This is a genomic window from Wukongibacter baidiensis, from assembly GCF_050888315.1.
Taxonomy (GTDB): Bacteria; Bacillota; Clostridia; order Peptostreptococcales; family Caminicellaceae; genus Wukongibacter; species Wukongibacter baidiensis.
Genome location: NZ_CP138202.1, coordinates 3344939 through 3402609 on the forward strand (window position 1 = coordinate 3344939; position 57671 = coordinate 3402609).

The following is a 57671-nucleotide window of genomic DNA, read 5'->3' on the forward strand; positions in this document are numbered from 1 at the left end:
TGAGTCCCTCTAAATCCTTGAGAGCTTTTACTTCCTTGTTATCGGTAGTAATATGTCTGAAGCCATTTTCCATATAGGCAAGGCCCTTTAGTCCAACCTCATCAAGGCTATCAAGTAAGTCTATACCAACGCTGCTGTCCATTACCATCCAAGCTTCTTCATAAGTGTCAAATAAGAAAGGAATATCTAGTGCAAAGAATTTTTTCTGGAAAGTAGCAACTGGAGCGATAGAAGCAGTAGCCATTTCCAATGTTCCAGCTTGAACCTGCTCAAGGGATACATCTTCATCTCCTAGCTGTCCATTAGAAAAAACGCTTATGGTTAGCTTCCCATTACTCTCTTTTTCTACGTATTCTTTCATAGCATAAAGGCCTAATGTTTGTGGATGACTCTCAGAGTTAGCTGCTGAGATTCGAATCTCATAAGAGCCTAAATCTCCAGATTCGGTGTCTACCTTAGTATCCGACTTAGCACCGCAGCCTACAAAGAGACCCGCTACAACCATACCCATTAATAGTACTGCCAAACCACGTTTAAATAAGTTTCCCTTTTTCATTTGCTGACCCCCTAGTTTATTATTATCTAAAACATTAAAATATGAATAAAGATTTAATAACCCATAAGTCTTGGTAATGTTGTGGTAACTGCCGGAACAAATGTAGTTATTAACAACATTGCGACCGTCACAATAAGATATGGAATGGCTTCTCTTACAGTCTCCTCAACACTGACTCCAGCTATTGGGCTGGTTACAAACAGCGTAATTCCAAAAGGAGGCGTTGCAAGACCAATAACAAGATTGATACAAATAATAGCTCCCATCTGTAATGGATCTACTCCTAACGCCCATCCAATTGGCGCAATGATTGGAGCTAGAATTACAACAGATGCATAATCATCCATAAAGCAACCTGTAATAATCAGTAAAACGTTAACTAACAACAAGAATAACCAGCTAGGCATACTTGATAATGGCCCTATAAGACTATTTAATATTTGCTCGTTTGCAATGGCCCATGCCATCGCACTACCTGCGCCGGCAAGAATCAATACAAGCCCTGTAGTTCCAGTAGTCTCCATAAAAAGTTCTGGAATATCCTTTATCTTAACAGATTTTTTCACAAAGAAAGCCAACGCACCACTGTAAAGTACTGCTACTGATGATGCTTCAGTAATACTGAATACACCACTAAAGATTCCACCCAGAATAATTACAGGCAGGAATAGAGCAGGCACCGCTCTTTTAGTAGCTTTAACCTTTTCTGACAATGTAGTTTTGCCATAAGATGGATAATTCCTCTTTGCAGCCACTCTGTTAGCAATGATAATCTGTGCTGTCGCTGTAAGAAGGGCTGGAACAACTGCTGCCAAGAATAATCCCGCAATAGATGTGTTACCAACAGAAATACAATAAATAATCATTAACACACTTGGTGGCATAACCGGACCAAGCAATGATGCAGAAGACATTGTAGCCGCCGCAAAGGCTGGAGAATATCCTGCTTTTTTCATCATAGGGATTAAGAATACTCCCAGTGAAGCAGCCGAAGCAACCGCCAGACCTACGATTGATCCCATCAATAGAGCCGCACCGATAGTTACCATGGCAATCGCACCTTTGAATCTACCGAAATACGCATTAACAAAATCAATAAGGTCTTCTAGCAAACCTCCTCTTAACATCAATTGTCCCGTTAGAACGAAAAAAGGAACTGCAAGAAAAGAGAAACTGTTCATTCCCTCATACATTTTTTGACCAACTACAATCAGGTCATATCCACTCGCTAACATATAGGAACAGGTGCTAATAATCAAGTTGAACGCAATGGGTACTCCCATGACCATAAGGAGAAAAAAACAAATTACTAAAACTAAAAGTCCCACATTATAACACCTCACTTAAAGCTTTTTATCTTTACTGTAAAAAACATCAGATAACATCATATAGTCTTAGACTCCCTAAAGTTTTACCCAATTTAATATGTAATCGCTTCAGCTATTTATTAATATACACTCAAACCTATTACTTCATATATGGCTCATCCCAAAGAAGTAGATTTTGACCGATTCCCTTCTTTTGAGCATTTTGATACATTTCGTATCCCCATCCTAAATCAAATACTGCCATACCACAGGCAATAAATGTAATCCTCTCTTCATCATTAGTTCTTCCCGGCTTGTCTTTTAAAATGATTTCTCCTAAGCTAGTAGAATCTTCTAAGGCCGGAAGCTTACCATCGTCTATCAGATTATACAACGGTCCACCAATAACTCCACTGTAGTATTTCTTTTTATCACCAGAAGCAATCGCTTCTTCAACATATGCTTCATGAAGTTTTGTGTTATCGTAAACAATTTTACTTCCAAGCCAGAATGATTCTTCTGAGTTTGCTGGACCACTAACAAGTACTGTAGCACCTTTCTTAATCCAACTGTCTTCAAAGTGTAACGGTTTTAATCTTGATGCCGCAATCGTGATAACATCTGCATCCTTAAATCCATCTTCAACAGAATCTACTGCAACACCTTCTACACCAAATTCCTCATGGGCCCAGTCTGCAAAGGCTTGCGCTTTATCTAAAAAAATATCATAGCAAATAACTTTCTTTAGGTTAGGCATCTGTGACACTATTGCACCATAACAAGCTTTGTTAATGGGGCCACATCCAATCACTGCACAAACTTCTGAATCCTTACGAGCTAAATATCTTGCAGCGACTCCAGGAACAGCACCTGTTCTTGCAGCACTTAATAGATTTGCAGACATTAATGATAATGGTTCTCCAGTATCTTTATCATTTAACATCACTGTCAACACAGAGCGAGGCAAACCTTTGCTAGTATTAGCTGCATTAGACCCATACCATTTATTCCCACAGCAATCGAATCTTCCCCCGAGATAAGCAGGCATTGCAACAAATCTTCTATCAGGACCGGCTACAGGCATGTTTGGAAACTTTGTTTCCTTAGGAAATACGACTCCCATACCGTGACTGTTATGGTTACTTCCTCCCATCAAATAATCACCTTGTGCAAGAAGCTTAAAGACTTCTTCACAAACATCAACACATCGAGCCGCATCTAGCACTCCTGCTTCTATCATATCCTTTTCAGATAAATACAAAAACTCAGTTCTAGCTCCCATTTTTTATCTCCTTTCATTTCACAAATTTTAAAATGTATTATTTAGTACATCGAGTATAACATAATACATTATTGTTGTCAAAGTCATATTCCACTTTTCTATATATTTCGACTTTCAATTATTATATGTATTTCCAAAGGCCAGTATAGAATAAGTCTTATGTATACATACATGATAAATAAAAATGCTTTTGTAAATAATTAAGAAGTAGATTCTTTACTTCTAATTTAATAAAGCATTAAAATTATTATAGATATACAAGTTCAATAAGTTTCAATGAGATAATGTAGAAGTATTAATTATTTTTATGAAAATTTATTTTAAGTTTTAAAGTTACATATCTATATTGAGTGTAAAAATATTTTATTTGGATATTGACATCTAAAATACATTGCAGTATACTTCAAAGTACAAATGTATTTTATTGTACACAATGTATTATTTAGTACAAATTCATCAATTTACTATTTAGAACAAATTCGGAGGTTACGTGTATGAAAAAAATCAAGAACTTTAAAGAGCTTGTTTCCCACGGAGACAAGGAATCCAGAAGAATCGTATTGGATATTACAGATAAAACTCTTCAGAAATTAGATGCTTATGAAAGAATTAAAAGCATCGCCCACATGGATGGAAGCATATTGCATATTGGTACAAAATCCTGGGATTTATCGAAGAAAAGAAACGTATATCTCTTCGGTGCAGGTAAAGCCTGTAATGCTATGGCCATGGCTATTGACGAAATACTTGGTGACTATTTAACTAAGGGAATCGCTATAGTCAAGATATCTGAAGATACAGATGTTTTTCATAATACAGACGTATATGTAGGCGGCCACCCTCTTCCTAATGAAACTGGATATTTAGCATCAAAGAAGATCCTTGATATCGTTAAGCAATCTGGTCCAGAAGATCTGTTTATTGTTGTAATTAGCGGTGGTAGTTCTGCTCTTATGAGCTGTCCAATTGATGGAATCTCTTTACAAGATGAGATTGATACTACTGACGTAATGCTAAAATCTGGAGCCGGAATTTACGAAGTCAATGCAATTCGTCGTCATATTTCCCAGCTTAATGGAGGTATGTTAGCAAAAAGAATACAAGAAGTTGGAGCTGAGCTTATTGGTTTTGGAATTAGCGATGCAGTTGGTAACCCTCCAACATCAGATATTGGCATTCCATATGAAAACTATACGAGTACACCGATTGGTCCTGATAAAACTACATTAGAAGATGCTAGAAATGTTATCCATAACTACAATGTAGCTCACAGACTTCCTAAGAGTGTAGTTGATTACTTAATGAATGTTGGACCTGAAGGAGAGACTCCTAAGGCTTTCCCTGATAACACATATTTCCTTTTAAATACTTTGCCAGATTCCTGCATTTATGCAAAGGAAATTGCAGAAGAAATGGGAATTCCCGCTATGATCGTATCATCATTCCTTGAAGGTGAAAGTAAAGATGCCGGTACGTTTTTTGCTTCCATCGCTAGGGAGATCCAAGCATACGGGAACCCAATCAAGCCACCATGTGTACTATTAAGTTCAGGCGAAACCACTACGAAAATTTTAGACAACAGCGTTATTACCGGTCATGGTGGACCAGGACAAGAATTGACTGCAAGCTTTGCCATTGCCGCTGCTAAAACTGAAGGAGCATGCATGCTTTCAATCGATTCAGAGGGTACAGATGGTACGACTCCTGTTGCTGGTGGAATTACAGACTCTACAAGCTATGCTACTGCGATAGAGAAAAATGTTGATATTTTTGCAGCATTGCGTGGGCATGCTTGCTATGAAGCTCTTTCTGAAATGGGCGATGCAGTATTTACAGGAAATACGGGAACTAATCTTTGTGACCTTAATATTTTATATATCCCTGAAGTAAAAAAATAATATACAATCGCTAAATACACTACGGTATATCGAATTATATCCTTGAGTGACGAGAAAGGAATGGTCTTATTTATGTCAAATAAAATTGAATCAATCCGTGCTAGACAGATTGTTGATTGTAAATGTCGGCCGATGGTTGAGGTAGATGTCATCACAGAAAGCGGTATCCTAGGAAGAGGAAGTTCTCCTACAGGATCTTCTGTTGGTATGTACGAAGCATTTGTCCTTAGAGATGGAAATCCCGACGAGTATCATGGGTTAAGTGTACACAAGGCTGTTGACAATGTTAACAATATCATTGCACCAGCCCTTATCGGTATGGATGTCATGGATCAACGTTCCATCGACGAAAAAATGCTCTCTTTAGATGGTACACAGGATAAACGAAATCTAGGAGGAAACGCTATATATTCTACTTCTATTGCTTGTTTCCGTGCTGCCGCCAACACAATGGAGCAACCTCTATATCGCTTCATTGCAGGTGAAACACTTAAAACTGTTCCAATTCCAAGTTTCAACGTTATTAACGGCGGGCGCTACAAAGACTTCACACAGTCTTTCAATGAGTTCATTTTACTTCCTTACAAGGCTAAAGACATTTATGAAGCCGTTGAAATGGGTATAAATACCTTTAAGGAACTACACAATGTATTAAAGAAGTATTTAGGAACTGAGCCTAATGTTGCTAGCTCCTATGGCTATGCTGCCCCTTCTGAAGATCCGGAAGTTGTATTATCATTAATGCAAGAAGCGGTTAACAACTGTGGCTACAATGGAAAGATTGCTTTCGCTTTAGACTGTGCATCTAGCGAGATGTATGATGTCGAAACAAAAACCTACTTATTAAAGGGCAAAAGAGTTACGTCCGATGAGCTTATCGCTTACACAAAGACCTTAACAGAAAAGTTCAATTTTGTATTCATAGAAGATTTACTAGATGAAAATGATTGGGAAGGCTATACGAAAGCAGTAAAAGAACTGGACAGAACTATCATTCTTGGTGATGATCTGATTGTTACTAATCTCGAACGTATAAAAAAAGCATATGATATGAAGGCCATAGACGGCTTCATTCTAAAGCCTAACCAAATTGGTACAATTACAGAAGCCCTTGATACCGTTAAGTTTGCAAAAGAGCATGACTTAATCGCAGTTACATCTGGTCGTTCTGGCGGTGTAATTGATGACGTAGTAATGGATTTTGCAGCCGGTTTACAAGTTAGTTTTATCAAAAATGGTGCACCACGTTCAGGCGAGCGAATTGAAAAGTTGAATTTCCTAATGAGAGCCTGTGACTTAAATCCAGGATGTAAATTATCTGATATTTCTAAACTTGTTAAATTTTAATGACACTTCCTTGAATATATTCATGTCATCCTCTCATAATCTATAGATTCTACTGAGCCACATGGATACTGAAACTAAGTATCCATGTGGCTCAGTTATTTCTTTAAATAGGTCCTTGACTACTAAACTTTTTAGGATACTTGTAAGAGAACACTTCTATTATCTATGTCCTGCATAGCATCTTTGATTTGGAAAATATTAAAGACCTACTCTTGACACAAAAAAAATAAAATACTATTATACTATATATAAAGTGGTATTGAACAAGTTAATGACGAAAATCCAAGTCATATAAATAGCTTTACAATATGACAAGTACCGCGGAGGAGGTTAAGATGTCTGATTTTCTTAATAAACTCATACAAAACTTCGATACATTCACAAATTCACAAAAAACAATAGCAAATTATTTAATGGAAAATTTAGATACTGTTGCATTTAACACATTGGAAGATATCTCATCAAAGGTAGGTGTTAGTACGACAACGGTTATCCGTTTTACCAGAGCCTTAGGTTACAATGGCTATTCTGAGCTTCAAAAGGACATACAAGGTGGTATTAAAAACAAAGTTTCACTTCCTAACAGATTGAATGAAGAAGTAAACATCCCAAAGGATCAGCTACTGTATGACTCTTTTGAAAATGATATGAAAAATATACAGAAGACATTATCCTCCTTATCAGAAGATGCTTTACTTAACACTATCCAGACGATTTCTTCAGCTCGTAATGTATATATCTTAGGTATGAGAGGTTCTTTTTCTCTTGCCCACTACATGTTCTCTCGCTTGGGACAAATTCGACGAAACATTCGATTGATCCAATCTGTTGGAATCACTTATCCTGAAGAATTAATTGGTGCAGCAGAAGGTGACGTATGCATTGCATATTTTTTCCCAAGATATTCTAAAGCATCTGCGACTATACTATCTTGGTTAAAAAGAAAAGGTGTTAAAATCATCCTTTTTACCAGTTTAAATCATCATGCGGTAAGAGAATTCGGTGATGTTTTTCTTCCCTGTGCCATTTCTGGTATCTCATTTAAAAATTCCTATGCAGCACCTATATGCTTAACCAATTATATTGCGGCTGCCATGGTTGGAAATGATTATGAACGCTCGAAAGAAGTGCTAGAAGACATGGAGGATTTACTAAGCCAAGGTTACTATTTGGGCCTATAGAAAAAATAAAACAGCGTCGCAGACTGCGATGCTGTTTTATCTTTTCTTATCTAAATGTAATAATATTTATTTTATTATCCGAAATATCTCTTTAATAATCCAGCAAATGCAGATCCGTGACGAGCTTCGTCTTTACACATTTCATGTACAGTGTCATGAATTGCATCATATCCTAATTGCTTCGCTTTCTTTGCAAGATCTAATTTACCTTGACAGGCACCATGCTCAGCATCTACTCTCATCTTTAAGTTTGTTTTCGTATCAGCAGTTACAACTTCTCCAAGTAACTCTGCGAATTTAGCAGCATGATCAGCCTCTTCAAAGGCAATTCTTCTATATGCTTCTGCAACTTCTGGATAACCTTCTCTGTCTGCCTGTCTGCTCATAGCTAAGTACATTCCTACTTCAGTACATTCACCCATAAAGTTAGCCTTTAATCCTTCTACTACTTCTGGGTCTAAACCTTCTGCAACACCTATTTTGTGCTCATCAGCCCATGATAATTCACCAGTCATTTCTTGCTCATTAAACTTATCAGGACCTACTCCACATGTTGGACATTTTTCTGGTGCACTTTCTCCCTCATGAACATAACCACATACTGAACATACAAATTTCTTCATTTTTTATTCCTCCATTACCAATATATTTTTTATTTAAAAAGCATATTTTAGATACATATAGCCATTATAAATATTTTAATTAAGGCCATTCTTATATGCATTTTTTACAAACACCCTTTAGATATAAGTGATACTCATCAACTTCGAAATCATCAAGCTCATTCAATGCAGGCATATCCATTTTGAAGTCATATACTTCATTACATTTTCTGCATTTAAAATGTCCGTGGAATGAAGTATCTGCATCATACCTTGTTTCATTATCTTCTATGTTTATTAATAGTACTATATTTTTTTCAATAAATAATTTTAAGGTATTATATACAGTAGTCTTTGATAAAGTTGGTATTTCTGTAACCAACTCTTGATAAATCATATCCACAGTTGGATGATTTCTGTTTTTTACTAGGTACTCGAAAATTTTAATTCTCTGATAAGAGGGCTTAATATCATTACTCTTTAGATACTCATCTATTTTATCAATTTGCAATTTCATTAAAACACCAGCCCTTTCAGATTTGTCTATTTTTTCATATGTATCACTTTTGTAAGTTGTAATCATTTCTCATTTGTAATGATTACAATATTATAATAGTATATATCTGCTCCTTTGTCAATATTTTTTATTAATATTTTTTGAAAATATTAATAGCGAGTAAGTAAACTCTAAAATCCAAGTTTCAAATTGGTTTATTATGCCATTTATACATATACCCATTGATGCTCTGTTATACTCAGTTTATTTTAAATAATAAGTTCACACATTTTAAGGAGATGGTTTTTTAACCATCTCCTCTTTTATATAGAAACTATTGAATTTATAATCACATTATTCCGGCTTATAAACAGGATAATAAAAAGGCAGCTTATCTCGTTTTTCATCCTGTTTATTGTCCTTTTTGCTAATAAAGATTCAAAAATTCCCTACCTTTTTCAGTTATATAACTACCTGCTCTGCCTTTTTTTATGTTAATTAAACCCGTTTCACTTAAGGTATTCAAAATCTTCCTCAGCTTGCTTTCTTGGAGATCTATGCATGCTCTTTCTAGAATCTTAAGGATATGCTTTCTCCCCGATGTTTTATTAATCTCATTAAGTAGCTTTATTGCTTTAAGAACTGAAATACTCATTTCAATATCCACAGTCTCCTCTATATGAAAGCGCTCTTTACTTAAAAAAGTATCGTCATTAATTATGGACTTACATGATTCCATTTGCAATGAAAGTGCTGGAACTATATAGTTTGGCAAGGAATCCTTTGTGAGTATTCCTCCCTCATCTAAAGTGTTTATATAATGGGCAACGTTTCTCAATTCCCTAATATTGCCGGGCCAATCATATGCCTTTAATATCTGGGTACAATCATTTGTAAATTTATATTTATAGTCGGTAAATTTACTTAGCAGAAGCATAATGTCGACCTTCCGTTCCCTAAGAGGCGGTAATTTTATAGGAAACACATTTAGACGATAGAATAGATCCTTTCTAAAGCTACCGTTCTCTACCATCTCAATGGGATTTTTATGGGTTGCTGCTATGATTCTTACATCTATATCTATAACATGATCAGCACCGATTGGGGTAATTTGCTTTTCTTGCAACACCCTTAAAAGCTTTGATTGTAGGTGCTTTGGCATATCTCCTATTTCATCCAAAAAAATAGTTCCATTATTAGCTTGTTCAAAAAGCCCTCTTTTCCCGTGCCTTAAGGCCCCAGTAAATGACCCCTTCACATAGCCGAAGAGTTCACTTTCTAGTAAATTCTCAGGGATTGCAGCAGCATTAACAGCAATAAAAGGCTGTTTTTTTCTTTTAGATGAATTATGTAGTGCCTGAGCCAACACCTCTTTTCCCGTTCCACTTTCTCCCGTAATTAGCACCGTTAAATCTGATTGTGCAATTTTTTTACTCTTTTCAATGACCTCACTGATTTTTTTAGATTGGCTGTGAATATCATCAAAGGTATACCTTGCAATTTGGCCTTTTTGCCTTAGTTTACGGGTCAAATTCTGTTCTAATTTCTTGATATGTGTAACCTCTTGAAAGCTAAAAAACATCTTAATCTCTTTATTGTAATGAATAATATCCTTCTTCTCTAGATTTATATATTTATCTTTATAATGGATCAGATCTTCAATCTCTTGAAATTGATAATACTGTTTTAAATTAAGATCTTCAAATACTTCGTGCAAGTATTTCCCCTCATAGGATTTAGACAGATTAAAAATTTCTTTAAATCGGCTGTTGTATATTAGGATTCTGCCATCTGTTCCCGTTAGTAAAATACCGTCATTAGATAAGTCCAAGAGGTAATCTAATTCTTCAGCCCTTACCAATAGTTTGTAGTAATTATCTTCTATACTTCCGCCTATACTAACGGTTTTCTGATAGTAATTATAGAAATTTTTCTTAGTTTCTTTATCATTAACCTCTAAGGTACTAATAATAAAAAACATTGTTGATATATCAATTACCCTAGATCCAAGATCTATTTTATTTTCTATATGATCAGGAATATATTCATGCTCCGATGGCGAAACTGCAACGTTTATACGGGAATAATCCTTACCCTCTTCAAAGGGAATTAAATTAATATGTGTAACCCCCATGTGGTAAAGAGCAGATACTGATTCCAGGACTGTTTCTATATTATCATTAACCACAAGAACGTCTGTATCCTTTGGAATAGCGTATAGAGGCTCAACGCCGCTTTTTAAAAATGTACGCCTTACAACAATAATGTTGGCAGGATTTATCACATAATCCTTTATGATATTTGCCCTACTTCCAGCCATAACTAACACTAAATCATCTTCTATTACATCGTGGTCTGTTAACTGATCGATATAGTAATTGCGAACTATGACCTTTGTGTCAAATACATCTTTAATATTTTGAGCTAAGGTTTTACCCACAGGGTTAATACGGTTATTTTTCAATTTTGAGTCAGATACAATTCCTATGGATTTCATTCAAATCCTCCTTACTTGTATAGGGTTTACATAGTAAAACTTAATTTAGACATGTATAAATTAAAGTCTTTACTTAAATCCCTATATAGGGGCTATATAGTATTGATTAAGGTTTCAATTGAGAATTCATCTCAAATTACCTGTCAGCCATCCTATTGTTTTAATTTTACATCAATTTATTTTTTTTCAAAATATAAAACATTTCAAATAGTATCAATTGATTTATTTTTTGGCATACTTCTTGCACTTTATAATTATCCGAGGTGATGCCATGAAGAAAAGAATCGAGATTAAAGCTTTTCTTAGTAATCTTGTTCTGACAAATTTAAAAGTAAACAGCGAAGAAACCTACGGATTATTTTTTTCTAACAAACCAAATATAGAAAACGATGATTATGAAAAAAAACTCTACAAAGTTGATTTAAATACCTTCAAAATTAAATCAATAGATTTTGACTGGATTCCCGATGATTTTTTCATTTGTCACGAAATGGTTCTTTTTAAAAAAGTAAATACTGGGAAAACGTGTCTCTATGAATATGACTTAGAAAATAATAGTGCTAAATTGATAACTACTATACCATTTGAAGTCAAGGATTTATACATCATAGATGAATCATTATATTTTACTTCTGAGTTATCTAATTTTCCACGAGATTTATATATAGACGGAAAAGATAACGCTAAAACACCTAAATATAGAAATAAGGTTTCTAGTAGGGCTACTTATCTTTTTAAAGTAGATTTAGAAAATGGTCAACTTGTTTTACTTAGTGATCTAAATTTAGATATAGGTCAGGTTCACTTCGATCTAGATAATAAGCGAATTATATATTCAGCCTTTGAGGTTCAGAAAATACAGCCTCTAACCTGCGATGTTTATACCTATGAGATTAATAGCCAAAGTACAATTAAATGGACCAACGGCCATTATCGAATTAGTTATGTTGGAAGTATCTCAAAGGACCATATGATATTCATGGGTGTAGATTTGAGGACAAATAGTCGCAATGATAATCAAGACCATTACGTTATTAACAGAGCTTCTAAAACCTTTCATTTATTAACTAAATATAAGGATTTGAGCAATGATGGATTAGGGGTCATGACAGACAGTCGTTATTCTACCTCATCACCGGTATATGTTAGAGATGGTGTATTCTACGATGTAACTGTGGATCGCTTCAAAGAATCCTTAAGGGGAATCGATGTAAAGGGCAATCAACTTTTATTTGATTATAATCTAAAAACCATCGATAGCTTTGTCCCTATTGAAAAGGGCATCTTGTTTATAGGTCTAAATGGACTAAATCTTCATGAGCTTTATTTCTATAATGATGCAAGATTAAGTAAAATTTCCTCATTTAATGATTGGCTCATGGACCACGAGACCTCTAAACCTATATATATAGACGGATCTATTGATGGGTGGGTCATACCACCTCTAGATTATGAAGCTGGAAAGAAATATCCAGGGATTCTAATGATACATGGTGGTCCTAAATCCATTTATACAGATGCTTTTGCTCATGATATGCAGCTTTTAGCATCAAATGGATACTATGTCTTCTATTGTAATCCACGGGGAAGCGATGGACGAGGCAATGATTTTTCAAATATCCGAGGGACATTTGGGGATTATGCCTTTAAGGACTTAATGGACTTTGTAGATCGAGTTTTAGAAAAATATCCGGCAATTGATTCGGAAAGACTTGGTGTTACCGGTGGGTCATATGGTGGCTATATGACAAACTATATCATAACAGAAACAAATAGGTTTAAGGCAGCTGTATCTGAACGAGGTATCAGTCATATGATGACCGCTTTCTTATCTTCTGATATAGGTTTTGAATATGCATTTGAATATATGGGAAATCATGATACCCCATGGACAAATCAGAATCTATATCTCGAGGCGTCTCCCTTAACCAATGCCCATAAGGTTAAGACACCAACCCTATTCTGTCACGGATTAAATGATGTGAGATGTCATTATACTGAATCTTGGAATATGTACAATGCTTTATTATACCATGGTATCCAAGCTAAAATCATGCTCTATGAGAAGGAAGCCCATGGATTTGTAGTTACAGGTAAGCCAAGCAACAGATTAAGCAGATATACCGAATTATTAGAATGGTTTGATAGATTTTTAAAAGAGGAGCAAAGTGATGGACTCAATTAACCTATTAAAAGAACTATTAAAAATCGATTCTTCAACAATCGAAAAAGCCAATGAATCAATAGAATATTGTGCTAGTTATTTAAGTGATCATGGCATTGAAGGTGAAATACTTGAGTACGAGGGATATAAAAGTTATGTTGCTGTGATCGGCCAAGGCCCTAAAACCTTGATTTTCAATGGTCATCTAGATGTTGTCTCTGGTAAACCTAATCAATTTGAACCTTATATCGAAGGAGATAAACTCTACGGTAGAGGCAGCGCAGATATGAAAAGCGGGGTTGTTGCAATTATCCAGTCTCTGATTGGATTAAAGGATGAACCTCTAGGCTGTAAGGTTATGTTACAGCTGGTAACAGATGAAGAAATCGGAGGATTCCATTGTACTAGGTACCTAGTTGACCAAGGATATACGGGAGATTTTGTCATATGTACAGAACCTACAAATTTGACAGTATCTATACAAGCAAAGGGAATTATGCGATTAGATATTTTAACCAATGGTTTTTCTGCCCATGGCAGTAGGCCTTGGGAAGGAGAAAACGCAATTTTAAAGGCTATTAGAAACTTCGAAAAAATTGAGAATCTACCTATACTAAGTATCGGGTCTCAGTTCTATGAAAAAACCTCTGTAAACCTAGCTTTAATTAAAGGCGGAGATATCTATAACAGGGTTCCAGATCATAGCGTTATGGGACTTGATATAAGATATGTACCTCATATAGACCCAAATCAAATTGTAGAAGAAATCAAGAATGTTGTAGATGGGGAAGTTGTTGTAAAGACAATTGAGCCAAGTATTAATGTATCTATGGATAGTGATTATGTGCAAAAGCTAATTCAAGTGGCTAAGGACGTTGCAGATTTAGAAGAGGTAGAAATCTCTGCACAGCATGGTTCATCCGATGCTAGGTTCTTCTCCGGTAAAGGGATACCAGCAGTCGAGTTTGGACCTATCGGCGGGGCATGGCATGGAGACCAAGAGTATGTCTCTATGTCCTCCATGGTAGATCTAGAAAATATATTAATATCATTTGCTAAGCAGTTCTAATTGCTACAAAAGTTTCTATAGATAAGGAATTTTCAAATATTTTTAAGGGTTGTTATTTGTATAGACATGTGTTTGTAGAGCTTAATATACTAGGGTAAATTGTGAGAATTCTTACTTCCCACAGGATAGATTTAAGTTTGATATCCAATAGGGCAATTTGAGCTTATACATATCATCAAGAAGGAAGATCTCAAAATCTACTTTTGTTTTTTAATCCTCTCAATCACATATCTATAATAGATATAAATAAAAAATAAAAGGGGAGATACGTATGTTAAAAAGAGCATTAGCACTATTAATGATAGGAGTGTTACTTGTTGGTGCTATGACAGGATGTTCAAGCAAACCAGCAACGGAAGAAGCAAAAGCATCTTCTGATTCATCTGCATCACAAGAATCATCAGAAAAAAAATCCGAGGAAACAGCTGTTGCTAAAAAAGATTTAACAATCGCCTTAAGTGCAGATATTGCATCTTTAGACCCTCAAGGTCATAATGATACAAAATCAGAAAGAGTATCATTCTTATTATTTAATCGTCTTTTTAGATTGAACACTGATTTTAAGGTTGTTCCTGACTTAGCAGAAGAATGGAGTCAACCATCAGATACTGAATGGGTTATCAAAATCAAAGAGGGCGTAAAGTTCCACGATGGTACTGAAATGAAGGCTGAAGATGTTAAATTCAGTTTAGAAAGATCTTTAGAGCAGCCTAAGGTACAGCACGTTTTAAGTGAAGTAGAATCAATTGAAGTTGTTGATAATTACACTGTAAAAATCACAACAAAGGTGGCTTTTGCACCATTCTTATACACACTAGTTCATGCCGGTGCATCAATTTTACCTAAAGCTTATGTAGAATCTGAAGATAATTTCCAAAACCCAATAGGTTCAGGTCCTTATACATTTGTTGAGTGGGCTTCTGGTGACAAAGTTATATTAAAGAAAAATGAAAATTATTTTGATGAAAACAACATGGGACAAATGGAAACTATCACATTTAGAGTTATTCCAGAGGGTACTAGTAGAACCATTGCCCTTGAAACTGGTGAAGTTGATATCGTAGATGAACTTGAAACTATAGATATTAACAAGATAGAATCAAATGCAGATTTAAAGCTTTATTCAAAGGCTTCAACAAGAATAGATTACTTTGCTGTTAACAATCAAAAAGCTCCATTTGACAATAAACTTGTTAGACAGGCTCTAAATTATGCAATTGACAAGCAAGCAGTTATGTTAGTAGCTATTAATGGTGCTGGTGTAGAAACTAAATCTGTTTTAGCTCCTTCAATGTTAGGTTATATGCCATCTGATTATTCTTATAATCCTGAAAAAGCAAAAGAATTATTAGCTGAGGCAGGTTATCCAGATGGATTTAAAACAAGTATTTGGGCATCAGGAGATCAGAGAAAAAGAATGGCAGAAATAATTCAAGCAAACTTAGCAGAAATTGGTGTAACAGCAACAATCGAAATGTACGAATGGGGTACTTACATAGATGTATTAATGAAGGGTGAAGAAGAAACATTTGTATTAGGATGGACTTCTAATCCTGATCCTGACTCAACTTTAACACCATTATTCCATTCAAGCAACATAGGTGCTATGAATATGACAAGAATCAATGATTCAAAAGTTGATGAGTTAATAGTTTCTGGTAGAGAAGAGTTAGACTTAGGTAAGCGTACTGAAATATACAATGAGCTTCATAAACACATAATGGAGCAAGCGCCATTTGTACCATTATTCACTAAGAACAATGTAGTTGGTGCAAATGCAGGCTTAAAAGGCGTAGAATTAAGTCCTCAAGGTCTATGGAATATTGAAAAGATACATTACTAAAATCCAGTTATCAATGGGATGTCTCAGAATGACGAATTTCTGCGTTATTTAAAATTCCATCGACTTGACACGTACATTAGTACTAGCCAAATCGCTGAAATTTCAAAACCTTGAACTTCATTCATTCTGAAACACCCCAGGGCTACCTCATAAGATTGTCTTATGAGGTAGCCCCAATAATAATGAAACATTAGTACTACTTTAAGAAATATAGGGGGGCATTATGTCAAAGTACATTCTAAAACGACTGTTATTCATGATACCCGTTATGATTGGTGTTACATTCTTAGTTTTCTTTATTATCAGTTTAACGCCTGGGGATGCAGCATCGATGATTTTAGGTAACGGAGCAACTCAAGAAGCAATTCTAGAACTAAGGGAAAAAATGGGCCTCAATGACCCAGTTATAGTTCAATATGCAAATTATGTAAAAAAACTACTCAGCGGAGATATGGGAACATCCTACGCTACTGGAAAGTCAGTGTCCACCGAAATCGGTGCCAGATTTCCTAACACATTTAAATTAACAATTTCAGCAATAATTTTATCTGTAATTATATCTATTCCTATTGGAGTAATTTCTGCTACCAGGCAATATTCAATTTTTGATAATGTCGGTATGGTTTTAGCCCTAATTGGTATTTCTATGCCTTCATTCTGGACGGGTCTTATCTTGATTATCTTTTTCTCATTAAATCTTGGCCTGTTCCCATCGGGAGGAATGGAAGGTTTAAAGAGTTTGATTTTACCGGCATTTACATTGGCAATTGCTTCGACAGCAAGTATAACAAGAACGACTCGATCTTCAATGCTTGAAGTTATCAGACAAGATTACATCCAGACAGCTAGAGCAAAGGGAGTTAAGCGTCAAGTTGTAACGAGAAAGCATGCTTTGAAAAACGCTTTGATTCCTGCTGTTACAGTTATCGGGCTTGAATTTGGTGTATTACTTGGTGGTGCTGTACTAACTGAGACAGTCTTTTCATGGCCTGGAATTGGACGATTAATGGTGCAATCTATTCAAAGTAAAGATACTCCGATGATTCTTGGATGTGTTATCGTATTTGCTTTATCCTTTAGTATTGTTAATCTAATCATTGATATTCTATATGCCTATATCGACCCAAGAATTAAGGCCAATTACAGTTAGAAAGGTTGTGAAGTATGAGTACAAAAACAGAAATTCCAAAGGCCGATATAAGAGAGAAAATAAAAAAGCGTAGTCAGTCGGCAGACGTTTGGAGAAGATTAAGGAAAAGTAGCACTGCTGTAATAGGACTTATTTTAATCTTAATATTCCTATTAATGGCAATATCAACTTATATTATTGATTTTACTAGCGATAATCATTACAAAAAACAAACCGTAAAAATGGATGTGGTTAATCGCCTACAAGGACCAAGCAAAGAGCATTGGTTTGGCACAGACGAGTTTGGTCGTGACATTTTCTTAAGAATTGTTTATGGCTCAAGAATTTCTCTTTTTGTTGGAGTAATATCAGTGGGTATCGCCTTGACTATAGGCGGAACTCTAGGAGCTATCGCAGGGTATTATGGCGGAAAAATAGATAACATGATTATGAGGGTGTTGGATATTTTATTGGCTATTCCAACCATATTACTTGCCATAACCATTGTTGCTTCACTAGGCGCTAGCATTATGAACTTGATGATAGCAGTTGGGGTTTCAAATATTCCCGGCTTTGCCCGTGTTGTTAGAGCGTCTGTTCTAAAGGTTAAAGATCAAGAATTTATCGAGGCAGCTAAGGCCATCGGAGCCAAGGATCATATAATCATCCTAACCCACGTGCTGCCGAATTCAATGGCTCCAATAATCGTATACTCTACTTTAAAGGTTGCAACTGCCATTATGGCTACAGCATCACTGAGCTTTATCGGTCTTGGGGTACAGCCACCAACACCTGAGTGGGGAAGTATGTTAGCAGGTGGTCGTGCATATATCCGTGATAATATGTATATCGTATTGTTTCCAGGGCTTGCAATTGTATTAGCAGTACTATCATTAAACCTTATTGGCGATGGTTTAAGAGATGCCCTAGATCCAAAACTGAAATAAGAGAGGTGTCGTTTTGAGTACTAAAACTTTAGAAATCGAAAACTTACGTGTTCAATATGTTACAGATGATGGAACAGTTGAAGCCGTTAATGGAATAGATCTATCAATTGAAAAGGGTAAAACTTTAGGTTTAGTTGGGGAAACAGGTGCAGGTAAAACTACAACAGCTTTATCTATTTTAAGACTGATACCTAATCCCCCAGGAAAAATTGTATCAGGTTCAGTTAAACTAAATGGTTCAAATATTATGGACTTGGCTGAAAAGGAAATGGAAGAAATCCGTGGAGAAGCCGTGTCAATGATTTTTCAAGATCCTATGACGGCACTCAATCCTGTAATTAAAGTTGGCGATCAGATCGCTGAAGCTATTAACATTCATCAAAATGTTTCTCAGGAAGAGGCTAAGAAAAAAGCAAAAGAGATGCTCGAGCTTGTAGGGATTCCAGGCTCTAGATCAGAAGAGTATCCTCATCAATTTTCCGGTGGAATGAAGCAAAGAGTAATTATTGCTATTGCTCTATCCTGTAGTCCAAATCTTCTAATTGCCGATGAACCTACCACCGCATTGGACGTAACTATTCAGGCTCAGGTTTTAGAGCTTATGAAGCAATTAAAAGAAAAGTTTCAAATGTCTATGCTTATGATTACCCATGACCTAGGAGTAGTAGCAGAGGTTTGTGATGATGTAGCTATTATGTACGCTGGAAAAATTGTGGAACAAGGATCATTAAGAGATATTTTCAAAAATACAAAGCATCCCTATACAGAAGGGCTCTTTAATTCAATACCAAATATTGATAACCGAAAGGCAGAGCTTATTCCTATTAAAGGCTTGATGTCAGATCCTTATAATTTACCAGAGGGATGTTCATTCTGTAATCGTTGTAATTATGCACTGAAAATCTGTGAGACTCAAAAGCCTGAAAAAATCAAAATATCGGATTCTCATTTTGTTGAATGTCATCTTTATGCTGAGAATCCAGATTTCAGACTAAGTAGCAGTAATCAATAGATAAAATCGTACAATTGCATAACAAGCAAGAAAGGAGATCACAGTGGCAGAAAAATTATTAGAAGTAAGGAATTTAAAGAAATATTTTAATACCCCTAAAGGTAAGCTTCATGCTGTGGATAATGTAAATTTTTCCATTGAAGAAGGTAAAACTCTTGGCCTTGTTGGAGAATCAGGATGTGGCAAATCTACGACTGGTCGAGTTATTCTTAGACTGCTGGAGGCAACCGATGGCGAGATCCTTTATAAGGGGCAAAATATTAGGGACTTAAACGCAAATGAAATGCGTAATTTGAGAAAAGAAATGCAGATTATATTTCAAGATCCATTTTCTTCACTAGATCCAAGAATGACAGTAAGTGAAATTATTGAAGAACCCATTAGACTTAATAAGTTGATTAAGGATAAAAATAAGCGATTTGAAAGAGTATTGGAATTGATGGAGCTTGTTGGCTTATCAGAAAGATTAATCAACACCTACCCCCATGAATTGGATGGTGGTAGAAGACAAAGGATTGGAATTGCAAGAGCTTTGGCATTAAACACTAAGTTCATCGTTTGCGATGAGCCTGTATCTGCCTTAGACGTTTCTATCCAAGCTCAGATTTTAAATCTAATGAATGAGCTTCAGAAAAAGCTAGGCTTAACTTATATATTCATCACCCATGATTTGTCTGTAGTTAATCATTTTTCCGACGATATAGCCGTTATGTACCTCGGAAAAATCATTGAAAAAGCACCAGCAGAAGAACTTTTTGATAATCCAATACATCCATATACAAAGGCGTTACTTTCTGCGATTCCTATACCAACAATCGATAAGAAGGTGGAAAAAATTATTCTTAAGGGAGAAATTACATCTCCTATTAATCCTGAAGCTAATTGTCGATTTGCTAATCGCTGTAATTTTACAGAAGACATCTGTAGAAAGGATGAACCATGTCTTGAAGAGGTTTCTCCTAATCACTTTGTAGCATGTCACTTGTTTAAGGAATAGTTAGTTTGGGATTTTAATTCTAAGAATTCACTATATATATCTTAATTTCGAATTAAACTAGCCCCTTTAAACTATTTTTTATATATATGGAGTTCTTAGTGAAACTTAATTTATACATATGAAAGTATCCAATACTTCTAGGGATCTTTGACATGTATAAATTAAAGTTTTCACTGAAATCTCTATAATAGAACCCTAGACAATCTTAAAGATAAGATATCTAGAGTTCTTTTTTTATTTCAATATTTTTAACTTAAATTATTTGCAAAATGACAGGCAACATAATGGCCCGGCTCGATTTCATTTAGGCTTGGAGTTTCTCTTAGGCAGATATCTTTACAATATCTACATCTTCCACTAAATCTACATCCAGGAGGCGGATTTACTGGACTCGGTACATCGCCTTCTAGAATAATCCTATCCCTTTCTATGTCCACCTTAGGTATCGGAATAGCCGAAAGCAGCGCCTGCGAATATGGATGTAGAGGATTTATAAATATTGTCTTGTAATCTGTAAGTTCTACAATCTTACCAAGGTACATAACGGCTATACGGTCGCTTACATGTTTTACTACACTTAGGTTGTGGGCTATGAAGAGATATGTCAGACCTAATTCCTTTTGAAGATTTCTCATAAGATTTAAAACCTGGGCTTGTATACATACGTCTAGAGCCGATACCGGTTCATCCTGTACTATAAATTCTGGATTCAAAGCTAGAGCACGGGCAATACCTACTCTCTGCCTTCTCCCTCCATCTAGTTCATGGGGATATGAGTTTATAAGTCTTTGAGATATACCCACTATTTCCATCAATTCATTTATACGTTTATTTAGATCAGCGCTATTTGAATACACTTTATTTACATTGAGTGGTTCAGCAATAATATCCGATACACTCAGTCTAGGATTCAAACATGAATAAGGATCTTGGAATACAATCTGGGCATTCTTTCTGAACTCTTTCATTCGAGATTTATTGTACTTTAAAATATTATCCCCTTTATAAAGTACTTCCCCACCTGTTGCTTCAAGCAGCCTTATAATAAGTCTTCCAGTAGTAGATTTCCCACATCCTGACTCTCCTACTAGACCCAATGTTTCACCTTTATTTATAAAAAAATCTATATCATCAACAGCATGTAAAAGGCCCTTTTTAGTCTTAAAGTATTTCTTAAGACCCTTTACCTCTATTAGTTTTTCTCCTATCTTCATTTCTTCACCTACTTTCCATCTTCATATAAAAAACATGCCACATAATGTTCAGGTTCTACTTCTATCATTTCAGGCTTATGAGTCGTGCACTTTTCGCAAGCCTTTTCACATCTAGGATGGAAAGTACATCCACTTGGCAAATTTGTTGGATCTGGTGGAAGTCCTTTTATTACGTTGAGCTGCTCACTCTCATCATCTAAGTCAGGAATTGAATTAAATAAGCCTAGTGTATAGGGATGCTTAGGATTATTGTATAAATCTCTTATTTTTGCATACTCAACAATATTACCTGCATACATAATAGCTACCTTATCACATATCTCTGCTACTACACCTAAATCATGGGTAATTAAAATCATTGATGTTTGATACTCTTTTTTTAAGTCCTTCATAAGCTCAAGAACCTGCGCCTGTATAGTTACATCCAGAGCCGTCGTTGGTTCATCGGCTATTATAAGCTTAGGATTACATGCAAGTGCTATTGCAATAACCACCCTCTGCTTCATTCCACCACTGAACTGATGGGGAAAATCTATGGCTCTTTCCTTTCGAATACCTACTTTTTCAAGCATCTCTCCTGCAAGCTCTAGTGCCTCTTTTTTATTAACTTTTTGGTGCAAACTTATCATTTCAGCAATTTGTTCACCAACAGTCATAAGTGGATTTAAAGAAGTCATAGGGTCTTGGAAAATCATAGCTATCTTCCCACCACGAACATCTCTCATCTCATCCTCTGTCTTTTCTAATAAATTTTCTCCTTCTAGATAGATTTCTCCACTTGTAATTTTGCCCGGTGGATTAGGTACAAGTCTCATAACTCCTAATGCTGTGGTAGTCTTTCCTGCTCCTGTTTCACCAACGAAGCCTAGGGTCTCACCCTTACCGACATGTAGATTTAGTCCTTCAACAGCATGAACAACTCCACTATCTGTACTATATTCTATAGAAAGATTTTTTATATCTAATAGTCTATTTTCCTTCATTTCATCACACTCCTGTATAGACTAGTTTTTAAGTTTCGGATCAAGGGCATCTCTTAGTCCATCCCCTAGGAAATTAAGTGCTAATATCGTTACCATAATAGCTAGTCCAGGGAATAATGTCATATATGCGTTATCTCTAATATATCCTCTACCACCGGAAAGCATTGCTCCCCATTCTGGTTCAGGCGGCTGTATTCCTAAACCTATAAAGCTTAGTCCAGCGGCTGTTAGTATTGCAAAGGCAACACCTAATGTAGCCTGTACTATAAGTGGAGCGAGACAGTTAGGTATGATATGTTTAAAAATAATCCTTAAGTCTCCTGAACCTACAGATTTTGAAGCTTCTATATATTCCATTCCCCTTATAGTAAGTACCGATGCCCTAACCAGACGTGCATATCCAGGTATAGATGAAATACCTACGGCAATCATTAAGTTGAAAAGTCCCGGTCCTAGGGTTGCTGCTATTGAAATAGCTAGTAGTATAGACGGTATAGATAAAAGGACATCCATGACACGCATAATTATATTATCAATATGTCCTCCATAATATCCAGCTATAGCTCCTAGAAATCCTCCTGCTAGAACAGAAATACTTACGGCTATAAATCCTACCTTTAACGAAATTTGAGAACCATACACAATTCTACTAAAGATATCTCTTCCAAATTCGTCTGTACCAAAAATGTGATCCTTTGAGGGAGGTTGAAAAGTTTTTTCTAAGTTTTGATCGTCATATCCATAAGGAGCTACTACACTGGCCAAAGCTGCAACCAATATAAGCACTACTATTATGGCTAAGCCTAACATGGCCATTTTATTCTTTTTCAGTCTTCTAAAAACTTCACTAGAGTTGCTTTTTCTTTTTTTAGGAACTGTTTCATTTACTGTGGTTTTTGTACTCATTCTAAATCCTCCCTTCTCTATTTATACTGAGCCTTAATTCTAGGATCTACATATGCATAAAGTAAATCGACTAACAAGTTTACAAAACTACATGCTAAGGCAATGTATAATACGCCAGCCTGTACAATCGGATAGTCTCTCATTTTTATAGACTCTACCATTAATCTTCCTACACCCGGTATTGAGAAAATAACCTCTGTTAATACGGCTCCTCCTAGTAGATATCCAAACTGAACTCCAGCAACAGTTATAATAGGAATTAGTGCATTTCTAAGTGCATGTTTTCCGATTACTATGCTTTCTTTTTGTCCCTTAGCTCTAGCTGTTCTAACGAAATCCTGTCTAACTACCTCAAGCATACTTGAACGTGTCATTCTAGTAATAATAGCCACGGCTTGGGCTGCTAGGGTAATTGATGGAAGGATCATATGTTTTATGCTGTAGAATCCTGAGGATGGAAGCCACCCAAGACGTACAGAAAAGAATAAAATCAGAAGTATTCCCAGCCAGAATACCGGCATAGATATCCCTACCAGAGCAAAAAGCATCACAGTTGAATCAAATATTGAATATTGCTTTATGGCGGATATGATTCCAAATGGAATACCAATTATAATTGCAACTACCATCGATAATGCCGCTAACTTTAAAGTTGTGGGAAATACGTTCATAATTTCACCAACAACGGATCTTTTAGTAATGTAAGATCTTCCTAAGTCTTGATGAACAACTGCTTTGTATACATATCTCCCAAATTGAACTAAGAACGGATCATTTAAACCCATATCTTCTCTTAATTTATCTACGGCTTCCTGTGGTGCTTGTTCTCCAAGAGCCATTCGAGCTGGATCTCCCGGCGTGAAATGAAGCATGGTAAAGACAACGAAGGTTACGCCGATTATAACAGGTAACAATAGTGCTATTCTTTTTAAAATGTACTTGTGCATCAAGTCACCTCCTGTTTGATAAGAACTAAATTGAAATAACAAGGATAAGAGCACAGTGTTTCATGCTCTTATCTAGCTTTTATTTATTCTTCGATATAAGTATTGTAAAGAATGTGGTATCCCATTGGGCTTGGCTTAAATCCTTTAATACCCTTTCTAGTTGCAGCAGTCTCTTCTCCGTTATATAAGAAAACCCATGGATTTTCATCATATAGTTTTTGTTGGATGTCATAGTATAGCTGCTCTCTTTCTTTAGAGTCATCCATTACTCTACCTTGGTCAAGCATCTTATCCATTTCTTCATTGCCATAATATGCAAAGTTGTTGCTTCCTTTTTGCGATGAATGGAAAAGAGCATAAAGTCCCATATCTGGGTCTGGAGCAGACATAGTCCATCCTACTATAAACATTTCTTGTTCAGACTTCTTAAGCCCTTCTAGGTATGCACTCCATTCAAGAACCTTGATTTCAGCATTGATACCTATTTCTTTTAATTGGTTTTGGATAATTGTTGCCATGTCTATTCTTTCTTTTCTATCGTTTGTCCAGATTTGAGTATCAAATCCATTTTCATATCCAGCTTCTGCTAATAATTTTTTAGCCTCTTCAACATTTTTCTTTTTAACTGTTAAGTTTTTATTGAAATATTTTGCTCCTGGTCCTATCGGTCCAACAGCAGCTTTACCGATACCTCTAAATGCAGATTTTGTTATTGCTTCAACATTTAATGCTAGATTAATAGCTTGACGTACCTTTACATTGTCAAATGGTGCCTTTTCACAGTTAAATCCTAGATATTGTGTATTTAGGTTTACACTTCTTAATAGGTTCAGATCTGGGTTTTCGTCTACACGTGGTACATCGTTAGGTACGATCATATAAGAAATATCTACTCCGCCACTTTCAAGCTCAATAGTTCTACTAGTAGCTTCAGGTATAGCACGTAAAACGATTTCTTTAAATTGAGGCTTTATTTCTCTATGGTCATCAAATCTTTCTAATACAATATTGTCTCCCTTTGCCCAGCTCTTAAATTTATATGGGCCTGTACCAACTGGATTCATTCCATAATCATCACCGGCTTCTGTAACTGCCTTCTCATTAAGAATAACTCCTCCACCTACATGAGTTAAGTACGTAAGAAAAACAGAAAAAGGTCTCTTAAGTTTAATAATGATTGTATGATCATCTACAACTTCAAATCCATTTGGATCTATTTCCTTTACTACGTGTGTAACAGCACTACCTTCTTTAGTTATAGCTCTTTCAAAACTAAACTTTACATCGCTAGCCTTAAGCTCTTCTCCATTATGGAACTTAACGCCCTTCTTCAAATAGAACTTATAAGTTACATCATCAATTCTTTCCCACTTTTCAGCAAGTTGTCCTACTAGCTCATTGTTTTCATCAAGTGTAAGTAGGTTCTCATAAATCTGTATCATTACACTAGATGAAGGAATATCGTTTGTAACATGTGGATCTAAAGTTTTTGCATCATATGCAGTAGCTACAGTTAATGTTTGTTGCTTTTCACTGGCTGCATCCTTTGTACCTGCTCCCTCTTCTTTTCCTCCACATCCAGTTAGTGAAGTGATTAGTAAAGCAAATACAACAGCAAGACATAGCATTTTCCTTTTAAACATTAATACTCCTCCTTTTTTTTAACTAGCTTCAGTCACTTATCGGTACCCAAAGCTATGAATCTCTATATCATAAAGGAAACAAAATGTTCCTTTACAAACTAATTAAAACTCATAATAAATTGCTCTATAATTCTTTGAAGATCGAGCATAGATTGAATGTCGACGTATTCTCCATCGCTATGCCAAAAGGCTCCAGATGGTCCCAGCTCTACTGCAGGTATATTGTACTTAGAGAAAAATCTTATATCGGAAGATCCATGTTGGCCACATATCTCCACCTCATCTGTAGCTGTAACCTCTTTTACCATTTCCATCAATTGATTGATATAGGGATGGTCAGGGGATGTGTTAACACTTGATCCAATAAATTTCACCTCAACCTCACCATCAACAGCATCCTTAATCTGTCTAATAATTTCATTAGGATCTAGATGCGGTACAAATCGAATATCTAGTCCTATTACACATTTGTCTGGAACGTTGTTATAAACCTCTCCACCCTCAATAATAGCTAGATTGACAGAAGATCCATTATAAAATTTAGACTTTTCCATCATAAAAGGTAGTTCCAGTACTTTCTCATATTCCTTAACGGCCTTAAGGATAGCATTTTTTCCTTCCCAGGGTCTGCTTCCATGGGCTGATTTTCCATCTACTGCAATATCTACTCTTAAGAATCCCTTAGCCTTAAGACTTAACCCTAAAAAGGTAGGCTCTGTACAGATAACAAAGTCACCTACATACCCATTTTCCACTAAATATTGACTGCAATGGGCGCCTCCATCTTCCTCATCAGAAACCAGTTGCAGCATAACTTTGCAGGGAATATCTTGCTTACTAAGTTTAATAACACTACTCATCATAGCAGCACATCCTGCCTTCATATCAGCGCTACCTCGCCCATATAGCTTGCCATCCTTTTCATAGGGTTCAAAATACTCTTTTTTTCCAGGAACTACATCTAGATGGCCATTAAGTACAAGAGTTTTATCACCTTTCCCTATTTCACATACATAACTTTTATATCCCTTATTGTCTATGATCTTTCCAACAACTCCATTTTTCTCTAAGACGTCCTTAGCATGCTCTATTGCTTCATTTGCTCCACTTATGGTAGAAGAGTCTATTCTTATAAGATCCTTCAACAGTTCTATCGTATCCATTCTAACGCTCCTTCTTTAGATGCTCATCAAACCATTTGATTATTTCATCATATCTTTTAATTTTACTCATTGGTTTACCCGCTCTAGGCAATGAATGACTTTCTTTCTCAAATATACAGATCTTTGCTTTCACCCCAAAGTATCTGATGGCACTATACATCTGAAAGGATTCTGTGTAATGACACCTATGATCATTCTTACCATGTATAAAGAGTGTAGGAGTCTTTACCCTATCGGCATAGGTTAATGGTGATTCTTCTATAAAGGTTTTCATATTATTCCACGGATTGCTATCCTCCATATAGTTAGGGGTATATTGATAACCTATATCCGATGTAGAAAAAGTACTTATCAAGTTGCTAATTCCTCTTTCGGAAACCGCAGCTCCAAATCTTGTTGTTTGTCCAATGATATAGTTAGTCATATATCCACCATAGGAGCCGCCCATAACGCCTAGATTATTCTCATCTATTTCTTGGTACTTCTCTAGTACTTTGTCTGTAAATATCATGAGGTCCTCGTAGGCATAGGATGAGAAGTTTCCTCTAATATCAGCAAATTCATTTCCTTTTCCATCACTTCCACGGGGATTACAGAAAAATACGAAGTATCCTTTAGCAGCTAAAATTTGTATTTCATGAGCGTATATATCAGTAAAAATCATCTTAGGGCCACCATGGATATTTAAAACTCCTGGGTATTTTTCACCCTTACGGTAATCTACAGGCTTGACAATCCAACCGTCTATTTTTGTACCATCTTCCTTCTCCACAGCCATATATTCAGGGCTACTAATTATACGATTTTCTAAAAGCCAATCGTTAAAGCCCGTAAGTTTAGTTTCTTTATCGTCCTTTAGATAGTAGATTTCTTGAAGGCCATCCCCTCTCATGCCAATAAATAGGATGAAACCATTTCCAACAGCATAGGAATCTATAGTTCCTGACTCCCTAGAAAGCTTAGTTATAACTCCATCTTTATTTATTTTATAAATACAAGATCCTTTTTCTTCGATAATGAGAAAGTATAATTCATTGTTATATACACAAACATCCCTTGACTTACAAAATTTAGCATCCGTCACAACGGCTTTCTCTTCATTACTTTTATCAAAACCACTTGTAAGTCTGATCTGTTTTTTACTTACTATATCAATAAGATAAATTTCTTGATTTTCATTTCTACCGGCGGTTTTTAGATCGGTTCCTGTAAAAATTACTGTATTTGAATCTAAAATTTCTACATAGGATATCTTTAAAGTATTTTCACTCGAAATTAGCTCGTGCTTCTTAGATTCAATATCTAACAGATATATGCTTGATTTGATTTTCTTATATCCGTCTATGTCATAGCCAATAAAAACGACTTTGCTTTGTTCCCTATTAATACTAATATCATCTATGTGAAGGTTTTCCTGAGTGACAGCTTCTATTCTCTGACTTTTCATGTCATATTCATAAAGCCTTTCCCTATTGTCCGAAAAAAGGTCTCTGCCTTCACAGTAAAATGGTAACTCACTACCTTCAAGTACATTTTCTGTTCTTGATATCAGAGAGAAGGTACTAGTAAAAAGCAACTTATCTTTAATAAGGAAGAAGCGATTGATATCCATACCGATGGATAATAGTTCTGTGGCTTCATCCGTATCTAGATTATATTCATAGAAAGTGCTTCTTCCATTTTCCCTCACAAGATATGTTAAAGACTGTTTATTCCAAACAAAATCTTTTATTTCACCTTCTATATTTAATCTTTTCATATTTTGACTATCAAAGCGGCTAATCCATAATTCTCTACAGTAATCGTTTTTTTCAATGCAGGCCTTATTAACCATAAAGGCTGCTATTTTTTCGTCTTCATTCATCTTAAGATTGGTAAGAATATGATTTTCTAAAAAATCATCTCTCATGATTTTGCCTTTCATATACCTCCTCCTTTTTTCTACGGATATCAGTCCTTTATGCAAAATAAGTGCCAACTTGTTTGAAAATTTATAATCTCATGATAGATAGTTTTTAATTTCCCTTTACTTGCAATACAAAAAACTGTATGATTATATCAAAAATATCAAGGAGTAGAAAAATGAAAAGTTTAGCAATAGTTACAGACTCGATATTAAAAGAAGCAGTAGAACGACCAGTAGGTCGTACACTTAAACAGAACATAAAGGACGTGTTTGGAGATTATTTAGTGGTCAATAACTATTACATAGACTTAATAGGTGAAAATGATAGAATTGAAGAAGATATTGTACTTACTATGGCTAGTAATCGTGCTATAAAGATTAGTAAGCATGTAAAAAATCCACAAAATATTATTGTGGCAGAAAGAACTTTTCTAGAAAGCAACATATATAAATTGTTCTCTATCCCTCCTAATTCAGATGTTCTGCTTGTAAACGATGACATTGAAACAGTATTAGATGTAGTAACTACCCTATACAAAATTGGAATAAAACATTTAAATCTAGTTCCCTATGAAAAAGGTAAAGATTATAGAAATATTAATATTGCCATAACCCCTTCCGAGTGCGAATTAGTCCCTAATTACATTGAGAATGTCATTGACATAGGAACTAGAGTAATAGACGTTTCCACCATGCTCCTTATACTTAACAAACTGAATATAAACGAAAAAATCATACATCAAAATCTATACAATTATTTTGAAAAAATAATAAGTAGAAATATTGGAATAAAAGAAAACTACAAGGATCTCGTCATTCGAACAGATGAATTAGACTGCCTATTAGACCTGTCCAATGATGGTATTTTGCTAACTAGTGAAAATGGTGAGGTCATTTTATATAATAAAACCTTTAAAGAAATGTTTAACATTCATGATGACTTTAGAGGACAGTACATACATGATGTCATTAAGGATATAGATTTTGTAAAGTATTATTCCTGTAAGCAATATGATGACTTGATTATATATAAAAATAGACATATTAATTTACACAAAACAGATATCATTCATTTCAATAAAAAAAGTAAAATGTATTTCAATTTTCAAGAGATCACTTATATAAAAAAATTAGAGCAAAATCTTAGTCAAAAGCTTAGACAAAAGGGACAGGTGGCCAAATATACCTTTGACGATATTATTACACAGTCAGATAATATGCTAGAAATAATAGAGATGGGTAAAAAGATTGCAAAAACAGACTTAACCGTTCTAATAACGGGAGATAGCGGTACTGGTAAGGAAGTACTGGCCCAAGCAATACACAATGATTCAAAAAGGTCAAAACAGCCCTTCGTTGCATTTAACTGTGCAGCCATGCCTGAAAGTCTATTGGAAAGTGAATTGTTTGGATATGCTAGCGGTGCATTCACAGGGGCTTTAAAGGAGGGAAAGAAGGGACTTTTTGAACAAGCAAACAATGGAACAATCTTCTTGGATGAAATAGGAGACATGCCTCTACATCTTCAAACAAAGCTTCTAAGGGTATTACAAGAAAGACAAATCATGCCAATCGGCTCTCATAACATTATAGATATTGATGTTAGGGTCATTGCAGCTACCCATAGAAATTTGATGGATATGGTTGATAATGGTAGCTTTAGAAAGGATTTATTTTATAGGATCAACGTCTTTCCTATCCATCTTCCATCATTAAGAAAAAGAAAAAAAGATGTCCTTCTGTTGTTAAAAAAGTTTACAAATCGAGATCTCTTCTTTACCAAGGAATGTAAGAAGGTACTTACCGATTACACGTGGCCCGGCAATATCAGGGAGCTGATGAATATAGCTTCCTATATAGGTATAATGGAGGATGACAGTGCAGTTACAATAAATAACCTTCCCCATTATTTATTAAATTCACCAAACCAAAATACCGACAATTCTTTGGATTCTTATCAATCAAACCTAAGAATTATCAATGAAAAGACCGATATTGACACCTTGATACTCGTTCTAGACGCAATTAAATTTTTGAACACTATTAAGAAATCATCTGGTAGAAAACATATTATAAATGTTCTAGATGAAAAAGGCCTTTATATGTCCGAAAATAAGCTTAGAAAATTTCTAGAAATTTTAAAAGAAACGGAAATGGTAATAGCCAAAACTGGAAGAATCGGACATATTATCACAGAAAAAGGTGACCAATTCTTGGAAAAATATCATGCAAACTTGGAATAGGTGATAAAACAGGTTAGTAAAACGGGTTCAATCCACCCTATTTTACCACCTGTTTTATTTTTCTCTAGCCATTTCAAAAGTCAAATCCTACTTTAAAATTCATACCCACTTACCTAATACTTCTACCTTTAATTTTATTAAAAAAATATTATATCACTGTACTCCATTTATTTCGAACCATTGAATCCTATAATTTTATTCACGCTTTGTAAATCTTGGTATAGTATTTGCAGACGTGTATTAAGCAAAGTCTTTGATGAAGATTCTCAAAGTAGACTTTTTTGAAATACATAACGGAAATTATAAAAAAATAAAGGAGTACTGCAATGAATGTTTATGGACCTGCATGGGCAGAAATTGATTTAGACGCAATAGCATATAATGTACATCAAATCAAAGAATTTGTTTCTAATAATAAAAAAAATACTGAAATATTGGCTGTGGTAAAGGCCGATGGATATGGTCATGGAGCTGTAGAGGTTGCTAAAACTATGGAGGAAAATGGTATAGATAAGTTTGGTGTTGCCACCGTTTATGAGGGAATTGAACTCAGAAAGGCAGGAATAAAAAAATCTATACTTGTTCTATCATATACTCCTGAAATTTTCGTTAGAGAAGCCCTCGAAAATAATTTAACCTTAACAATATATAGCATCCCTATGGCAAAGCATATAGAACTAATGGGTAAAGAGCTAGGAGTTTTACCTCGGGTCCACATAAAAATAGATACTGGAATGAGTAGACTTGGTTTTCTTCCTCAAGAAGAAACAATCGATAAAATCAAAACTATTGTAAACTTATCCTTAGATGTAGAAGGAATCTTTTCACACTTTGCTAAGGCAGACTCTAAGGATAAAACCCCTACACACAAGCAAGCAGAAAAGTTTATATGGATTCTTTCTAAGCTTGAAGAAAATGGTATCAATATAAGAGTTAAGCATATCTGTAACAGCGCCGCCATGATGGAACTTCCTGAATATTACTTTGATATGGTCAGGGCTGGTGGGATACTATATGGACACTGCTGTCTTCTAGGATATTTGGACAAGTCTCCAATACCTGTTAAGCAGGCCCTCAGTATAAGAGCCGTTATTTCAAATATTAATGAATATGGCTCAGGAACAGGAGTTAGCTATGGCTGGTTATATATCACAGACAGGAAGCAAAAAATAGCTAGTATTTGTATAGGCTATACCGATGGCATAAATAGAAAGAATTCCAATCATGCCGAATTCCTATTCAAAGGAAAGAAGATCAAACAGATAGGCCTTATCTGCATGGATCAGATGATGGTAGATGTCACAGATATAGCTGATATAAAGATTGGTGATGTCATAACTCTGCTTGGTAGAGATGGCGATGATGTAATCACCCTAGAAGAAAGGGCTGACTCCGCTTCAATAGGTAAGTCCGAGCTTCTCGCAGGAATAGGAAGAAGACTGCCAAAGGTTTATATCAAAAACACCGAAAAGTTTAAAATAATAAATTATCTGATCAATGAACATGCTTAACAAAACTTGTTAACTTCAAAATAGCCCCTTTTAAACAATTTATATATATCATTTGAACCTTAGATAATCTTATAATAAGATATCCTAGGTTCCTTTTTTTATCGACTTTTATTCTACTACTCCATAAGTACAAAACTCAGTCATAATTGAATTATTCAAGTCAATTGTGACTTATATTCTAAGTTAAACATATCTAGCTTAACCCACCTTATCAAGAATTATATACCCTTCTAATATCAAACTAAGATTCAGTGAATTAAGAGATAACAAATCGATAAAAGAAATTAAAGAAAATCAAGCCAAGTCATAAATGACTTAACACTCTAAAGACAACCCCGTAATACTTACGTATAATTCATAGAAGAATAGATTTATAAGACATTTACAAAACCCCTCACAAGTAGTATTTTAGACCCTTTCACTATTCTAAAAGCAAGTCATTTCTGAAATGATTTTGACTACTCCCAAGGATTAAAATTGAGCTCATTCTTGGCATAGCAATTGCTCTTTATATAGCAGTAACTTCATAAAACAACAGATTGGAGGTCAGTATTTTAGATAGTAACTAAGTAGAACATAGTAAATAGCTTCTATGTAGTCTATAGAAATTCCAGTCAAAACTTTAATTTATACATATCAGAAATCCCCAGAAGCATCGGATATTTTGATATATATAAATTAAGATTTACTTGGAACTCTCTATAGGGATTCAAGTAGAGACTTTAATTTATACATATCCAAAACTCCCAGAAACACTGAGTATTTGTACACGTATAAATTAAGTTCTACTATAGGAACCCTATATAATTAAGAATTTATTTAATGAAGGTGGGTTATTGTATATGTCAAAAGATATGGAACTAAATCAATCACTAAAACCATCCAATGTTTTTGCTATAGCAGTTGGAAGTATTATTGGTTTTGCATGTTTTGTTTTGCCCGATGATTGGATTAAAGAAGCTGGTCCTATGGGTGTAGCAATTGCATTTGCACTAGGTGCAATCATGATGATCTTTATCGGGAAGGGATATGGATATATGATTGATAAATTTCCCGTAGCAGGAGGAGCCTTTGCATTTGCATATAAAGGTTTTGGACGAATCCATGCCTATGTTTGTGGATGGATGTTAACATTAGGCTATTTGAGCGTTGTATCATTAAATGCAACTGCACTACCTATATTGGCGAGATTTATTATGCCTAGCCTATTAACTAAAGGATATTTATATTCTGTAGCAGGCTCAGATATATATTTAGGTGAGATTAGCATCTCTATTTTAGCTATTTTAATTTTTGCCTTTTTAAACTATCGTGGTTCAGAAATAATGGGTAAAATTCAATTTATAATGGTTGCCCTATTATTCATTTCAGTTGTATTATTAGCAGTTGGAGCATTTTTAAAGCCTGGTGCTTCAATAGAAAATTTAAATCCATTATTCGCTCCGGGTAAAACTTTTTCTGCTTCTATTTTAGCTGTTTTAGCGATTGCACCTATGGCCTATGTAGGTTTTGATACTATACCACATGCAGCCGAAGAGTTTGATTTTTCTCCAAGCATGGCATTTAAGCTTATTGTTTTATCTGTTGTAAGTGGAGGTGTTATATATATTGTCGTTGAACTCTCTACAGCCATGCCTTATCCATGGCTAGAATTAATAGGCAGTAATCCTGTATGGGCTACTGGTACTGCCATGAAATCATCTATGGGCAACATCGGTGTTTTAATCCTAGTAACTGGAGTAACTATGGGAATTTTTACTGGCATGAATGGGTTCTATATGGCCACAAGTAGACTCTTACTTAGCATGGCACGGGCTAAGGTTTTGCCCGGTTGGTTTGCAAAGGTGCATCCCGTATATAAGACTCCTACCAATGGAATTATATTTACAATGGTATTCGCATTGATTCTACCTTTGTTTGGAAGAGTTGCTCTCCTTTGGATTGTTGATATGTGTGGTCTTGGTACTGCAATCAGCTTCTTTTATACCTGCTTTACAGCATACTTAATGGTTCGTAAAAATAGAAATGAACGCTCAGAATCGATATTCCATTTGTTGGGCTCATTTTTCTCAATCGTTTTTATTATATTACTTTGTCTACCTGGAAGCCCAGCCTTTATGGCTTTGGAGTCATGGATTTGTTTGATTTTATGGGTTATTATTGGGTTTGCTTTCTATCTTGTAAAGGCTAAGGAATATAGATCTGTACCAAAGAATGTACTTGATAATCTTATTTTGGGCATAAAAGAGTGATCTAGAAGCCATTTAAAACTTAATAAATAGATTTTGCCCCTATTTTAAACATAATACTAAGTGTTCAAAATAGGGGTTATTAAATTCCTATAAAGATTATCCAAGCTGTTCATTTAGATAACGTCGTATTTTCCTACTAGCTTTACTTTGAGAAATCCCTAGGGCACTAGCAACTTTATAGGAACTTCCAAGTTCCTTATATGCCTTTAGAATCAATTCTTTTTCAAGAGTTTCTATTGCTAGGTCCAATGGGATTAGTTTATCAAAACCTATGTTAAATTGTGAATCACCGTTTTCATGAAAATATCTAGGTAAATGTGAAGGCTCTATTAATGTATCCGATACTGTAACTACTAATTGTTCTATTATGTGCTGAAGTTCACGTATATTTCCTTTCCAAGTATAGTTTTCTAGTAATTTAATACATTCCTCAGAAATAGTGTGACAAAAATTGTATTGCTTATCGAATTTATTCAGGAAGAAATATATTAAGGCTCTTATATCTTCCGGTCGTTCTCTTAATGATGGAACCTCTATTTCAACTACTTTTAATCTGTAATATAAATCTTCTCTAAATTTCTTTTCTTTTACAAGTTTCTTTAAGTCACGATTGGTGGCTGATATTATTCTAACATCTATCTTTTGTGGTTTTACCTCACCTATAGGAGTAAAGTGGCGTTCTTGTATAAGCTCAAGAAACTTTGCTTGAAGATTTGAATGTAGTTCTCCAATCTCGTCTAAAAACAAGGTCCCACCATCGGCCAGTTCCACTAAACCTGTCTTTCCACTCTTTTTTGCTCCTGTAAAGGCTCCGGGCGAATATCCAAAAAGTTCTGATTCAAGTAAGTGTTCAGGAATTGTAGCACAATTAATAGTTATGAAGGGCTTATCTCGTCGCTTACTCATTTGATGAATGTGTTTTGCAATATGACTTTTCCCCGTTCCAGATTCCCCTAATATCAAGACAGTTGAATCCACATTTGCTATTCTTTCAATAAATTTCATTAATTCCTTCAATTTGTCGCTATTATAGATTATATCATTACTGGTTCCCAGCTCTTTTTCTCTCAATAAGGTAATTTCTTTCTTATACTTTTTCACTAGTTTTTTTGTTTCATCTAGGTTTTTTCTAATATTTTCTAACTCAGTGATATCTCTGGAGTTTTCTACAATTATTTCGATATTTCCTTCATTATCAAAAACGGGTGTCGCTGTAATAGTCAGCTTTTTACCTATTTTTGTTTCTTGCTCTATTGTAATCTGCTTTTTATGCTTAATAACTAAAGGTATTGGAGATTCACCACAGAGACCAATATCACTTATGTACCATGATTTTTTCCCAATTATTTGGGATCTTTCCATACCATAATGTTTTTCAAAGGCTTTATTACAGTAAATTGAGATCCCTTTCCCATCGGTCACAAAAATCTCATCATGGGAATGGTCTAATATTTTTTTGTAAAAGTGCTTATCATAGTCTAATGAGTTTTTAAGGAAATAAATATATTTTATATTTTCTGTGGCTTGATTATTTGCCTCTAATTCAATTTTTTCAACACTAAAATTTAGTTCAGATAGATCTAGAATAGAATTTATATCTTTATTTAGTAGTTCGCATTGCAATATAGTTTGAGCTGATCTGTTATAATCAACAATCTTACCTTCGGAGTTGACTAATAATAACCCTATTGTAGAATTGACATCATTATACAACTATGTGTCCTCCTTTGATGGTAGTATTTCATTTGCCTATAGATTGATTAGTCTTATCCTCTCAAGCTCTCATACAGCACTTTTATATTACTGCTAGTAATTACAGGCATATATTCCTTAATCCTTTCAATGTCCCAGTTCCACCACTGGATTTCTAAAAGCATATCTATCTCTTCCTCCGTAAATCTTTTCTTAATAACCTTTGCTGGATTTCCAGCCACAACAGTATATGGCTCTACATCCTTTGTGACTATTGATCTAGATCCAATTATCGCTCCATCTCCAATTTTAACCCCTGGCATAATAATGGCCTCCGTTCCAATCCACACATCATTTCCTACAACAGTGTCTCCAGAAAATTTTAGCCCTTCTCTAGGATTTCCAGCTTTAAACTCATCAAAATAATAAAATGGAAAGGTACTAATCCAGTCCTGTCTATGACCTTGATTTCCAGCCATTAAAAAAGATACTCCAGAAGCAATTGAGCAGAACTTTCCTATTATCAATTTATCGACATCATCTCTCTCTGGATGAAGGTATCTTACACAAAGGTCTTCAAAATCCTTATCATGATAATAGCCGGAATAATAGGTATAATCTCCAACTATAATATTTTTACTTTTTATTCTGTCCTTTATGAAATGACTTACAGTCCAATCTTCAAATACTTTATTTTCCATAATCTCACCCCATTATTCATCCATATATTGTTTACCCCATTCACATATCCCTGTTAAAATATCCTCCAAGGATCTTCCTCTCTCCGTCAAACTATATTCCACCTTAGGGGGAATAGTTGCATAGGCCTTTCTTTCAATAAGCCCATCCATTTCTAAATTTTTTAACTCCTGAGAAAGAATCTTATGACTTATGTTTGGGATAGATCTTTTTAGCTGACCATATCTAATTACTTGATCTTTTATTATATGCCATAATACTATAGCCCTCCATTTTCCGCCGATTACTGTCATGGCAAAGCCTATGGAACATTGAAAATCCTTCTGTCTCTTTTCTTGTTCGGGGAATTCTCCTTTTGCTTTCTTATCCATTTTTAAACTCCTTTACTTTCAAAATGGTTAGTATCTGAGCAAAATGTGCGTACTTACATAGTAATTACAATTATTCTATAATTATATTATATACACATACATTTACTCAATAAAACTATGAATGCTAATTTTTAAGTTTAAATTTTTTAATGTGTCTACAGTAGAATTACTTAAAAAGAATTTATTATGTAAGGAGATGAAATTTAGTGGATAAAAATGTAGAGTGGGTTATTGATAAGCGTATTACAAGAACTATGGAAAGCCTTAAAAAGAATAATATGGATGCATATTATGTAAAGGATGAGAAGTCTTTAATCCAGAAAATCGGTGAGCTTATTAGCGATGGAGATATCGTATCAGTAGGTGGCTCAATGACTCTTTTTGAAACTGGAGTTATTGATATGCTTCGTAGTGGAAAATACAATTTCTTAGACAGATATAGCCCTGGACTCGCTAAAGAAGACATTAAGGAAATTTATAGAAAGAGCTTTAGCGCCGATGTATATTTTGCAAGTAGCAACGCATTAACCGAAGCAGGTGAACTATACAACGTTGATGGAACTGGTAACAGAGTTGCTACCATGATTTATGGACCAGATAGTGTTATAGTAATTGTTGGCGTTAATAAAATAGTAAGGGACGTAGATGAAGCTATAGAAAGAAACAAACGAATGGCAGCACCGGCAAATGCTAAAAGGCTAGATAGAAAGACTCCTTGTGCTAGCCTAGGTTATTGTACGGATTGCGATAGTCCCGATAGAATCTGCAACAATTATACCTTGATAAGAAGACAGGGACAACAAGGGAGAATAAAGGTTATAATTGTAGGAAAAAGCTTTGGTTATTAAGTTTTTATATATTGAGAAAGCTCTGTTCCATCTATTTCTAAGGAACAGAGCTCAAAACCTTTCTAAAACAATACACAGCCTATTTTAAGTTTCCTTCCCATTCGCCTTCCTTAAAGCCTATTAAAACCAGCTTGTCCTTTACCAGTATCGGACGCTTTACAAGCATACCATTGGATGACAGTAACTCTAATAACTTCTCATCCGGTGCTGTTTTCACCACATCCTTTAGCTGCATTTCCCTGTATAGCTTCCCACTGGTATTGAAAAACTTTGTAAGGGGTATATTCTCTTCACTGCTCCATTTTTTCAGTTCTTCCTTAGTAGGATTATCTTCAACTATAAATCTTTCAGAATAGTCTATTCCCTTTTCATCCAGCCATTTCTTCGCCTTCCTACAGGTACTGCATTTTGGATAGTATATAAATAAATTTTTCATTCTAAATCGCCTCTCTATATAATTTTTTCATAATTTATACAGTGATTAATATACCCTAAATTTATAATGGTAAACTTTTTTAGGTATTACATTAGAAAAAACATGGGCATATTTTTCTCTTAAGTATGTTAAAATAAACCTTTAGAGTACGAAAACTATCTATAGAGATTCCAGTCAAAACTTTAATTTATACACATCAAAACTCCCCAGAAACATCGGATATTTTGATATGTATAAATTAAGATTTACTTGGAACTCTATCTAGGAGGAAGCAATGAGTAAAAACATACTAATAGTTGAACCCTTTTTCTCAGGTTCCCATGCGACCTGGGCAAAACAATATAAAGAATACAGTTCTCATAATATAAAGATATTAAGTATGAAGGGAAAGTTTTGGAAATGGAGAATGTACGGAGGAGCCGTGACACTTGCTAATGAATTTTTAGCTTTAGATTTTGATCCTGATATTATCTTAGCTACGGATATGCTGGATCTAACTACATTTATCTCTCTCATTAGAAAAAATCTAAAACCCTCGGTTCCTATAGCAACATATTTCCACGAAAACCAACTGGCCTATCCTTGGAAGGAAGATAGCAAGGATAAAAAACTCCAGAGAGACATTAATTATGGATTCATGAATTATACCACTGCCTTAGCTTCTGATAAGGTGTTCTTTAATTCCTATCATAATATGAATTCATTTTATGGAGAATTAGAAAAATTGCTTAAAAAAATGCCTGATTATAGGCATACAGGTGTGGTTGATTCTCTTTATGAAAAGTCACAGGTCCTTCCTATCGGAATGAACTTAGAAAAGATTCATCAGGGAGATAGTAATATATATACAGAGGATCTGCCTCTAATCCTATGGAATCACAGGTGGGAATTTGATAAAAATCCAGATGATTTCTTCGAGGCCCTTTTCAAATTAAAGGATGAAGGCCTAAGATTTAGAGTAGCTGCCCTTGGAGAAGCCTATAAAAATTGTCCTGAGATATTTAAAAAGGCTGAAAAAATTCTTGGTGAAGACATTGTAAAAACTGGCTACCTAAGTGGTAAAGAGTATTTTTCATGGCTTCTAGCTTCTGACATTTTGCCCGTAACCTCTTATCATGATTTCTTTGGTATAAGTGTGATGGAAGCAGTTTATAGCGGCTGTTATCCTATTCTGCCTAAGCGCTTAACCTATCCCGATCTTTATAAAATCGATGAGAACCCCGAATTGTTTTATGATGATTTTGATGGATTAGTTGATAGCCTTAGATTTGCTATATCTAATATAGATCAGATAAGAGAAAAAAACTATCAAGAACTGGCATCACCCTATGACTGGCATCAGTTAATAAGTCATTACGATGATGCAATAGGTAACCTAACAATATAAGTTGTGCGTTCACTTAACTTAACAAAGGAAAGTAGGCTCTGAGGTTTCCTTTTGAGCGATTTCAATCAACCTTTTTCTCCCTCAAAATCTTACAGAAAAATAGGTTGATTGCATGAGCCAAAAGGATTCTCAGAGCCTACTTGAGTACATATAACTTTGCAAGCGCACACTTCTAAAAAAGTGACTACAGCCTTTAATCGTTTTTTCTACGTCAAATCCTAATTAATTTCCATAATATCATTTATGAAATTATCTACTTCGTAATCACCGTTTAAAAATAATATTGCCTTTGAAGTACGGTCTTGAATTTCCGTATTAATTATATATTTAAAATCCAGATCTCTTTTCTCGTTTTTAATATCCACTATCCGATTCTCTAGTTCTTTAGCTTGTACAACAAATTCTTCAATTGCTTTCCTAGTTACCTCTTTATACTTCCTCTTTAACATGATACTACCATCTGAAATATAAAAGATCTTATATCCATCCTCGATCTTTTCTCCCATTAATAGATTTCTTTCATTTAGATGATTAATTTTCTTTGTATCATAATCATATAAATATTTTATATAATAGTGTATATCCCTATAGGTTGAAGCCCTTTCAAATTGTAATTCCATAGCTGCTTCAGTCATCTTATTCTCTATCTGAGTTAAGAATTCTAACATGTATTCTTTCCTAGTGAATATCTCTACTAAGCTTTCCCTATTCCTTTTAAATACATCTTCCTTCATGGCCTGTGGTAAAACCTTGTAGTCAAATTCATAGGTATCTCCAGATTTTATTATTGGATATATATTTTCAAAGACTTTAATAGCTTCTGGAAGCATGTTTTTACTTCTATAGGGTCCAAAGCAATTTTCACCATCTCTATCTCGGACTACTTTAATAGGTTTAAACCTACTGGATTCCTCTATTTTCAAATATATATATTTCTCATGATTTTTAAACTGAGCGTTATATATGGGTTTTAACTTCTTTATGAGGGCACATTCAAGTATTTGAGCCTCTAAATGGGTATCCGTGACAATAAAATCTATATCATCTATATGAAATACCATTCTCTCAATCTTCTTCCACTTGTGCTGAGTATTAAAATAGGATCTCACTCTAGACTTTAGACTCTTACTTTTCCCAATATATATGATATTTCCATAGACATCCTTCATTTGATAAATACCTGGTTTTGATGGTATGGATTTAATCTTCTCTTTTAAATCAGCCAAACTGTTTCACCCCAATGTTTAACTATTGTTTATATAAAAATTGTATAGTAAAATACCTTACTATACAATTGACCATTATCTTCCTATTTCTTTTTATATAACATTTCTACATGTGGGATATCATCCTCTAGATACATATCGGAGACTGCTTTAAATCCTAAGCTTCCATAGAAGTTTATCAAATACTCCTGGGCTGAAATCCTTATTGTATCTTCATTCAAATCACTTTCTACAAAGCTTATAGCCTTTAACATAAGCTCTCTAGCTAACCCTTTACCACGGTAATTATTATCAATTAAAACTCTTCCTATTGACGCTTCATTATAGGATATTCCTCTTCCTAAAATTCTTAAATATGCAACTACTTTATCATCTTCCATAGCAAATAAATGATATGCCTCTTTATCTTTATCATCCACATCTTGATAAATACATTCCTGTTCTATGACAAAGACTGTATTTCTTATTTTTAAAATCTCATATAGTTCTTCCAATTTTAATTCTCTAAATTTCTTTATCTCCCACTTCAATGTCCTTACCTCCTTTTATTCGGTTAAATAGCTTCGCTTATTTCCTCTTTTAACTGCCATCCAATCCTTCTCAATATTGGTCCTCATTCTTTTTAGCAAGCTACATACAAGTTCTTTCTCTTCATCGCTAAATCCGCTTAATGCTGTGTCAGCAGAAAAGTTTTCTTCTTTTCTAAGAAATGAATAAATTTCTACTGCCTTTTTTGCAGGATACAGCTCAAAGGCTCTTTTATCCTTTTCGCTATGCTTTTTAATGATATAGTCCTTTTCAACTAACTTTTTAACTGCCTTTGCTGTTCTTGTTCTATCTACCTTTAGCATATTTGATAGAGTTTCTTGATTAATTCCTGGGTTTTCACATATTCTTACTAGAAATAAATATTGTCCCTTCTCCAAGTTTACTTCTCTAAACTCAGTATCACTAATTGATTGAAAGCATCTAGCAATCATACCAATCTCTCTTAGAATTAAATAATCCATATCCTACCTCCAAATTTACTTGAAAGTTCAAGTAAATTCATCTTAACAAAGTTTTGTTGAATATTCAAGTATTTCTTTTATTTTACACTCTAAAGCGCAAAAAGAAAGAGTCAAGCAATCTATAACCTTAACTCTTTCTTAAACAATTTCCTATTTAACTTCATTAAAGAACCTATACATACTTTATATCATACTATCACTATTAGATATACTAACTTCATCCTCAATATCATGAATCTTTTCTTCAATATCACGAAGTATTATCATCAACTCAATAGCCTTTGCTATAGCTCTTTGGTCCAATTAACTCCCTCCAAGTCAGAAAGCAAAACAACTTTCTTTAAAAAGCAACTTAAATAATGATTTATCAATTATTCTTGTATCAACGGTTCGTTTTTCCTAGCCGTTCTTTTACCGCCTCTTTTCTCAATAAAGGTTTCAATCAAGCTATATATAACAGGTATTACAACCATCGTTAAGAATGTTGATACTAAAAGCCCTGACATTAGTGATACTGCCATAGGTGCAAATAAACTTCCTCCTGCAATAGCAAGTGGTAAAAGTCCCATTATAGTTGTTCCTGCACTAAGGATTATAGCATTAAATCTCTTTCCTACTGCATCTACACAAGCCTCATCTATTTCGTAGCCTTCTTTTCTTGCATCGTTTATATACTCGATAAGAAGTATACCATTTTTAACAACAAGACCTATCAACGCTATAATCCCTAGGAAGGCCGTAAGTGATAGTGGTTGATTAAATAGATATAATCCAGGTATAGCACCAATTAATGATAGCGGTATGGTCACCATTATGACAATTGGCTGAATAAAGGAGTTAAACTGAACTACTAGGATTACATATATTATAAATATAGCAAATATCGCTAGTATTCCAACTATACTAAAGTTTTCTCCTATCTGCTCTCTTTCACCATCGAAATCAATCTTTACTCCTGCTGTATTTATCTTTGGTAAAAATTCATTTTCAAATTTGTTTTCAATAAACACCGGATCTCCCGTTGGAAGATTATCGGCTTCCACGGTTATAGTCTGCTTTCTATCATACCTTTTTATAGCATCAAGCTTAGATCCAAAATCTATAGTAGCAAATTGCTTAAGGGGTATTTTATTACCCGTCATCGACGATTTTATCTCTATATTTTCAAGTTCATTAATACTCTTTATATCGCTCTTTACAAGTATGCTATATTCATTACCATCCCTTCTATACACCGAAGGTTTAGCCCCATATAGAGCTATATTAATCTGTCTTTGTACATCATACTTAGTTATCCCTAAGTTCATCGCCTTGTCTTCATCTACGTTTAATTCATATTGATATGTTCTATCCCTCATGTTATCTCTTATATTGGTAGTACCAGGGATTTCTCTTAATGCATTCTTTATCTCACTAGATACCTCAATTAAACGGTCGATGTTCTTTCCAGAAACTTTGATTACTACCTTTGATCCTGGTTTTGCCAATTGAAGTAGATTTACAGTACATTTCCCTCCAGCAATATTCTCATCAAGAAGTTTTTGTATATGCTCCGCAAATTCTTCATTTCCATTAAATCTTCTGTTTTTCTTATCCCCAAGCTCAAATTTACACACCATTTGAGCATAATCCTGGGATGGTGTTGCTGTTGGCACAGAAACATAATATTTCGGTACACCATTTCCTACCGCTACTGTATAACTTGTTATCTCTGGCTCCCCTGATAGAAGCTCTACCACTTCATCGGAAAGCCTTTCCGTTGCATCCATATCCCCCGAGATCTCTGTTTCCATTTCTATATAGAATATATTTTTATCAGCAAAGGGGAAAAACTGCGATGGAAGCATTGGCATTACAACCTGCATAACTACAACTAGAACTACAAAGACTGCTATAGTGGTTACAAGCTTCCTTTTTAATCCTAATCTTAAGGTATTCTTGAAGAACTTTCTTAAGAACCCTTCTTTCTCGCTCTTCTTTTTACTCTTTTTGAAGAATACTGCTGACATAGCTGGTGTTATAAACATAGCAACTACATATGCAGCAATTATTGATATTATCAATACCTGCGGTATCGCCCCTAAAAACTCTCCAGCTGCTCCCGGGAGCCCTAAAAGTGGTGAAAAGGCCGCAACAGTCGTAAGTGTGGCCGTAAATATAGGGACAGCTGACATGCTTGTTCCCTTAAAGGCAGCCTCACTCCTTGACTCTCCTTTATCTATCCTCACTTGAATAGTGTCACTTATAACTATGGCATTATCCACTAGAACCCCAAGGGCTACTATCAGTGCCGTTAAGGACATTTGGTGTATATATATGCCCGATAGGTACATCACTCCAAAAGTGATAAGTATCGATAGTGGTATAGCCGCAGAAACTACTACTGCGTTTCTAAGTCCCATACCTAAAAATACTACCACAACAACAAAGATTACACCTTCAATTAGGTTTATCATAAAGTCATTTACTGACTTACTTACATCGTCGGGCTGATATATAACTTCCTCCACTATAAGGTCTTTTGGAAGACTAGCTTTTACTTCATCAAGGGCCTTTCTAACATCCTTACCTACTATAACTACGTTTTTACCCTCTTGGAAGTAGCCCGTTAAAAGAACTGCATTTTTACTATTTTGCTTATATTTTTCTACACCTTCCTCAAGCCCCATATATACATCTGCAACATCAGAAAGTCTTGTAACAACTCCCGTCTGAGGCGATACCCCTATAATAGTGTTTCTTATATCATCTAATGATGTATATATTCCAGGAGTCTTTACCTTTATCTTTCCACTTGCTGTTTCTATGTCTCCAGATGGTATCTCAATATTTTGAGCTTGAAGTATATTATATAAATCCTCTAGAGATACTCCAAGCTGATTTAATCTTGCCGTATCAATATCGACCTTTACTTCCTTATCAAGCTCACCTTCAATATCAAACTTTGATATTCCAGGAATATCAGCTAGATTATCCTTAAACTGCTCTCCAAAGGACGCTAGCTGCTCGTAGCTGTAGTTATCCCCTGATAAGCTTATTATAATTCCTGCCGTTGAAATTAAGTCCGTATCTATTTGACTATCCATCGCACCACTTGGTAGTTCACTCTTTGCATCGGCCACGGCATTTCTTACATCCTGCATTGCCTTATCTGCATCTACATTGTTTTCAAAGGCAACCATTACAATAGATAGACCTTCCTTAGATGTTGAATCGGTATAGTCGTATCCATCTAATTCGTAAAGTTCATCCTCTATCTTCTCTGTCACTAAATCATTAACATCCTTAGCCGACGCTCCTGGGTATGGAGTTATAATTAAAGCAATGGGAAATGATACATCGGGGCTCTCCTGTCTAGGTAAAACATAGTAAGCATAGGCTCCTAAAAAAGCAATTATTATAGCTAGAAATAGGGTAACTTTTCTTTTATCTATTAGTATCTTTATTAGATTATTCATTTGAGCTTCCCCCTTTACTCACTAATGCTTACCTTAGAGCCGTCATTTAGATTCTTCATCCCACTTACAACAAGTAATTCTCCAGGATTTATTCCCTTTACCATAACAGTATCTTCGTATAGCTTTTCAAGTTCAACTATCCTTTTAAATGCTCTGTCTTCTTCTACAACATATACATAGTCTTCTCCGTCGGACATAATAGCTGAAATAGGAACCCATATTCCACTTTCTTTTCCGATATTGAATTCTAACTTTGTAATTGAACCTAACCTAAAGCTTTTATCTTCAATAGTGACTTCGGCATTGTATGTTCTTGTAGCTTCGTCCGGTGCTTCTGCTATATTAGTTACGGTACCTATAGCTTTTTCACCATCAACATCAACAGTTACCTCTGTGCCAAGTCCTATCTTTTTAAGATCCCTCTGAGCTATCCCTGCATTTACTATCTGACTAGCACTTCTAGCTATCACAACTGGGGTTTCTTTAGGAACTCGCTCTCCTACTTCATAGGAAATCTCTACTATGCTCCCATCTTGGCTAGCATATATAGTGGCATCCTTTACTAAGCTCATTTTATGCTCATAATCAGTCTTTGCAGCATCATATTGAGACTTAGCTTGATTATATGTTGTCTTTGAAGTATCCATTTTTAATTTTGTTTGATCATATTGATCCTTTGATATACTTCCTTCTTTATACAGGTTATCCATTTTGTTAAACAAATCCTTATCATAGCTAAGTGCATCACTTGCTTTTTTAATATTAAGCTGAGCCGCATCTAAATTCGATTTTGCTGCAGAAAGTTGAAAATTCAAATCCTGCATATTAAGCTGTGCTAACTTATCTCCCTTCTTAACCTTATCTCCCTTTTCTACAAAAACACTTCCCAATTTTTCACCTGACTTAAAACTGTATTTAATCATATCCTTTGAATTAATCGTACCTATGTAGCTTAGTGTTACAGGGTTTTCTCCTTCCTTTATATCCCTCACCTTAACTGCCTTTGCTTTTTCTTCTACTACGGTTTCTTCAGCCCTTGAGCATGCTGCAAGTGTAAATATCATGCTCATTATTAGTAATACTACTAAAAATCTTTTCATGTAAATCTATCTCCTTTCTCAATAGAACTTTTTAAGAATTCATTCGCATTAACAATATTGTAAAAAGAATCGATTCGGATTAATGACATTTAAAAAGAACCCATTCGGATTAATTGTAACAAAATCTTCCTTGAGGATTTTAAGCAAAAGCTTGCTTGAAACACATAAAGAAAATTTATATTTTCCCTTGGAAGAGGATTTCTAAATCACTTGTAAACTCAGCTATAGTATCTTCTTGGCTTTTTTCTTTTGTAATAAATTCAATAAAATGCATGTGCATTAAGTTACCTATACAAGTAACCATTTGTTTTTTATCAAAATTTATTTTAAAAGATCGATGACTCTCATACCTTTCCAATAATTTTTGTATCTGATTGAGAGATTTTCTTCTTTCTCCTATGATCTCCTTATAAACTTTAGTGGAAACTTTCTGGAATAAAAATAACAGAAAAAATTCCCTTACAATATCTTTATTTAAGTTAATCACATACTTCATTTTAAAGATAAAGTAATCAATAATAATCTTGATCAAGTCAGCTTCATCGATATTTTCCATTGCATTTTCTATGATATACAGTTCATTTATATCCTCACAGAAAGTAGCTGTTAGCAAATGAAATTTAGATTGGAAATAGCCATATATGGTGCTAGTTCCGATTCCTGCTTCCTTCGCAATCTGCTTCATTGAAGTATTTTCAAGTCCATTTTCACGAAAAATTTTCTTACTTACTTCTAGAATCTTTTTCCGAGTGTAAACTTTTTCTTCCTCAGTTACCTTTGCCATCGAACCTTCCTTTCATTTTTTACGAATCCATTCGTAAAAACATCTTATCACTTTTTAGTAATTTTTTCAATATCTTTATATGTTATTTAACAAAAACTTCTGTACTTTTTTATTCTTCTAATAAGTTGCGATGATGAATTAAAAATAAAAGGCTAGATCAATTAATTCAGAATATAAATCTATTATATCCTAAACCAATTGATCTAGCCAAAAATCAGTATAATTATTATATTGCTTTCGGTGAAAATGTTACCTCGGCTCTGTAGCCACTATTGCCTGTAAAGGAGGAGATCCCCCTTCTAGCCCAACTCCATAAATCGTATAATAGTTATTTGTCATGAGAGTAACATTTGGAATAGTTACTAGCACTTCGTCTGATCCCGCAGGACGAACTTGGAATGTATAAGTTCCAGTAGGCATACAAGCATAATCGGTAAAGTTTTTGTAACCAACATTAGTAAATATTTTTCTTCCATCTGATAGAGTTACATCCACATTTTGTGCATTTGGTGATAGGTTAACAAATCTTATACATGGTCTTCCAAAATCTTGTGCAGTGGTTGGTTCAGGAATAGGATATAGACTTACATTTGGAGCTTCTCCAATCATCGTTACATTGAAAGCCGTTCCTTGTGGAATGTATATATCGCTATCCAGAATAGGCTTCTCTCTCTGACCAGTAGGGTAAATCTTAATATTATAGTTACCAGCAGCAACGGGTAGATATTTTGAAAATTCTTTGTAGCCAAGATCCTTGATAATAAGATTGCCATTTGCATAGATATCTACGGACGGTGTATTAGGTGAAGCGTTTAGTACTCTTATATAGGAATCTGCTGGTGTATTCCTATACCACGATCTCATTAACATATAATTGTATGGATAATAATACATAGCTCTTTTCTCCCTTCACTACTACAATATGAAAATAATCTAAAGATGTGACAAAACTAGGAAAGTATAAGTTTAAAAGCAAAACTTGTCCTAGTTTTAAACACAACAATTGTAATAGCTTGTTTGAAAAAACTAATCCTCTACTTGCTTCTTAAGAAGTTCCATTTGCTTTTCCATTATTTCAATCTGCAGCTTTAGCTGCTCGTTCTGCTTTTCCTTTTCTATCAATGACTGTTGTAGTTGTTCCTGGGCACTTATGGTCAATATTGTTTGACCCACTGATTCAAGAAAGTTACCTATGGAGTTTTGTTCATTAGCATCCAACTTATTAGCTATCCCTACACCAAGAAGAGCTGCTATTAACGCAAATTCATCTGGTGGAATGTTAAAAATAGACATTAATAATCTCCTCCCGTTGTAGTTTGTATAGTTTATTATACTCATCTTATTAACAAGGTGTGCCTCAAATCATATTGTGCACAATCGATAGAAGCGGCTAATTATCACAAAATTTCAACTTATTCCTCTACCATGTTTAAGATTTGAGTATTGTGGTATAATAATTCATATCAATTTTCAGAGGTGTTATTTAAATGAATAGTAGTTGGTTAGAATGGTTAGGCTATTTAGCTTCACTTATTGTATTAATATCCCTATTAATGAGCTCCATCCTAAAGCTAAGATGGATCAATTTAATAGGATCTGGTTTGTTTTGTTTGTATGGTTTTCTAATTGGGGCATTACCGGTTGGATTTATGAATCTAGGTATCGTTGCTATTAACGTATACTATCTTGTAAAGATATATAGCTCTAAGGAGTACTTTAATATCCTTCCTATCGAGGGTAGATCTCCGTACTTTAACTACTTTTTAGATTTTTATAAGAAAGGGCTAGAAGAATATGCTAATAGGTCACGGTTTGATATCAATAATTCCGATGTAAGCTTTTACATTTTAAGGAACATGGTACCAGCTGGAGTTTTTATAGGCACAAAGCACGATGAAAGTACTCTAAGAGTAGATCTTGATTTTGTTATCCCAGAATATAGAGATTTCAAAATAGGAAACTATATTTATGAAAATAGAAGGGAATATTTCTTAAATATGGGGTACTCTAAGTTCATAAGCTTTTCATCAAATGATGAGCATATTAAATATCTTAAGAAAATGGGATTTGAGGAAATAGTAAAGGACGGTAATGTATCCTTTGTAAAATCACTTACCTAAAGAAAATATCTTACAATAACGAATTTCTGAAACACCATGGGGCTGCACTCATAATGTACTGTTATGAGGAGGCCTCTTTTTATTTTGCTATGGCTAAGATTTAAGTATACGATATGCAGTCACAGCATGGTCTTTCATCTCATAATATACTACTACCTACGTTTTGTAAGGAGATGAGAAAATGTACTACTATCCACCTTATTTTAGGAATCAAATTCAAAATAACGATATCTATATATTAGATTTTAAACAGGGTGATGTTACCAGTGATGGAGTTACAGATAGTATATATCTAATTGGTCAAAAAGTGACTGCATCAGAGAGTCCCTTTACAGAAAATATAACACTAATAATTCAGGATGGAAAAACAAATGCTTTTACTAGAATTCCCTTAAAGGAAAATGCAGGATATAATCCAACAATATTTTTAGGCGATTTTACTGGCGACAAGGTGAGCGATATCTTAATTAGTATTGATTCTGGGGGAAGCGGAGGTTACGCATTTTATTATATATATTCTTTTATAGATGATATACCAAAGGAGATCTTTGATTTTGAAAAGTTTAATGAGGAATACAAGTACGATGTCATTTATAAGAATTATTACGAGGTTGAGATTAAAAGAAAAAATGATACAAAAAAATATATAATAGACATTAAGTACAAAGGTGAAGAATATTTATCAGAAATATATGATCAAAATGGAAAGCTTAAAAAGCCTATAGAAGGATGGGTCAATCCTTTAGGTGGATTATATCCTATAGATTTTCAAAGAGATGGAACCTATGAATTATATGCATTGCAGCAAATAGCCGGTAGATATAATGCTGATGGTTTAGGTTATGTCCAAACATCATTAAAATGGGATAGTAGAAGGTTTGTTCCTTTCTTTCAGACAGTGGGGATACTTGGATAAAAAGGTCGGAGTACTCCACTCTTCCATCTTTTCTTGTACTAGCCCCCATCAATAGTTTGACAATTTAAAAAAATCCAAATATTTTTTCCTATTTTTATAAAAATTATAATGTTTGAAAATACTTCATATTATATACTCTTATTACAAAATATTATTTCTACGTTTTTAACCGGTTAAATACCCATCTGTAAATGATTTAGTTAGTAAACACTAATATATTATTACTATCTTTAATACCATATCTAATTAGGGTTTTCTTAGGCGAAAATTTACTCCCTGTGAATTTTAGTCTAAAAATAGAAAGGGGTATCTTATGGACAATTCAAACAAAAAAATGAATGAATCAACTATAATGAGCCATTCGAAAAATGGTAAGTATACTAAATTTATTATCATGTCTATCTCAGCTTTTATATTTTACTTAACGCCGATGTTATTTAATTTCAACATCAATGGAGTTAGTCAAAGTTTAATCGCACATGCAATTAATTTTGTTCTTTCACCATCCATTTACAATTATGCAATGTGGTTTGCAACATTTGTCTTCTTAACGATCATAGTGGGTACAGTTATCTTTTCTTTTTATGAATCAAAAAATCAATTTTTAAATCAAGTATTTAAGTGTGGTCCTTATGCTAAGTTTTTTAGAATATTCGGTGCAATTATCTTTTTATGTACACACTATCAAATTGGGCTTGGAACTCAATTTGGCGCCATCTTCTTCGGAGAGTTTACAGGTGGTGTATTGACTGGTCTGGGACGAACGATGCTCGTAACTATGGTGACAGGGGTCTTATTTTTACCTTTCTTAGTAGACTTTGGATTGATAGAATTTATTGGTGAGTTTTTACACCCTGTTATGAGAAAGTTGTTTAGGGTACCGGGATACTCAGCCGTAGACGCAATTACTTCTTTTCTAGGAGATGGTACAATTGGAATAGTTGTAACTGATAAACTTTATCGAGAGGGCTATTATAATAAAAAAGAAGCAGCAATTATCGCAACGAACTTCTCCGTTATAGGGTTAGGATTTGCAATCGTTGTAGGTATTAATCTTGGATTTACAGATAATTTTGCATTATTCTATGGTACGATAGCTTTAGTTACGGTAATAGTTGGTATTCTAATGGCTCGAATGCCGTACAAAAAGTGGGACGACTCATATTGTTCTGAACCTAAAGAAATACCTCAACTTCCAGGAAATGCCTTTCAGCGAGGCATAGAACTTGCGTCACGAAAGTCACATGAAACAGATACTATTGAAGCTTTTAAAGCCAGCTGGAAAATTGGGGTTATGTTATATGTTGGATTACTACCGGTTATAATTTCTGCTGGTACAATAGGATTAGTAATTGCTGAACATACCCCATTCTTTGCTATAGTGACTAAACCAATAGTTCCCTTATATGAAATGTTAGGCTTCACAGCTGAAACTTCACTTAGTATGGCAACTGGTACAATCGCAGGTTTATTTGATATGTACTTACCAACAATTTTCATCATGGGTGCTGCTAGTGTTAAAGCAAAATTTATTATAGGGGTACTTTCATTTACTCAACTCGTATTCCTATCTGAAACAGGAATTGCTTTACTAAGAACAAAAATGGGCTTTAATGTACTCGATATTATTAAGTTTTATGTTATTAGAACAGTATTATCATTGCCATTTGTAATAGCTTTAGCATTTATATATGAGGCATTAGGTATGATTTAGTAAAAGGAGGGTGTCTCATAATGGCAAATTTCTGCGTTATTTGAAATGTTCACCGACTTGGCACGTACGTTAGTACTAGCCAAACCGTTGAAATTTCAAAACCTTGAACTTTACTCATTCTGAAACACCCAGGGGCTGAGCTCATAAAAAAATCCTTATGAGACAGCCCCCTAAATCTTTTAATTCCCATTTCTAACCTCCTCACAAAGAGATTATCTCATGAAAATCTAAAGGTTCATAGGTGTGTAAGAGTTTACGCTTGTCTCTAAGCCTTAATAAGATTTCGCAAATTATTTGTTTTTTTTAATTTCTTTAATTTTGTTAAAATCAACTTATAAAATATGGCTATTATTTAAAGGATAATTATTATAGTAAGAGAAATATATAACTTAACCCGGATTATTCATAGAAAATTTAATTACTTTTGTGGAGGAATTTTAAATGCCTGTTACAGTTAAAAAAATTTTAAAATTGGACATTTTTAAAAGTGTAGAAGGGATTGCAGGAGAGACAGGTTTAAATAAGATAATTAAAAGAGTTAGTGTTATTGACTGCCCCGTTGACGAAGAACTCTTAGATAACAATATTGTTGTTCAAGGTGATTTCTTTATTTCTAATTTTTTCGTTGTGAAAGATAGCGTTGATGATATGGTTAAAATGGTTAAATTTTTAGTACAATCAAAATCTAGTGGAATATGTATATTAAATCAATATATTGATAAGCTCCCTAAGGAAGTAGTAGATGTTGCCAATGAAAATTCATATCCAATTTTTTTGATTGACATGGATATTCCCTATGCTGATATTATTAGAGATATTATGGAAGTTATAATACAGAATAAAGAAGATACCATTAACGAAATGAAGATAGATAATATTTTAAACCTAGAAAAGGACGAAAATCAGATAGAGAGAATAGCTTATGAAATAAATAATAATTTCATAGAAAATATAGCCACAATATATATTAAAGATTTCCCTTATGATAGAAAGAACCATTATTTCATAGAAGATATTAACTCAATAAAATACTATTCAGCTTTGAAATACAGAAATGGAATCTTGATTATTTTGAGTTTTGATAAGAATAATAAGAAACATATAAATAACCAATTCAATTCAATTATTAAACAGTTTAGGTCTATACATGAAGAATCTATTATCGGTATCAGTAACACCTATAATAAGCTTGGTAAACTAAGAAATTGTATAATCGAATCCTTGGTATCTTGTAATTTTTCAGAAATCTTTAATAGGAATATAGTCTATTATAAAGAGTTAGGCATATATAAACTACTAGCTCTTTTAACTGACAAAGTCGAATTAGAGGAGTTCTACAACAAAATAATATTACCATTAAAAAAATATGATGAAAAGTATAACTCTGATCTTTTAGAGACCGCAATAAAGTTTATTGCTAATGATGGTGATTACAAGAAAATTGCTAATGCTATGTTTCAACATGAGAATACAATTAGATATAGAATAACAAAGATAAAGCAAATTCTTGATATGGAAGATAAAAACATCGAGTTCTATTCCCAGTTATATATTGCAATAAAGATTCATATCATTCTTACAACAATTAAAAATGTAGAGATTTTACATAAGTAAAGGACAAGAATATCTAGCTGAAAGGCTGTTGACAAGCGCGAATTTATTTGTGTATATCTTTTCATAAACTATAAAAGAATCCACAATTTTAGTATGATTTTGTTAAAATTGTGGATTCTTCATATTCACTTTAAAACACTCAAGTTCAAAATTTCTGATTACATGTTTTCAATTTTAATAATGCTATAATGCCCCGCTGCTTTTACAGCATCCTTTAGTATCTGGTCATCAATGTTCTGTGATAACTCTATAGTAGCTGTATTATTTATTGAGTCTACTTCTATAGCCTTTATCTCTTCAATCTTTTCTAATCCCTCTCTAATATGCTCTGGACACTTACAACAACACATTCCATCAATATATAATTTTTTTTTCATTTCTTTCCCTCCATTAAGATTATTATATTGCACTATTTCCATGTGGATAACAGATATTTTGCTATGAAATTTTTACCACTCCTTTATTGATAAGAAGCCTATTATTTTTATATCCTTTTAAACAGAGATTAATATTAATTTTTATTAACTAATTTGAAATAATAAATATAAGTACTTCAAAATAGTAGGAGGAAGTTTATGGACAACTATATATCAAAAATAAAAACTCCTAGTGTTAGTATCGCTCCAATGGTTGATAAGACTGTTAAGCACTTTAGATACTTTTGCCGAATTATCACAAAAAAATCTCTTTTATATACAGAGATGATATCAACCTATGCCATTAAACATGGCGATAGAAGGAAGATATTGGATTTTGATTCCTTTGAAAAACCATTGGCTTTACAAATTGCTGGATCTGATCCAAAAGAAGTCTATGAAGCTGTAAAAATTGCCGAAGACTGGGATTACGATGAAATTAATCTAAACGTTGGCTGTCCTTCTGACAAGGTTTCAGGTCATTGTATGGGAGCTGTTCTCATGGCTTATCCCGAGCTTGTTGCTGAGATGGTTTCATCAATAAGAAAGGCTACAAAGAAACCTATCACAGTAAAACATAGAATAGGAATCGATGGAAAAAATATTCTTCCATTATCATTTAACAAAACCCTTTTTGATAGGTATGAAGATATGGAAAATTTCATAAAGATTGTTTCTAAGGCTGGTGTAGACCGGTTTACGATCCATGCTCGTATTGCAATATTAGCAGGACTGAATCCAAAGGAAAACAGAGAAATTCCACCTCTTCGTTATGAAGATGTATATAAGTTAAAGAAAAATTATAGAGATTTAAATATTGAAATAAATGGCGGAATAAAAACCCTATCTGAAATCGAGAAACACTTAAAATATGTTGATGGAGTAATGATTGGACGTATTGCTTATAAGGATCCATTTATGTTATCCAAGGTAGATAAGGTTTTTGACGATGGACAAATTCATAATATAACGAGAAGGGAAATCATAGAAAGAATGATTCCCTACGTAGAAAAAGTTGAAGATAGAGGAAATTGGCATGGATATAGTGCACTCCAACATATGTTTGGTTTATTTCATAATAAAAAAGGAAGTAAGGAATGGAGAAATATTATTACTCCTCCATGGCAAAATGGTTACACAGCTAGAGACATATTGATAGAAGCATTGAAAACTCTGCCTCAGGAAATATTAAATGAAACTCCTATTATAGATATCCAACCTTAAAACTAAAAATATTCAGCAGAAAATAATGAAAGCTTCAACATTTTTTCAATGAATATTTTTCACCTTGAAGTTGGTTATATATAATAACTAACAACAAAAAACTTTCTAGATATCTACGGTATTCAAAAAAGGCAACTGTTCGGTTGACAATTGCCTTTTTTGATTGATACTACTTAGATGGCATTCTTTTACTATCTTATCAAACCATAAAATCATATATCATACGAATGAGAGACTTTAGAAGTTCCTATAGATTTATTCAAATATATATACAATCCAACGGTTCCTAAAAGCATAACAACACCCGTATAAACATGTAAATATACAATATCCACATTATCTATCATCATCCCAATAAAGGGATATGCTATCGCAACAACAAGGTTCTCAGCAAGGCTTTTAAAAGAAATAATCGTAGCTCTTTTATTAGATGGTATATTCTCATTGATATACTTTAAAATTATAGGTCGCCTTATTCCCCTAGCCATCTCCTGAGGTATTATAAAAAGTGCACCTATAAAAAATCTTGTCATTCCTATTAATAAAAACGAACTTACAAATAGCATACTTAATATAATGAGGGGCTTATTCTTACTTAGCTTAATTATTGAATTCGCTTTCCAAGAACTAATGGCCGCCATTAGATTAAATATTGCAAACAAAATACCAAAGTATTTAACATCAATATTTACAGCCTTCATATATGGCTGATAGTACCAGAAACCAATGCGCCAAAACACATAGATGAAAACTGAAAAAATTATAATCGCTCTAACCTTTTGGTGATTAACTGCATAGATGGCACTTTCCCTCACTTGATTGAAGTAACTAGGCCGCTCTCCACGTTTATATGCACTAACTTCTTTAAAAAATAATGTTATAACCCCAGAGATAGCAAGTAAGCCTACCGATATAATATACGGTAAATTCACGTTCATGCTGTATAAATAGCCTACTGCTACTGAACCTATTGTCTGCACCATCAAAGCATAGGATTGTGCCCTACCTTGAACTTTGGCATACTCACCGGTTCTGCCTATCTCCTTAAGTGAATCATACAAAAGTGCACTATCGGCTCCTGACTTAAAACATAAGCCAAGCGCAAACATTATTTCAGCAATTATAAACACATAAAAATTATATGTCAGCACATAGGTTATCAATCCTATGATAAACATAACGCTTGACATCATAAGACTGAACCTTCTTCCAATCAAGTCTGCTACAACTCCAGTTGGTACCTCCAATAAAGATATACTCATGGCGCAGATTGATTGCAGTAACATTATCTGCGTATAGCTAAGTCCTTTGTTTAATAAAAATAAGACAGCTATAGGAGCTATAAGCCTAACCCCAAAACTTTGGTACAGATAAAATACCAATATATTTTTTTCATAATCCTTTGTACCTATTCTTTTCCCTCCTTAATAATACTCATTTTTCCGCTCGCCACGTTAAACCATTATTATTGTAACTATATACTTTCCGAATCATATTTTACCGTTCTAATACATTTTATTCTAATATGGAAAACTTTTCAATATAAAAAGGGCCTATGATA

At 34.3% G+C, this 57671-nt stretch carries 47 protein-coding genes (1 of these 47 cut by a window edge); 20 read left to right on the forward strand and 27 right to left on the reverse strand.

Annotation, left to right across the window (positions count from 1 at the left end; genetic code table 11):
* From R9X47_RS15085 to R9X47_RS15095, 3 genes are all read right to left on the reverse strand, one after another.
* On the reverse strand, nt 1-556 hold the 5' portion of the coding sequence (locus tag R9X47_RS15085; RefSeq protein WP_432661881.1) for a DctP family TRAP transporter solute-binding subunit. It extends 524 nt beyond the left edge of the window; only the first 556 of its 1080 coding nucleotides appear in the window; the start codon lies at nt 554-556; its stop codon lies off the left edge, out of view.
* 53 nt (nt 557-609) lie between these two features.
* Entirely contained in the window at nt 610-1845 is a 1236-nt protein-coding gene (locus tag R9X47_RS15090; protein ID WP_432667641.1) for a TRAP transporter large permease, read from the reverse strand.
* A 178-nt stretch (nt 1846-2023) separates the two neighbouring features.
* Nucleotides 2024-3145 (reverse strand): tyramine oxidase subunit B, encoded by a 1122-nt coding sequence (locus R9X47_RS15095; protein WP_432661882.1) that lies wholly within the window; start codon nt 3143-3145, stop codon nt 2024-2026.
* A 494-nt stretch (nt 3146-3639) separates the two neighbouring features.
* Between R9X47_RS15095 and R9X47_RS15100 the strand changes: the two genes are divergently transcribed.
* From R9X47_RS15100 to R9X47_RS15110, 3 genes are all read left to right on the forward strand, one after another.
* Entirely contained in the window at nt 3640-5043 is a 1404-nt protein-coding gene (locus tag R9X47_RS15100; protein ID WP_432661883.1) for a glycerate kinase type-2 family protein, read from the forward strand.
* A 72-nt stretch (nt 5044-5115) separates the two neighbouring features.
* A complete protein-coding gene (eno, locus tag R9X47_RS15105) occupies nt 5116-6390 on the forward strand; it encodes a phosphopyruvate hydratase (RefSeq protein ID WP_432661884.1) in 1275 nt (424 codons plus the stop codon).
* Between the two features lie 335 nt (nt 6391-6725).
* Entirely contained in the window at nt 6726-7571 is an 846-nt protein-coding gene (locus tag R9X47_RS15110) for a MurR/RpiR family transcriptional regulator (RefSeq protein WP_432661885.1), read from the forward strand.
* 74 nt (nt 7572-7645) lie between these two features.
* Here R9X47_RS15110 and R9X47_RS15115 read toward each other — a convergent pair whose 3' ends face one another.
* The 3 genes from R9X47_RS15115 to R9X47_RS15125 all read right to left on the reverse strand — a co-directional run bounded on the left by R9X47_RS15115 (nt 7646) and on the right by R9X47_RS15125 (nt 11166).
* Nucleotides 7646-8194 (reverse strand): NADH peroxidase, encoded by a 549-nt coding sequence (locus R9X47_RS15115; RefSeq protein ID WP_432661886.1) that lies wholly within the window; start codon nt 8192-8194, stop codon nt 7646-7648.
* A gap of 91 nt (nt 8195-8285) precedes the next feature.
* Nucleotides 8286-8690, reverse strand: coding sequence for a Fur family transcriptional regulator (locus R9X47_RS15120; RefSeq protein WP_432661887.1), 405 nt, complete (start codon nt 8688-8690; stop codon nt 8286-8288).
* Between the two features lie 406 nt (nt 8691-9096).
* On the reverse strand, nt 9097-11166 hold the full coding sequence (locus tag R9X47_RS15125; RefSeq protein ID WP_432661888.1) for a sigma 54-interacting transcriptional regulator: 2070 nt from the start codon (nt 11164-11166) through the stop codon (nt 9097-9099).
* 271 nt (nt 11167-11437) lie between these two features.
* Between R9X47_RS15125 and R9X47_RS15130 the strand changes: the two genes are divergently transcribed.
* From R9X47_RS15130 to R9X47_RS15160, 7 genes are all read left to right on the forward strand, one after another.
* Nucleotides 11438-13351 (forward strand): alpha/beta hydrolase family protein, encoded by a 1914-nt coding sequence (locus R9X47_RS15130; protein ID WP_432661889.1) that lies wholly within the window; start codon nt 11438-11440, stop codon nt 13349-13351.
* Nucleotides 13338-14399 (forward strand): M20 family metallopeptidase, encoded by a 1062-nt coding sequence (locus tag R9X47_RS15135; RefSeq protein ID WP_432661890.1) that lies wholly within the window; start codon nt 13338-13340, stop codon nt 14397-14399. Before R9X47_RS15130 ends, R9X47_RS15135 begins: the two co-directional genes overlap by 14 nt.
* A gap of 271 nt (nt 14400-14670) precedes the next feature.
* Nucleotides 14671-16242, forward strand: a complete 1572-nt coding sequence (locus R9X47_RS15140) for an ABC transporter substrate-binding protein (RefSeq protein WP_432661891.1) — start codon at nt 14671-14673, stop codon at nt 16240-16242.
* Nucleotides 16243-16465: 223 nt separating this feature from the next.
* The gene (locus R9X47_RS15145; protein ID WP_432661892.1) at nt 16466-17392 is read left to right on the forward strand and encodes an ABC transporter permease; all 927 of its coding nucleotides are present in this window, start codon (nt 16466-16468) and stop codon (nt 17390-17392) included.
* 14 nt (nt 17393-17406) lie between these two features.
* Complete coding sequence (locus tag R9X47_RS15150) at nt 17407-18318, forward strand: ABC transporter permease (RefSeq protein ID WP_432661893.1); 912 nt, start codon at nt 17407-17409, stop codon at nt 18316-18318.
* Nucleotides 18319-18331: 13 nt separating this feature from the next.
* On the forward strand, nt 18332-19330 hold the full coding sequence (locus tag R9X47_RS15155; RefSeq protein ID WP_432661894.1) for an ABC transporter ATP-binding protein: 999 nt from the start codon (nt 18332-18334) through the stop codon (nt 19328-19330).
* 43 nt (nt 19331-19373) lie between these two features.
* On the forward strand, nt 19374-20327 hold the full coding sequence (locus R9X47_RS15160; RefSeq protein WP_432661895.1) for an ABC transporter ATP-binding protein: 954 nt from the start codon (nt 19374-19376) through the stop codon (nt 20325-20327).
* A 248-nt stretch (nt 20328-20575) separates the two neighbouring features.
* Here R9X47_RS15160 and R9X47_RS15165 read toward each other — a convergent pair whose 3' ends face one another.
* From R9X47_RS15165 to R9X47_RS15195, 7 genes are all read right to left on the reverse strand, one after another.
* Nucleotides 20576-21541 (reverse strand): ABC transporter ATP-binding protein, encoded by a 966-nt coding sequence (locus tag R9X47_RS15165; protein WP_432661896.1) that lies wholly within the window; start codon nt 21539-21541, stop codon nt 20576-20578.
* Between the two features lie 8 nt (nt 21542-21549).
* Nucleotides 21550-22524 (reverse strand): ABC transporter ATP-binding protein, encoded by a 975-nt coding sequence (locus R9X47_RS15170; RefSeq protein ID WP_432661897.1) that lies wholly within the window; start codon nt 22522-22524, stop codon nt 21550-21552.
* 21 nt (nt 22525-22545) lie between these two features.
* Nucleotides 22546-23430, reverse strand: a complete 885-nt coding sequence (locus R9X47_RS15175) for an ABC transporter permease (RefSeq protein ID WP_432661898.1) — start codon at nt 23428-23430, stop codon at nt 22546-22548.
* A gap of 17 nt (nt 23431-23447) precedes the next feature.
* Complete coding sequence (gene nikB / locus R9X47_RS15180; RefSeq protein ID WP_432661899.1) at nt 23448-24377, reverse strand: nickel ABC transporter permease; 930 nt, start codon at nt 24375-24377, stop codon at nt 23448-23450.
* An 83-nt stretch (nt 24378-24460) separates the two neighbouring features.
* Nucleotides 24461-26020, reverse strand: a complete 1560-nt coding sequence (locus tag R9X47_RS15185) for an ABC transporter substrate-binding protein (RefSeq protein ID WP_432661900.1) — start codon at nt 26018-26020, stop codon at nt 24461-24463.
* A gap of 98 nt (nt 26021-26118) precedes the next feature.
* Nucleotides 26119-27183: a M20 family metallopeptidase gene (locus R9X47_RS15190; protein WP_432661901.1), complete on the reverse strand. Its 1065-nt coding sequence runs from the start codon at nt 27181-27183 to the stop codon at nt 26119-26121.
* A gap of 1 nt (nt 27184) precedes the next feature.
* Complete coding sequence (locus tag R9X47_RS15195; RefSeq protein WP_432661902.1) at nt 27185-29107, reverse strand: alpha/beta hydrolase family protein; 1923 nt, start codon at nt 29105-29107, stop codon at nt 27185-27187.
* A gap of 158 nt (nt 29108-29265) precedes the next feature.
* Between R9X47_RS15195 and R9X47_RS15200 the strand changes: the two genes are divergently transcribed.
* The 3 genes from R9X47_RS15200 to R9X47_RS15210 all read left to right on the forward strand — a co-directional run bounded on the left by R9X47_RS15200 (nt 29266) and on the right by R9X47_RS15210 (nt 35095).
* On the forward strand, nt 29266-31332 hold the full coding sequence (locus tag R9X47_RS15200) for a sigma-54 interaction domain-containing protein (RefSeq protein WP_432661903.1): 2067 nt from the start codon (nt 29266-29268) through the stop codon (nt 31330-31332).
* Nucleotides 31333-31658: 326 nt separating this feature from the next.
* Nucleotides 31659-32843: an alanine racemase gene (gene alr, locus R9X47_RS15205; RefSeq protein WP_432661904.1), complete on the forward strand. Its 1185-nt coding sequence runs from the start codon at nt 31659-31661 to the stop codon at nt 32841-32843.
* Between the two features lie 842 nt (nt 32844-33685).
* The gene (locus R9X47_RS15210) at nt 33686-35095 is read left to right on the forward strand and encodes an APC family permease (RefSeq protein ID WP_432661905.1); all 1410 of its coding nucleotides are present in this window, start codon (nt 33686-33688) and stop codon (nt 35093-35095) included.
* Between the two features lie 96 nt (nt 35096-35191).
* Here R9X47_RS15210 and R9X47_RS15215 read toward each other — a convergent pair whose 3' ends face one another.
* The 3 genes from R9X47_RS15215 to R9X47_RS15225 are packed head-to-tail and all read right to left on the reverse strand — an operon-like array spanning nt 35192 to nt 37857.
* Nucleotides 35192-36808, reverse strand: a complete 1617-nt coding sequence (locus R9X47_RS15215) for a sigma-54 interaction domain-containing protein (protein ID WP_432661906.1) — start codon at nt 36806-36808, stop codon at nt 35192-35194.
* A gap of 53 nt (nt 36809-36861) precedes the next feature.
* The gene (locus R9X47_RS15220; protein ID WP_432661907.1) at nt 36862-37488 is read right to left on the reverse strand and encodes a CatB-related O-acetyltransferase; all 627 of its coding nucleotides are present in this window, start codon (nt 37486-37488) and stop codon (nt 36862-36864) included.
* 12 nt (nt 37489-37500) lie between these two features.
* On the reverse strand, nt 37501-37857 hold the full coding sequence (locus R9X47_RS15225) for a winged helix-turn-helix transcriptional regulator (RefSeq protein WP_432661908.1): 357 nt from the start codon (nt 37855-37857) through the stop codon (nt 37501-37503).
* 206 nt (nt 37858-38063) lie between these two features.
* Here R9X47_RS15225 and R9X47_RS15230 point away from each other — a divergent pair, with 206 nt between their 5' ends.
* The gene (locus tag R9X47_RS15230; protein ID WP_432661909.1) at nt 38064-38705 is read left to right on the forward strand and encodes a lactate utilization protein; all 642 of its coding nucleotides are present in this window, start codon (nt 38064-38066) and stop codon (nt 38703-38705) included.
* 79 nt (nt 38706-38784) lie between these two features.
* On the opposite strand, the gene R9X47_RS15235 is transcribed toward R9X47_RS15230, so the two are convergent.
* On the reverse strand, nt 38785-39141 hold the full coding sequence (locus tag R9X47_RS15235; protein ID WP_432661910.1) for an arsenate reductase family protein: 357 nt from the start codon (nt 39139-39141) through the stop codon (nt 38785-38787).
* A 274-nt stretch (nt 39142-39415) separates the two neighbouring features.
* Between R9X47_RS15235 and R9X47_RS15240 the strand changes: the two genes are divergently transcribed.
* Nucleotides 39416-40528, forward strand: a complete 1113-nt coding sequence (locus tag R9X47_RS15240; RefSeq protein WP_432661911.1) for a tRNA-queuosine alpha-mannosyltransferase domain-containing protein — start codon at nt 39416-39418, stop codon at nt 40526-40528.
* 218 nt (nt 40529-40746) lie between these two features.
* Here R9X47_RS15240 and R9X47_RS15245 read toward each other — a convergent pair whose 3' ends face one another.
* From R9X47_RS15245 to R9X47_RS15280, 8 genes are all read right to left on the reverse strand, one after another.
* The gene (locus tag R9X47_RS15245; protein ID WP_432661912.1) at nt 40747-41754 is read right to left on the reverse strand and encodes a GIY-YIG nuclease family protein; all 1008 of its coding nucleotides are present in this window, start codon (nt 41752-41754) and stop codon (nt 40747-40749) included.
* Between the two features lie 83 nt (nt 41755-41837).
* A complete protein-coding gene (locus tag R9X47_RS15250; RefSeq protein ID WP_432661913.1) occupies nt 41838-42284 on the reverse strand; it encodes a GNAT family N-acetyltransferase in 447 nt (148 codons plus the stop codon).
* A 15-nt stretch (nt 42285-42299) separates the two neighbouring features.
* Nucleotides 42300-42764: a MarR family winged helix-turn-helix transcriptional regulator gene (locus R9X47_RS15255; RefSeq protein ID WP_432661914.1), complete on the reverse strand. Its 465-nt coding sequence runs from the start codon at nt 42762-42764 to the stop codon at nt 42300-42302.
* 371 nt (nt 42765-43135) lie between these two features.
* Complete coding sequence (locus tag R9X47_RS15260; protein ID WP_432661915.1) at nt 43136-46222, reverse strand: efflux RND transporter permease subunit; 3087 nt, start codon at nt 46220-46222, stop codon at nt 43136-43138.
* A 14-nt stretch (nt 46223-46236) separates the two neighbouring features.
* Nucleotides 46237-47322 carry an efflux RND transporter periplasmic adaptor subunit gene (locus R9X47_RS15265; RefSeq protein ID WP_432661916.1) on the reverse strand — a complete coding sequence of 362 codons (1086 nt, stop codon included), beginning with the start codon at nt 47320-47322 and terminating at the stop codon, nt 46237-46239.
* A 175-nt stretch (nt 47323-47497) separates the two neighbouring features.
* The gene (locus R9X47_RS15270) at nt 47498-48106 is read right to left on the reverse strand and encodes a TetR/AcrR family transcriptional regulator (protein WP_432661917.1); all 609 of its coding nucleotides are present in this window, start codon (nt 48104-48106) and stop codon (nt 47498-47500) included.
* Nucleotides 48107-48355: 249 nt separating this feature from the next.
* Nucleotides 48356-49000, reverse strand: a complete 645-nt coding sequence (locus R9X47_RS15275) for a DUF4397 domain-containing protein (protein ID WP_432661918.1) — start codon at nt 48998-49000, stop codon at nt 48356-48358.
* Nucleotides 49001-49132: 132 nt separating this feature from the next.
* A complete protein-coding gene (locus R9X47_RS15280) occupies nt 49133-49399 on the reverse strand; it encodes a hypothetical protein (RefSeq protein WP_432661919.1) in 267 nt (88 codons plus the stop codon).
* 194 nt (nt 49400-49593) lie between these two features.
* On the opposite strand from R9X47_RS15280, the gene R9X47_RS15285 reads away from it, so the two are divergent.
* The 4 genes from R9X47_RS15285 (at nt 49594) to R9X47_RS15300 (ending at nt 54470) form a co-directional block, all read left to right on the forward strand.
* Nucleotides 49594-50226 (forward strand): hypothetical protein, encoded by a 633-nt coding sequence (locus tag R9X47_RS15285; protein WP_432661920.1) that lies wholly within the window; start codon nt 49594-49596, stop codon nt 50224-50226.
* A 181-nt stretch (nt 50227-50407) separates the two neighbouring features.
* Nucleotides 50408-51142 (forward strand): VCBS repeat-containing protein, encoded by a 735-nt coding sequence (locus R9X47_RS15290; protein ID WP_432661921.1) that lies wholly within the window; start codon nt 50408-50410, stop codon nt 51140-51142.
* Between the two features lie 313 nt (nt 51143-51455).
* Entirely contained in the window at nt 51456-52856 is a 1401-nt protein-coding gene (locus R9X47_RS15295) for a YjiH family protein (RefSeq protein ID WP_432661922.1), read from the forward strand.
* 441 nt (nt 52857-53297) lie between these two features.
* Nucleotides 53298-54470: a PucR family transcriptional regulator gene (locus R9X47_RS15300; protein ID WP_432661923.1), complete on the forward strand. Its 1173-nt coding sequence runs from the start codon at nt 53298-53300 to the stop codon at nt 54468-54470.
* Between the two features lie 158 nt (nt 54471-54628).
* Here the strand turns inward: R9X47_RS15300 and R9X47_RS15305 are convergent, their stop codons facing one another.
* On the reverse strand, nt 54629-54847 hold the full coding sequence (locus R9X47_RS15305; protein ID WP_432661924.1) for a heavy-metal-associated domain-containing protein: 219 nt from the start codon (nt 54845-54847) through the stop codon (nt 54629-54631).
* Between the two features lie 198 nt (nt 54848-55045).
* Between R9X47_RS15305 and dusA the strand changes: the two genes are divergently transcribed.
* Nucleotides 55046-56110, forward strand: coding sequence for a tRNA dihydrouridine(20/20a) synthase DusA (gene dusA, locus R9X47_RS15310; protein WP_432661925.1), 1065 nt, complete (start codon nt 55046-55048; stop codon nt 56108-56110).
* 212 nt (nt 56111-56322) lie between these two features.
* On the opposite strand, the gene R9X47_RS15315 is transcribed toward dusA, so the two are convergent.
* Nucleotides 56323-57492, reverse strand: coding sequence for an MFS transporter (locus R9X47_RS15315; protein WP_432661926.1), 1170 nt, complete (start codon nt 57490-57492; stop codon nt 56323-56325).
* Nucleotides 57493-57671 lie beyond the last annotated feature (179 nt).

Excerpts from the sequence above, each read along its gene's own strand:
- R9X47_RS15285 (WP_432661920.1), top strand. The coding sequence starts at position 49,594 with ATGAATAGTAGTTGGTTAGAATGGTTAGGCTATTTAGCTTCACTTATT.
- R9X47_RS15130 (WP_432661889.1), top strand. The coding sequence starts at position 11,438 with ATGAAGAAAAGAATCGAGATTAAAGCTTTTCTTAGTAATCTTGTTCTG.
- R9X47_RS15260 (WP_432661915.1), bottom strand. The coding sequence starts at position 46,222 with ATGAATAATCTAATAAAGATACTAATAGATAAAAGAAAAGTTACCCTA.
- R9X47_RS15185 (WP_432661900.1), bottom strand. The coding sequence starts at position 26,020 with ATGTTTAAAAGGAAAATGCTATGTCTTGCTGTTGTATTTGCTTTACTA.
- R9X47_RS15140 (WP_432661891.1), top strand. The coding sequence starts at position 14,671 with ATGTTAAAAAGAGCATTAGCACTATTAATGATAGGAGTGTTACTTGTT.
- R9X47_RS15195 (WP_432661902.1), bottom strand. The coding sequence starts at position 29,107 with ATGAAAGGCAAAATCATGAGAGATGATTTTTTAGAAAATCATATTCTT.
- R9X47_RS15145 (WP_432661892.1), top strand. The coding sequence starts at position 16,466 with ATGTCAAAGTACATTCTAAAACGACTGTTATTCATGATACCCGTTATG.
- R9X47_RS15255 (WP_432661914.1), bottom strand. The coding sequence starts at position 42,764 with ATGGATTATTTAATTCTAAGAGAGATTGGTATGATTGCTAGATGCTTT.
- R9X47_RS15265 (WP_432661916.1), bottom strand. The coding sequence starts at position 47,322 with ATGAAAAGATTTTTAGTAGTATTACTAATAATGAGCATGATATTTACA.
- R9X47_RS15295 (WP_432661922.1), top strand. The coding sequence starts at position 51,456 with ATGGACAATTCAAACAAAAAAATGAATGAATCAACTATAATGAGCCAT.
- R9X47_RS15115 (WP_432661886.1), bottom strand. The coding sequence starts at position 8,194 with ATGAAGAAATTTGTATGTTCAGTATGTGGTTATGTTCATGAGGGAGAA.
- R9X47_RS15095 (WP_432661882.1), bottom strand. The coding sequence starts at position 3,145 with ATGGGAGCTAGAACTGAGTTTTTGTATTTATCTGAAAAGGATATGATA.
- R9X47_RS15220 (WP_432661907.1), bottom strand. The coding sequence starts at position 37,488 with ATGGAAAATAAAGTATTTGAAGATTGGACTGTAAGTCATTTCATAAAG.
- R9X47_RS15275 (WP_432661918.1), bottom strand. The coding sequence starts at position 49,000 with ATGTATTATTATCCATACAATTATATGTTAATGAGATCGTGGTATAGG.
- R9X47_RS15305 (WP_432661924.1), bottom strand. The coding sequence starts at position 54,847 with ATGAAAAAAAAATTATATATTGATGGAATGTGTTGTTGTAAGTGTCCA.
- R9X47_RS15125 (WP_432661888.1), bottom strand. The coding sequence starts at position 11,166 with ATGAAATCCATAGGAATTGTATCTGACTCAAAATTGAAAAATAACCGT.
- R9X47_RS15135 (WP_432661890.1), top strand. The coding sequence starts at position 13,338 with ATGGACTCAATTAACCTATTAAAAGAACTATTAAAAATCGATTCTTCA.
- R9X47_RS15165 (WP_432661896.1), bottom strand. The coding sequence starts at position 21,541 with ATGAAGATAGGAGAAAAACTAATAGAGGTAAAGGGTCTTAAGAAATAC.
- R9X47_RS15280 (WP_432661919.1), bottom strand. The coding sequence starts at position 49,399 with ATGTCTATTTTTAACATTCCACCAGATGAATTTGCGTTAATAGCAGCT.
- dusA (WP_432661925.1), top strand. The coding sequence starts at position 55,046 with ATGGACAACTATATATCAAAAATAAAAACTCCTAGTGTTAGTATCGCT.
- R9X47_RS15225 (WP_432661908.1), bottom strand. The coding sequence starts at position 37,857 with ATGGATAAGAAAGCAAAAGGAGAATTCCCCGAACAAGAAAAGAGACAG.
- R9X47_RS15110 (WP_432661885.1), top strand. The coding sequence starts at position 6,726 with ATGTCTGATTTTCTTAATAAACTCATACAAAACTTCGATACATTCACA.
- R9X47_RS15290 (WP_432661921.1), top strand. The coding sequence starts at position 50,408 with ATGTACTACTATCCACCTTATTTTAGGAATCAAATTCAAAATAACGAT.
- R9X47_RS15150 (WP_432661893.1), top strand. The coding sequence starts at position 17,407 with ATGAGTACAAAAACAGAAATTCCAAAGGCCGATATAAGAGAGAAAATA.
- R9X47_RS15175 (WP_432661898.1), bottom strand. The coding sequence starts at position 23,430 with ATGAGTACAAAAACCACAGTAAATGAAACAGTTCCTAAAAAAAGAAAA.
- R9X47_RS15270 (WP_432661917.1), bottom strand. The coding sequence starts at position 48,106 with ATGGCAAAGGTAACTGAGGAAGAAAAAGTTTACACTCGGAAAAAGATT.
- eno (WP_432661884.1), top strand. The coding sequence starts at position 5,116 with ATGTCAAATAAAATTGAATCAATCCGTGCTAGACAGATTGTTGATTGT.
- R9X47_RS15090 (WP_432667641.1), bottom strand. The coding sequence starts at position 1,845 with ATGGTCATGGGAGTACCCATTGCGTTCAACTTGATTATTAGCACCTGT.
- R9X47_RS15190 (WP_432661901.1), bottom strand. The coding sequence starts at position 27,183 with ATGGATACGATAGAACTGTTGAAGGATCTTATAAGAATAGACTCTTCT.
- R9X47_RS15300 (WP_432661923.1), top strand. The coding sequence starts at position 53,298 with ATGCCTGTTACAGTTAAAAAAATTTTAAAATTGGACATTTTTAAAAGT.
- R9X47_RS15240 (WP_432661911.1), top strand. The coding sequence starts at position 39,416 with ATGAGTAAAAACATACTAATAGTTGAACCCTTTTTCTCAGGTTCCCAT.
- alr (WP_432661904.1), top strand. The coding sequence starts at position 31,659 with ATGAATGTTTATGGACCTGCATGGGCAGAAATTGATTTAGACGCAATA.
- R9X47_RS15100 (WP_432661883.1), top strand. The coding sequence starts at position 3,640 with ATGAAAAAAATCAAGAACTTTAAAGAGCTTGTTTCCCACGGAGACAAG.
- R9X47_RS15120 (WP_432661887.1), bottom strand. The coding sequence starts at position 8,690 with ATGAAATTGCAAATTGATAAAATAGATGAGTATCTAAAGAGTAATGAT.
- nikB (WP_432661899.1), bottom strand. The coding sequence starts at position 24,377 with ATGCACAAGTACATTTTAAAAAGAATAGCACTATTGTTACCTGTTATA.
- R9X47_RS15200 (WP_432661903.1), top strand. The coding sequence starts at position 29,266 with ATGAAAAGTTTAGCAATAGTTACAGACTCGATATTAAAAGAAGCAGTA.
- R9X47_RS15170 (WP_432661897.1), bottom strand. The coding sequence starts at position 22,524 with ATGAAGGAAAATAGACTATTAGATATAAAAAATCTTTCTATAGAATAT.
- R9X47_RS15210 (WP_432661905.1), top strand. The coding sequence starts at position 33,686 with ATGTCAAAAGATATGGAACTAAATCAATCACTAAAACCATCCAATGTT.
- R9X47_RS15235 (WP_432661910.1), bottom strand. The coding sequence starts at position 39,141 with ATGAAAAATTTATTTATATACTATCCAAAATGCAGTACCTGTAGGAAG.